Annotated in this window: 41 protein-coding genes; 19 read left to right on the top strand and 22 right to left on the bottom strand. The window is 65.0% G+C overall.

The window, feature by feature from the left end; translation table 11 throughout:
- Positions 1 to 385: 385 nt before the first annotated feature.
- The gene (gene serA / locus BVH03_RS08770) at positions 386 to 1,615 is read right to left on the bottom strand and encodes a phosphoglycerate dehydrogenase (RefSeq protein ID WP_075960807.1); all 1,230 of its coding nucleotides are present in this window, start codon (positions 1,613 to 1,615) and stop codon (positions 386 to 388) included.
- A 184-nt stretch (positions 1,616 to 1,799) separates the two neighbouring features.
- On the opposite strand from serA, the gene BVH03_RS08775 reads away from it, so the two are divergent.
- The 4 genes from BVH03_RS08775 to BVH03_RS08790 all read left to right on the top strand — a co-directional run bounded on the left by BVH03_RS08775 (position 1,800) and on the right by BVH03_RS08790 (position 5,509).
- The gene (locus tag BVH03_RS08775) at positions 1,800 to 3,191 is read left to right on the top strand and encodes an FAD-binding oxidoreductase (protein WP_075960808.1); all 1,392 of its coding nucleotides are present in this window, start codon (positions 1,800 to 1,802) and stop codon (positions 3,189 to 3,191) included.
- Positions 3,192 to 3,215: 24 nt separating this feature from the next.
- The gene (locus BVH03_RS08780) at positions 3,216 to 3,881 is read left to right on the top strand and encodes a fumarylacetoacetate hydrolase family protein (RefSeq protein WP_075960809.1); all 666 of its coding nucleotides are present in this window, start codon (positions 3,216 to 3,218) and stop codon (positions 3,879 to 3,881) included.
- Positions 3,882 to 4,147: 266 nt separating this feature from the next.
- Positions 4,148 to 4,495: a NirD/YgiW/YdeI family stress tolerance protein gene (locus BVH03_RS08785; protein ID WP_013793364.1), complete on the top strand. Its 348-nt coding sequence runs from the start codon at positions 4,148 to 4,150 to the stop codon at positions 4,493 to 4,495.
- A 99-nt stretch (positions 4,496 to 4,594) separates the two neighbouring features.
- Positions 4,595 to 5,509, top strand: coding sequence for an SdiA-regulated domain-containing protein (locus BVH03_RS08790; protein WP_075960810.1), 915 nt, complete (start codon positions 4,595 to 4,597; stop codon positions 5,507 to 5,509).
- Positions 5,510 to 5,691: 182 nt separating this feature from the next.
- On the opposite strand, the gene BVH03_RS08795 is transcribed toward BVH03_RS08790, so the two are convergent.
- Both BVH03_RS08795 and rpiA read right to left on the bottom strand, forming a co-directional pair.
- On the bottom strand, positions 5,692 to 7,644 hold the full coding sequence (locus tag BVH03_RS08795; RefSeq protein ID WP_075960811.1) for an autotransporter domain-containing protein: 1,953 nt from the start codon (positions 7,642 to 7,644) through the stop codon (positions 5,692 to 5,694).
- A 232-nt stretch (positions 7,645 to 7,876) separates the two neighbouring features.
- The gene (rpiA, locus tag BVH03_RS08800; RefSeq protein ID WP_075960812.1) at positions 7,877 to 8,548 is read right to left on the bottom strand and encodes a ribose-5-phosphate isomerase RpiA; all 672 of its coding nucleotides are present in this window, start codon (positions 8,546 to 8,548) and stop codon (positions 7,877 to 7,879) included.
- 383 nt (positions 8,549 to 8,931) lie between these two features.
- Here rpiA and ilvA point away from each other — a divergent pair, with 383 nt between their 5' ends.
- Complete coding sequence (gene ilvA, locus BVH03_RS08805) at positions 8,932 to 10,446, top strand: threonine ammonia-lyase, biosynthetic (RefSeq protein ID WP_075960846.1); 1,515 nt, start codon at positions 8,932 to 8,934, stop codon at positions 10,444 to 10,446.
- 174 nt (positions 10,447 to 10,620) lie between these two features.
- Positions 10,621 to 11,061 carry a DUF2269 family protein gene (locus BVH03_RS08810; RefSeq protein ID WP_075960813.1) on the top strand — a complete coding sequence of 147 codons (441 nt, stop codon included), beginning with the start codon at positions 10,621 to 10,623 and terminating at the stop codon, positions 11,059 to 11,061.
- Between the two features lie 227 nt (positions 11,062 to 11,288).
- Here BVH03_RS08810 and BVH03_RS08815 read toward each other — a convergent pair whose 3' ends face one another.
- Genes BVH03_RS08815 through BVH03_RS08830 form a run of 4 tightly spaced genes read right to left on the bottom strand, consistent with a single transcriptional unit; the run spans position 11,289 to position 15,932 of the window.
- Positions 11,289 to 11,762, bottom strand: coding sequence for a response regulator (locus BVH03_RS08815; protein ID WP_013793359.1), 474 nt, complete (start codon positions 11,760 to 11,762; stop codon positions 11,289 to 11,291).
- Positions 11,759 to 14,083: an ATP-binding protein gene (locus BVH03_RS08820; RefSeq protein ID WP_075960814.1), complete on the bottom strand. Its 2,325-nt coding sequence runs from the start codon at positions 14,081 to 14,083 to the stop codon at positions 11,759 to 11,761. The genes BVH03_RS08815 and BVH03_RS08820 overlap by 4 nt, the downstream gene beginning before the upstream one ends.
- On the bottom strand, positions 14,080 to 14,748 hold the full coding sequence (locus BVH03_RS08825; RefSeq protein ID WP_075960815.1) for a response regulator transcription factor: 669 nt from the start codon (positions 14,746 to 14,748) through the stop codon (positions 14,080 to 14,082). Before BVH03_RS08825 ends, BVH03_RS08820 begins: the two co-directional genes overlap by 4 nt.
- Positions 14,745 to 15,932 carry a sensor histidine kinase gene (locus BVH03_RS08830; protein ID WP_075960816.1) on the bottom strand — a complete coding sequence of 396 codons (1,188 nt, stop codon included), beginning with the start codon at positions 15,930 to 15,932 and terminating at the stop codon, positions 14,745 to 14,747. The genes BVH03_RS08825 and BVH03_RS08830 overlap by 4 nt, the downstream gene beginning before the upstream one ends.
- A 160-nt stretch (positions 15,933 to 16,092) precedes the next feature.
- Between BVH03_RS08830 and BVH03_RS08835 the strand changes: the two genes are divergently transcribed.
- The gene (locus BVH03_RS08835) at positions 16,093 to 16,626 is read left to right on the top strand and encodes an SgcJ/EcaC family oxidoreductase (RefSeq protein WP_075960817.1); all 534 of its coding nucleotides are present in this window, start codon (positions 16,093 to 16,095) and stop codon (positions 16,624 to 16,626) included.
- Positions 16,627 to 16,836: 210 nt separating this feature from the next.
- Here the strand turns inward: BVH03_RS08835 and BVH03_RS08840 are convergent, their stop codons facing one another.
- On the bottom strand, positions 16,837 to 17,490 hold the full coding sequence (locus BVH03_RS08840) for an HAD family phosphatase (protein ID WP_075960818.1): 654 nt from the start codon (positions 17,488 to 17,490) through the stop codon (positions 16,837 to 16,839).
- Positions 17,491 to 17,655: 165 nt separating this feature from the next.
- Here BVH03_RS08840 and BVH03_RS08845 point away from each other — a divergent pair, with 165 nt between their 5' ends.
- Positions 17,656 to 18,135, top strand: a complete 480-nt coding sequence (locus BVH03_RS08845; RefSeq protein WP_013793353.1) for an RNA pyrophosphohydrolase — start codon at positions 17,656 to 17,658, stop codon at positions 18,133 to 18,135.
- Positions 18,136 to 18,147: 12 nt separating this feature from the next.
- Positions 18,148 to 20,427 (top strand): phosphoenolpyruvate--protein phosphotransferase, encoded by a 2,280-nt coding sequence (ptsP, locus tag BVH03_RS08850; protein ID WP_075960819.1) that lies wholly within the window; start codon positions 18,148 to 18,150, stop codon positions 20,425 to 20,427.
- A gap of 230 nt (positions 20,428 to 20,657) precedes the next feature.
- On the opposite strand, the gene BVH03_RS08855 is transcribed toward ptsP, so the two are convergent.
- On the bottom strand, positions 20,658 to 21,404 hold the full coding sequence (locus BVH03_RS08855; RefSeq protein ID WP_075960820.1) for an NRDE family protein: 747 nt from the start codon (positions 21,402 to 21,404) through the stop codon (positions 20,658 to 20,660).
- Between the two features lie 2 nt (positions 21,405 to 21,406).
- Positions 21,407 to 21,772: a hypothetical protein gene (locus tag BVH03_RS08860; RefSeq protein WP_075960821.1), complete on the bottom strand. Its 366-nt coding sequence runs from the start codon at positions 21,770 to 21,772 to the stop codon at positions 21,407 to 21,409.
- Positions 21,773 to 21,894: 122 nt separating this feature from the next.
- Between BVH03_RS08860 and BVH03_RS08865 the strand changes: the two genes are divergently transcribed.
- The 4 genes from BVH03_RS08865 to BVH03_RS08880 all read left to right on the top strand — a co-directional run bounded on the left by BVH03_RS08865 (position 21,895) and on the right by BVH03_RS08880 (position 24,878).
- Entirely contained in the window at positions 21,895 to 22,677 is a 783-nt protein-coding gene (locus BVH03_RS08865) for a sulfite exporter TauE/SafE family protein (protein ID WP_075960847.1), read from the top strand.
- A gap of 9 nt (positions 22,678 to 22,686) precedes the next feature.
- The gene (gene lgt / locus BVH03_RS08870; protein ID WP_075960822.1) at positions 22,687 to 23,487 is read left to right on the top strand and encodes a prolipoprotein diacylglyceryl transferase; all 801 of its coding nucleotides are present in this window, start codon (positions 22,687 to 22,689) and stop codon (positions 23,485 to 23,487) included.
- Entirely contained in the window at positions 23,484 to 24,278 is a 795-nt protein-coding gene (locus BVH03_RS08875) for a thymidylate synthase (protein ID WP_075960823.1), read from the top strand. Before lgt ends, BVH03_RS08875 begins: the two co-directional genes overlap by 4 nt.
- A gap of 75 nt (positions 24,279 to 24,353) precedes the next feature.
- Positions 24,354 to 24,878: a transposase gene (locus tag BVH03_RS08880; RefSeq protein WP_075960824.1), complete on the top strand. Its 525-nt coding sequence runs from the start codon at positions 24,354 to 24,356 to the stop codon at positions 24,876 to 24,878.
- 69 nt (positions 24,879 to 24,947) lie between these two features.
- Here the strand turns inward: BVH03_RS08880 and BVH03_RS08885 are convergent, their stop codons facing one another.
- Together BVH03_RS08885 and BVH03_RS08890 are read right to left on the bottom strand one after the other, a co-directional pair.
- Entirely contained in the window at positions 24,948 to 25,265 is a 318-nt protein-coding gene (locus tag BVH03_RS08885; protein WP_083640022.1) for a hypothetical protein, read from the bottom strand.
- Positions 25,262 to 26,185: a LysR family transcriptional regulator gene (locus BVH03_RS08890; protein WP_075960825.1), complete on the bottom strand. Its 924-nt coding sequence runs from the start codon at positions 26,183 to 26,185 to the stop codon at positions 25,262 to 25,264. Before BVH03_RS08890 ends, BVH03_RS08885 begins: the two co-directional genes overlap by 4 nt.
- Positions 26,186 to 26,275: 90 nt before the next feature.
- Between BVH03_RS08890 and BVH03_RS08895 the strand changes: the two genes are divergently transcribed.
- The gene (locus BVH03_RS08895) at positions 26,276 to 27,157 is read left to right on the top strand and encodes a DMT family transporter (protein ID WP_075960826.1); all 882 of its coding nucleotides are present in this window, start codon (positions 26,276 to 26,278) and stop codon (positions 27,155 to 27,157) included.
- A 172-nt stretch (positions 27,158 to 27,329) separates the two neighbouring features.
- Here BVH03_RS08895 and BVH03_RS08900 read toward each other — a convergent pair whose 3' ends face one another.
- From BVH03_RS08900 to BVH03_RS08920, 5 genes are all read right to left on the bottom strand, one after another.
- A complete protein-coding gene (locus tag BVH03_RS08900; protein ID WP_075960827.1) occupies positions 27,330 to 27,647 on the bottom strand; it encodes a cupin domain-containing protein in 318 nt (105 codons plus the stop codon).
- A gap of 15 nt (positions 27,648 to 27,662) precedes the next feature.
- Positions 27,663 to 27,935 (bottom strand): hypothetical protein, encoded by a 273-nt coding sequence (locus tag BVH03_RS08905; RefSeq protein WP_075960828.1) that lies wholly within the window; start codon positions 27,933 to 27,935, stop codon positions 27,663 to 27,665.
- On the bottom strand, positions 27,932 to 29,350 hold the full coding sequence (locus tag BVH03_RS08910; protein ID WP_075960829.1) for a GTPase/DUF3482 domain-containing protein: 1,419 nt from the start codon (positions 29,348 to 29,350) through the stop codon (positions 27,932 to 27,934). The genes BVH03_RS08905 and BVH03_RS08910 overlap by 4 nt, the downstream gene beginning before the upstream one ends.
- Positions 29,343 to 30,719, bottom strand: coding sequence for a DUF2868 domain-containing protein (locus BVH03_RS08915; protein WP_075960830.1), 1,377 nt, complete (start codon positions 30,717 to 30,719; stop codon positions 29,343 to 29,345). Before BVH03_RS08915 ends, BVH03_RS08910 begins: the two co-directional genes overlap by 8 nt.
- Positions 30,720 to 30,787: 68 nt before the next feature.
- The gene (locus BVH03_RS08920; RefSeq protein ID WP_075960831.1) at positions 30,788 to 31,894 is read right to left on the bottom strand and encodes a glycerophosphodiester phosphodiesterase; all 1,107 of its coding nucleotides are present in this window, start codon (positions 31,892 to 31,894) and stop codon (positions 30,788 to 30,790) included.
- Between the two features lie 101 nt (positions 31,895 to 31,995).
- On the opposite strand from BVH03_RS08920, the gene BVH03_RS08925 reads away from it, so the two are divergent.
- Entirely contained in the window at positions 31,996 to 32,520 is a 525-nt protein-coding gene (locus BVH03_RS08925; RefSeq protein WP_075960832.1) for a dihydrofolate reductase, read from the top strand.
- Between the two features lie 18 nt (positions 32,521 to 32,538).
- On the opposite strand, the gene BVH03_RS08930 is transcribed toward BVH03_RS08925, so the two are convergent.
- Entirely contained in the window at positions 32,539 to 34,494 is a 1,956-nt protein-coding gene (locus BVH03_RS08930) for a hypothetical protein (RefSeq protein ID WP_075960833.1), read from the bottom strand.
- 98 nt (positions 34,495 to 34,592) lie between these two features.
- Positions 34,593 to 35,276: a Crp/Fnr family transcriptional regulator gene (locus BVH03_RS08935; RefSeq protein WP_075960834.1), complete on the bottom strand. Its 684-nt coding sequence runs from the start codon at positions 35,274 to 35,276 to the stop codon at positions 34,593 to 34,595.
- A gap of 88 nt (positions 35,277 to 35,364) precedes the next feature.
- Between BVH03_RS08935 and BVH03_RS08940 the strand changes: the two genes are divergently transcribed.
- Positions 35,365 to 35,886, top strand: coding sequence for a DUF962 domain-containing protein (locus BVH03_RS08940; RefSeq protein ID WP_075960835.1), 522 nt, complete (start codon positions 35,365 to 35,367; stop codon positions 35,884 to 35,886).
- Positions 35,887 to 35,916: 30 nt separating this feature from the next.
- On the opposite strand, the gene BVH03_RS08945 is transcribed toward BVH03_RS08940, so the two are convergent.
- Positions 35,917 to 36,816, bottom strand: coding sequence for a LysR family transcriptional regulator (locus tag BVH03_RS08945; RefSeq protein WP_075960836.1), 900 nt, complete (start codon positions 36,814 to 36,816; stop codon positions 35,917 to 35,919).
- Between the two features lie 152 nt (positions 36,817 to 36,968).
- Here BVH03_RS08945 and BVH03_RS08950 point away from each other — a divergent pair, with 152 nt between their 5' ends.
- Complete coding sequence (locus BVH03_RS08950; protein WP_075960837.1) at positions 36,969 to 38,150, top strand: acyl-CoA dehydrogenase; 1,182 nt, start codon at positions 36,969 to 36,971, stop codon at positions 38,148 to 38,150.
- A 74-nt stretch (positions 38,151 to 38,224) separates the two neighbouring features.
- Positions 38,225 to 39,448 (top strand): CaiB/BaiF CoA-transferase family protein, encoded by a 1,224-nt coding sequence (locus BVH03_RS08955; RefSeq protein WP_075960838.1) that lies wholly within the window; start codon positions 38,225 to 38,227, stop codon positions 39,446 to 39,448.
- Here the strand turns inward: BVH03_RS08955 and BVH03_RS08960 are convergent.
- Positions 39,445 to 40,641 (bottom strand): NnrS family protein, encoded by a 1,197-nt coding sequence (locus BVH03_RS08960; RefSeq protein ID WP_075960839.1) that lies wholly within the window; start codon positions 40,639 to 40,641, stop codon positions 39,445 to 39,447. The two genes, BVH03_RS08955 and BVH03_RS08960, sit on opposite strands and share 4 nt — an antisense overlap.
- 20 nt (positions 40,642 to 40,661) lie before the next feature.
- Positions 40,662 to 41,843: an NO-inducible flavohemoprotein gene (gene hmpA, locus BVH03_RS08965; RefSeq protein WP_075960840.1), complete on the bottom strand. Its 1,182-nt coding sequence runs from the start codon at positions 41,841 to 41,843 to the stop codon at positions 40,662 to 40,664.
- Positions 41,844 to 42,001: 158 nt separating this feature from the next.
- Here hmpA and norR point away from each other — a divergent pair, with 158 nt between their 5' ends.
- Complete coding sequence (norR, locus tag BVH03_RS08970) at positions 42,002 to 43,564, top strand: nitric oxide reductase transcriptional regulator NorR (protein WP_075960841.1); 1,563 nt, start codon at positions 42,002 to 42,004, stop codon at positions 43,562 to 43,564.
- Positions 43,565 to 43,772: the final 208 nt, after the last annotated feature.

The following is a 43,772-nucleotide window of genomic DNA, read 5'->3' on the forward strand; positions in this document are numbered from 1 at the left end:
TGCTTTGCCCGCGACCTTCGCCCTGGATATAACCCATAAACGACAATGCCCCTATCAACCGATAGAGGCATTGTCTTCAACTCACCCTCGGACTGCTAGGTTTTCACACAGTCTGCGAAGCCTCCCTTTTTCGTTACCGCGAACGGCTTAGAGCCTGTTCAAAGTCTTGTCTGCGCATGAAGCGGCAACTACAAGGCAGGAGCGGACATCGTTGCTTCACCTGTGGGAACGGGCGGGGGCGCCCAGTCCATGCCCGTGATTTTTCGCGGGCATGGCCCGCTCCCACAGATAATCACCAGTCCATCCTACGAGACCGATCGGCCGCTCCCGCCCCACTTAGCCGCCAAAGTCGCCGAACCTGGGCTTAAAGATTATGAACAGGTTCTTAGAACAGCACGCGGCTGCGAATGGTGCCATTGACCTGCTGCAGCTTCTCCAGCGCCAGGTCCGAGTAATCGGCATCGACGTCGATGACCACGTAGCCGACCTTGTCGTTGGTCTGCAGGTACTGGCCGGAGATGTTGATGCCGTTGTCGGCGAACACCTTGTTGATCTCGCTCATCACACCCGGCACGTTGGCGTGGATGTGCAGCAGACGGTGCTTGCCCGGGTGTGCCGGCAGGGCCACTTCCGGGAAGTTGACCGAGGACACCGAGGTGCCGTTGTCGCTGTACTTGACCAGCTTCTCGGCCACTTCGAGGCCGATGTTGGCCTGGGCTTCGGCGGTGGAACCGCCGATGTGCGGGGTCAGGATCACGCGATCCAGGCCGCGTAGCGGGCTTTCGAAGACGTCGTCGTTGGACTTCGGCTCGACCGGGAACACGTCGATGGCCGCGCCGATCAGGTGCTCGTCCTTGATTGCCTGAGCCAGATGGTCGAGTTCGACCACGGTGCCGCGGGCGGCGTTGATCAGGATGCCGCCCTTCTTCATGGCGCGGATTTCCGCTTCGCCGATCATCCATTGGGTGGACGGCAGCTCCGGTACGTGCAGGGAGACGATGTCGCACAGGCCGAGCAGGTCATGCAGCTTGCCGATCTGCTGAGCGTTGCCCAGTGGCAGCTTGGTCACGGTGTCGTAGAAGAACACCTGCATGCCGAGGGCTTCGGCGAGTACCGAGAGCTGGGTGCCGATCGAGCCATAACCGACGATACCCAGCTTCTTGCCGCGGATTTCGAAGGAGTTGGCTGCCGACTTGATCCAGCCGCCACGGTGGCAGGAGGCGTTCTTCTCGGGAATGCCGCGCAGCAGCAGGATGGCCTGGGCCAGCACCAGTTCGGCGACCGAACGGGTGTTGGAATACGGCGCGTTGAACACGGCGATACCGCGCTCGCGAGCGGCGTCCAGGTCGACCTGGTTGGTGCCGATGCAGAAGCAGCCGACGGCGACCAGCTTCCTGGCGCAGTCGAAGACCTCTTCGGTCAGTTGGGTGCGCGAACGGATGCCGATGAAGTGTGCGTCGGCGATCTTGGCCTTCAGCTCATCGCCGGAGAGCGCGGTCTTGAGGTACTCGATGTTGGTGTAGCCGGACGCCTTCAGGGTATCCACGGCGTTTTGGTGGACGCCTTCGAGAAGAAGGAACTTGATCTTGCTCTTGTCGAGAGAGGTCGTGCTCATCGGAGTACCTGTTGCCCCACTAATTTAAGTGTCAGGAGAAGGATCGGCATGCTCGCCAATCGGGCCGGCAAGTCGCTGTACAGCGCGATTTGCGGGGGGCATATGCTAGCATGGCTTCCCTTTTCCTTGCTCGGTTGCGACCTGAACGGTTCTCAGGGCGACCATGAGCGTTTCGAGAGTTGTTATGACCGATCTCATGCTGATTGACGAACTCAGAACGCTGGTCGAGCCCGGCAAGGTGCTCACCGACGCCGCGTCCCTGGAAACCTACGGCAAGGACTGGACCCGGCAGTACACGCCTGCGCCCAGCGCCATCGTGTTTCCCAAGACGATCGAACAGGTGCAGGCCATCGTGCGCTGGGCCAACGCCCACAAGGTCGCCCTGGTGCCGTCGGGCGGTCGCACCGGGTTGTCGGCGGCGGCGGTGGCGGCCCACGGCGAGGTGGTGGTGGCGTTCGACTACATGAACCAGATCCTCGAATTCGACGAATCCAACCGCACCGTGGTGTGCCAGCCGGGTGTGGTCACTGGCGTGCTGCAGCAGTTCGCCGAAGACAAGGGCCTGTACTACCCGGTGGATTTCGCCTCCAGCGGCTCCAGCCAGATCGGCGGCAACATCGGCACCAACGCCGGCGGCATCAAGGTGATTCGCTACGGCCTGACCCGTAACTGGGTGGCGGGGCTGAAAGTGGTCACCGGCACTGGCGAATTGCTCGAGTTGAACAAGGACCTGATCAAGAACGCCACCGGCTACGACCTGCGCCAGCTGTTCATCGGTGCCGAAGGCACCCTGGGCTTCGTGGTCGAGGCGACCATGCGCCTGGATCGCGCCCCGCGCAACCTCACCGCCATGGTGCTCGGCGCCGCGGATTTCGACTCGATCATGCCGGTGCTGCACGCTTTCCAGAGCAAGCTCGACCTCACGGCCTTCGAGTTCTTCTCCGACAAGGGGCTGGCGCGGATCATGGCCCGCGGTGACGTACCGTCGCCCTTCGAGACCCGCTGCCCGTTCTACGCTCTGCTGGAGTTCGAGGCCAGCAGCGAGGAAGTGGCCAGCGAGGCGCTGAGCACCTTCGAGCACTGCATCGAGCAGGGCTGGGTGCTGGACGGGGTGATGAGCCAGAGCCAGACGCAACTGAAGAACCTGTGGAAGCTGCGCGAGTACCTCTCCGAGACCATCTCGCATCACACGCCCTACAAGAACGACATTTCCGTCACCGTCTCGAAGGTGCCGGCCTTTCTGCGCGATATCGACGCCATCGTCACCGAGCACTATCCCGACTACGAAGTGGTCTGGTACGGCCATATCGGCGACGGCAACCTGCACCTGAACATCCTCAAGCCCGAGCATATGGACAGGGAGGCCTTTTTCGCCTCGTGCGCGCGGGTCAACAAATGGGTATTCGAGACCGTCCAGCGCTACAACGGCTCGATCTCCGCCGAGCACGGCGTGGGCCTGGTCAAACGCGATTACCTGGAATACAGCCGCTCACCGGCGGAAATTGCCTATATGAAGGCGATCAAGGCGGTGTTCGACCCCAACGGCATCATGAACCCGGGCAAGATCTTCGCCTGAACGTGCACAACAACAGGAGCGACCATGAGCTACCAGCACCAGTACATCGATGGCACCCGCATCCATTTCCCGCTGGGCAAGGTGGTATGCGTCGGCCGTAACTACGCCGAGCATGCCAAGGAACTCAACAATCCGCTGCCGACCGAGCCCATGCTGTTCATCAAGCCCGGCAGCTGCGTGGTGCCCCTGGAAGGCGGCTTCAGCATCCCGCAAGACCGCGGCTCCGTGCACTATGAAGTGGAAATCGCCGTGCTGATCGGCAAACCGCTGTCGCGTAAACCGAGCGAAGAAGAAGTACTCGACGCCATCTCCGGTTTCGCCCCGGCGCTGGACCTGACCCTGCGCGATGTACAGAACAAGCTCAAGGACAAGGGCCACCCGTGGGAGCCGGCCAAGTCCTTCGACGGCGCCTGCGTGCTGGCGCCCTTCGTGCCGGGCGACGCGATCAGCGAGCTGTCCGACATCGGCATCCGCCTGACCATCAACGGCGACGTGCGCCAGGACGGCACCAGCGGCGACATGATCTTCCCGATCGTGCCGGTGATCCAGGAAATGGCCGGGCACTTCAACCTGCAGCCTGGCGACGTGATTCTTACCGGCACGCCCGCTGGCGTCGGCCCGCTGAATACCGGCGACGAGCTGGTGCTGGATCTGGTTGGTCACTCCAGCTTCGCCAGCCGGGTGATCTGACAGGCGTAGCGCCCCATCCATGGGCTGCTGAAAGGCAGAAGCGGACATCGTTGCTTTACCTGTGGGAGCGGGCCATGCCCGCGAAAAAATCACGGGCATGGCCCGTTCCCACGATGGATCGGTGAACGTCCGCTTGCGCCACACGGCGGTCATCGGCCCTGAACCCGGCCTCCTGCCAATTAAGCTTCGCTTAAGCCCGCTTTAAGGCTCGCTTCAGCTAGGCGACTTAACCTGACCCCGTCATCTACAGATAGAGGGTCATCCCCATGAAAGCTCCCGTCATCGCACTGCTGCTCGCTCCGCTGTTCTCCACCGCCGCTCTGGCTGCCGGCTATACCGGCCCGGGCCAGGTCGCCCAGGTCACCACGGTCGAGCAGGCTCTGAAAGCCGGCGACGACACGCCGGTGGTGCTGCAGGGCCAGATCACCAAGCGCCTGCAGGACGAACTCTATGAGTTCAAGGACGCCACCGGCACCATCCACGTCGAGATCGACGACGAAGACTGGCCGCCGCAGGCCATCTCCGAGAAGGCCACCGTCAAACTGACCGGTGAAGTCGACAAGGACCTGACCAGCCGTGAAATCGACGTCGATATCGTCGAACTGGTGAAATAAGCCGCACGCTGTTAGCTTCCCATCACCGCATTGAATGGCCGCCTCTCGATGATTCGAGGGGCGGCGTCGTCATTTCTGTCGTTGCATATGTGAGTCGCCATGGGCCGTCTGTTTTCGATCAAGGGATTACTCCTGCTGTTGGTGCTTGTGCTGTTGGCCGCACTGGTCACCGTTGCCGTGCAGTTCCGCCTGTTCGAACGGGCGTGGTTCAATGTCAGCCAGCCGGTCGAGGCGCCCGCCCACTCGCTGTGGCTGAGCGACTACAGGGTGGTGATCGAGGCACAGCGAATCGAAGGGCTGGAGGATGACGTATCAGCGTTGACCTACGACCCTGATCGCAAGAGCCTGTATACCGTCACCAACCAGCACCCCAAGCTGATCGAGCTGTCGCTGGATGGCAGAGTGCTGAGGCAGATCGAGCTGATCGGCTTTGGCGATCCGGAAGCCGTCGAATATGTGGCACCCGGACGCTTCGTGATCGCTGACGAGCGAGCGCAGCGGCTGGTCAAGGTGAGGATCGATGAGAACACCACGTCCATCGATGCTGCCGAAGGGCAGCAGATGTCGCTGGGCCTGGAAATGGGCACCAAGAACAAGGGCTTCGAGGGCCTTGCCTATGACCTGAAAGGTCAGCGGCTGTTCGTGGCCAAGGAGCGCGACCCGATGCGCATCTACGAAGTGCAGGGCTTCCCCAACCTCGACCCGGCAACGCCCAGTCCCGTGCAGATTCGCGATGACCGCAAACGCGACGCCGGCATCTTCGTGCGTGATCTTTCCAGCCTGCACTACGACAGCCTGACCGGCCACCTGCTGGCGCTCTCGGACGAGTCGCGTCTGGTCGTGGAGTTGGATGAGGCGGGCAAGCCGATCAGTAGCCTGTCACTGCTGCAGGGGCAGCAGGGCCTGAAGAAATCGGTACCGCAAGCCGAAGGCATCACCATAGATGACCAGGGCGTGTTGTACATGACCAGCGAACCCAACCTGTTCTACACCTTCGAGAAAAAGTCCGGCTGATCGGCCGTTCGACCTTGCCCAGTCCTGCCTGCGGTATTGAGCGCCGCAATCACCTCGCCGCGGCGGCGCCGATGGGCAGTCGCAGGCTGGCCTGGTGAACACGCCAGCCGGGGCAGGCCGCGCGCCACCAGCAGTGCTGGTGGCGGGTGCGGCATGATCCAGCCAGCGGGCGAAGTTGTAGATCAGAACTGGTACTGCATGCCCAGGCTGTAGCCGGCCTGGTCACCGTTGTCGTGCTGCAGGCGCGCATTGGCTTCGGCGTAGACCGCAAAGGCCTCGCTGATGGTCAGTTGCGTGCCGAGGCGCGCACGGGCGAAGTGCTTGTCGTTTTGTCGCCCATTGGTCACCCGGCGCGTGGAACCATCGGCCAGGCTGGTCACCATGAAGTCCTCGTTCATGCCATCGCCCAGCTCTTCGATCCAGGTCAGGCTGGCATACGGCTGCAGACGCATGGCCCGATCCAGGGTGATGTGGCCGCGTACTTGCCAGCCGAGGCTCAACTCCAACGAATCAAAGCGCTCGTCGGCGAAGCGCAGGGCGGTGCGTTGTGTGGACCTTTCGCTGAAGCCATCGAGCTTGTAACGACGATAGTCGAGCCCCACCTGCGGTCCGGTACGCCAGTCGCCGAACAGCAGGTCATGGCCGCCAAGCAGGCGTGCGCCCCAGAAGGTTGCATCGGTATCGCCTGAAAGCCTCTGGTCGAGCAGCACCGGGCCGCCGGCGTTGCCCTGGATGAACACCGAACGAGTCATGTCGAAGCGGGTACGGCCCGCACTGAGGTTGGCGTTCAGCCACAGCGGCCCGGCGTTGCCCAGCAGCGCATGAAGGCCGGCCTGCCAGGTATCGCTCTGCACCTTGCCGCCGTGCTGCAGGTCGTCCTTGCCACGGATGAAGCTGAGGCCGGCACCAATGTTCAGTATCTCGCCGAGTTGGGCATCGCCAAACAGGTAGGCGGTGGCCTGGCGGGAGCGTTGCTGCAACGGGCCGTCGAAGCCGCCACTGGGCTGCCATTCACCTTCCACGCCAACTGCGCCGTCGACGCTGCCGACCTCGCGTGGCGTGGCACGCAGGGCTTGCCAGCGCCGTTCCAGCAGGCGCTGGTGGGTTTGCTGCTGGCGCAGCAGCGAATCTTCCAGTGTGCCCAGCATTGCACCGCCGGATTGCGCCGCATAGCGCAGGTCGGTGTTGGTCGCCTCCAGCACCAGGCGCGTCAGCAGGCGGGAATAGTCACGCAGGCGCTGGGCGATGCGTTCTGCGCCAAGGGCGTCGACCAGCACGGTCTGGTTGTCGAGAGCCGGGTCGTGCCAGGTGGCGCCGCCGGGAATGGCTGGGTTGGTGGTCTGCTGATAGCCGTCGAGGTCGCCGATGTCCCAATTGGTGGCCTCGACGAAGAGGACCGGAATGTTCAGGCCCTCGAAGCTTTCCGCGTCGCTGCAGCAGCCGGTGCCGGCAGGATAGCCGGGATTCAGACCGGGATTGGTGGATAAATCGATGCCCAGTTCCTTGGCGATGCGCAGGCTATGCTCGCGCAGCGCCGTCAGCTCCTGCGCGGCGACGCTGTCCGAGCCGGCGTGGGCATACATCCTGTCACCGGTGATCAGGCTGTCGATGTTGATCATGCCGGTCAGGCGGGCGCGTGCCTCGGTATCCAGAGCGGCGACGTAGGCGCGCGAGCCGCGCAGACCCTCTTCCTCGGCACCGAAGCCGATGAAGGTCACGCCATCCTCGAATGACAGACCGGCCAGGTTGCGGGCGATCTCCGTCAGCACCCCCGCACCGGAGGCATTGTCGTCCAGCCCTTGCAGGGCTGGGCGGCCGAAGAAGGTGTCGAAATGGGCGCCGACCACCAGGTTGTTGCCGCTGATGCCGCCAGCTTCGACGATCAGGTTCTGCGAGCTGCGGTTGCCGGCCCAGGTGAAGTCCTGGCGATAACTGTCATAGCCGGTCGCCGCCATGCGCTGTTGCATCCAGTCGCTCGCGCCCGCAAAACTGCTGGTGCCGCGATAGCGGCCCGGGTAGTCGTTGATCAACCGGTCGACGGTTGCGCCCGCGTACTCGCCGTATTGATACGCCGTGGCCAGGCTGGGCAATAGCGTACCCGCCAAGCCCATGCCCAAGATGAGAGATCTGATCACATCATGCTCCTTATGCTGTCGTTGTCTGGCGTCCATTGCAGAGCAGTATGCGGGCCGGAAACCGTAACGGGCAGGAAAAAGGCGCAGGAAAAGGATACAAGTGTCGCCCGCGTGTAAAAAGCAGCTATCCGTTACGCTGGGCAGTGACGGGTACGGGCCGCTGAGTGGCGAATGCGCACCTGTTTGGTGCGTTTTGGCAGGGAGGCGGGCGCTGGGCGCCCGCCGGCAAGGTTCAACGCTTGAGCTGTTTGACACCTTCGCCGGTGCCGAGCAGCAGCAGGTCGGCGGGGCGGGCGGCGAACAGGCCGTTGGTGACCACGCCGACGATGGCGTTGATGTCCGCTTCCAGCTTCACCGGGTCGGTGATGTTCATGTTGTGCACATCGAGGATCACGTTGCCGTTGTCGGTCACCACGCCTTCGCGGTACACCGGGTCGCCGCCCAGCTTGACCAGCTCGCGGGCCACATGGCTACGGGCCATGGGGATCACTTCCACCGGCAGCGGGAATGCGCCGAGTACCGGCACCAGCTTGCTGCCGTCGGCGATGCAGATGAAGGTGCGCGCCACCGCGGCGACGATCTTCTCGCGGGTCAGGGCCGCGCCGCCGCCCTTGATCAGGTTCAGGCGCTCGTCGCTTTCGTCGGCGCCGTCGACGTAAAACTCCAGGTCGCTGACGGTGTTCAGTTCATACACCACAATGCCATGGCCCTTGAGGCGCGCGGCAGTGGCTTCGGAGCTGGCCACCGCGCCGTCGAACTCCAGCTTGTGCTCTGCCAGGGCGTCGATGAAGCAGTTGGCCGTGGAGCCAGTGCCGACCCCGATGACGCTCTTGGCATTGAGCTTGGGAAGGATGAAGTCGACGGCGGCCTGGGCCACGGCTTGTTTGAGCTGATCCTGGGTCATGCGGGTTCCACGAGAAGGAAGGAAACGAAGCCGCGATTATAGCCGGCAAAACCCCGGAATTCGTATGGTCGCCCGGCGGATGTAGGGGCTGCTGTCGTTTCAGCGCGACCGCGCCGGAGCCCATTTTGTTGCGAGGCAAGGCGCGAGCCGCAAAGTTTGGCCTCCCAAATGAGCCGGCGGGCAATGCAGCATCGTAGGCAAATGAGCCCGGCCCTTGGGTCGTGCAATTCACCGTGCGCTTCTGCAGTGCTTGGAAATTGCCGCCGTTGCGGCCCTCTGCAACCTGGTGAAATTTTCCGCCGCAACGCGGCTTGTGCTGAAACGACGGCAGCCCCTGGTGTTAGACTCGTCCGTTCCCCTCGAAGCCGCCTGCGATGCCTGCCATGCTCGAACAGTACGTCAAGAAGACCCTGACCTCCCGTGTCTATGACGTTGCCGTGGAAACCCCGCTGCAACCCGCTCGTCAGCTTTCCGAACGCCTGGGCAATCAGATTCTGCTCAAGCGCGAGGATCTGCAGCCGGTGTACTCGTTCAAGATTCGTGGCGCCTACAACAAGCTGGCGCAGCTCTCGCCCGAGGAGCTGGCCCGTGGCGTGGTGACCGCTTCGGCCGGCAACCATGCCCAGGGCCTGGCCCTGGCCGCCAAGCATATGGGCGTGAAGGCGACCATCGTCATGCCGCGTACCACCCCCGAACTCAAGGTGCAGGGCGTGCGTTCGCGCGGCGGCAAGGTGGTGCTGCACGGCGACGCCTTTCCCGAGGCCCTGGCCCATTCGCTGAAGCTGGTCGAGGAAAAGGGCTACACCTACATCCACCCTTACGACGACCCGCTGGTGATCGCCGGCCAGGGTACCGTGGCGATGGAGATCCTCCGTCAGCACCAGGGGCCGCTGCATGCGGTGTTCGTACCGGTGGGCGGCGGCGGCCTGATCGCCGGTATCGCCGCCTACGTCAAATACCTGTACCCGAACACCAAGGTCATCGGCGTGGAACCGGACGACTCCAACTGCCTGCAGCAGGCCCTGGCCGCTGGCGAGCGCGTGGTGTTGCCCCAGGTCGGGCTGTTCGCCGACGGCGTGGCGGTGGCGCAGATCGGCCAGCACACCTTCGATATCTGCAAGCAATGCGTGGACGAGGTGATCACCGTCAGCACCGACGAGATCTGCGCAGCGATCAAGGATATCTACGACGATACCCGTTCGATCACCGAACCCGCCGGTGCGTTGGCCGTGGCCGGGATCAAGCGTTACGTCGAGCGTGAAGGCATCGCCGGCCAGACGCTGGTAGGCATCGACTCGGGTGCCAACGTCAACTTCGACCGCCTGCGCCATGTGGCCGAGCGCGCCGAGCTGGGCGAAAAGCGCGAGGCGATCATCGCCGTGACCATCCCGGAGCGCCCGGGCAGCTTCAAGGCGTTCTGCGAGGCCATCGGCAAGCGGCAGATCACCGAATTCAACTACCGCTATCACCAGGACGGTGAGGCGCACATCTTCGTTGGCGTGCAGACCCACCCGGAGAACGACCCGCGTGCAGCGCTGGTGGAGAACCTGCGTGGCCAGGGCTTCCCGGTGCTGGACCTGACCGACAACGAACTGGCCAAGCTGCATATCCGCCACACCGTGGGCGGGCATGCGGCGGCGGTGCCGGACGAATGCGTGTTGCGCTTCGAATTCCCCGAGCGGCCGGGCGCGCTGTTCAACTTCCTCAACAAGCTGGGCGGGCGCTGGAACATCACCCTGTTCCACTACCGCAACCATGGCGCCGCCGACGGCCGGGTACTGGCCGCCCTGCAGGTCCCGGAAGACGAGCGCCATCTGCTGGCGCCGGCGCTGGACGCCATCGGCTATCCGTACTGGGACGAAAGCGACAACCCGGCCTACAAGCTGTTTCTTGGCTAGCCATTTGATCAGCGTCTTTCATAGGCGCCGATCAACATAGGCCTTTTGATAGCTCTGATAGGTTCCCGGGTATCGCTCTGCTCCACCCAGGCTACCGTCCTTGCGCGTGTAGCCTGGCGTTGAGCGCAGCGATACCCAGGGCCTGTACTATAAAAAACCAAAGGAAATACCGTGATGGAGCATTATCTGCTGATCAGAGTCCTCCATGCGCTGCCCGGCATTCTGCTGCTGGCCGGCGTGCTGGCCCATGCTTTCATGCTCTGGAAAGCCTGGCGCGGCGGTGACCGCGAGGTGCTGCAACGCAAGCTGCGGCGCACCCGCACCATCAGCCTGCCGGTATTCGCCGTGCTGGCGCTGAGCCTGCCGGTGACCGGCTGGTGGATGGTCAACCTGGCCGGCTGGCCGCTGAGCCAACTGTGGCTGCTGCTGGGCAGCCTTCTGTTCGGCGTGCTGATGATCGTCGGCCTGCTGCTGCTCGGCCGCCTCGGCGCCTGGCAGGCTCAAGCCGACGGCACGGTGCCCGCCAAGTCACTGCGCCTGGTGACGGTCTACACCGCGCTGATCGTGGTGTTGCTGGTGGTGATCATGGCGGTGATGGGCGCCAAGCCTCTCTAAGAACCTGTTCATAATCTTTAAGCCCAGGTTCGGCGACTTTGGCGGCTAAGTGGGGCGGGAGCGGCCGATCGGTCTCGTAGGATGGACTGGTGATTATCTGTGGGAGCGGGCCATGCCCGCGAAAAATCGGGCATGGACTGGGCGCCCCCGCCCGTTCCCACAGGTGAAGCAACGATGTCCGCTTCTGCCTTGTAGTTGCCGCTTCATGCGTTGAACAGGCTTTAACGTCAGCGTCTTCCCTGGCGCTGCGCCACCAGCGGTTGCAGCAGCGCTTCGAGTTGCGGCTCGCTCAAGCGCGCCCGCAGTGCCTTGTACAGTGCGCGGGTTTCCAGCAGGTTCCAGACTCGCAGCATGGTTTCCAGGGCGTCCAGCGGCTTGCTGATGAAGTCCCGCGCGCCGAGCGCCAGGGCGCGCAGGCGCGTGGCACGCGTAACGTCGGCGGTCAGCACCAGCAGCGGCACGTAGTCGTTCTGCGGGATGCGCCGGTTGAGCTGCTCCATCAGCGCGAAACCGTCGAAGTCCGGCATGTGCAGGTCGAGAATCACCAGGTCCGGCTCGAAGCTGTTGTACAGCTCCAGCGCCCGGGTCGGCTGGGTGCTGCTGAGCACGTTGTGCAGGCCTTCGCGGGCCAGCAGCTGTTCCATCAGGTCCAGGTTGGGGCGCTGATCGTCGATGATCAGGATGCGGTAATCGTCGCTCATGCGGGCTCCGGCAGGTGCTGGTCGAGAAAGGCCAGAAAGGTCGGCACGTGAATGGGCTTGGTGAGGATCGCCGTGGCGCCGGCCTGCTGCATGGCGCGCCGGGCCGCGGTGCTGGCATCGGCGGTGATCATCAGCACGGCGATGGCGGCGGTCAACGGGTCGGCGCGCAGGCGTTTGAGCACGTCGATGCCGGTCATGTCCGGCAGATTGATGTCCAGCAGGATCACCCGCGGCAGGTGCTGGCGTGCCAGGTCGAGGCCGAGCTGCCCCTGCATGCTCGACAGCAACTGCACGCCCGGGCGGCGTTGCAGCAAGGTTTCGATCAGCGCCTGGCTGGACAGGTTGTCCTCGATGCACAGCACGCGGGTCAGTTTGCCGCTCTGCGGCGTGTTGGCCAGCACGGGCGGCGCGTTTGGCCGCCAGGGATCGTCATGAGTCGCTATCGGCTCGACCGGTGCCGCCGGCAGGCTCAGCACGAAGCGGCTGCCGGTGCCCACCTCGCTGATCACGTCGAGCGTGCCATCCATGGCTTGCAGCAGGTTGCGGCTCAGCGCCAGACCCAGACCGGTGCCTTCGCTGTGCTGATCCGCGCCCAGGCGCTCGAAGGGCCGGAACAGCCGCTGCAGGTCGGCCGGGGCGATGCCTGCGCCGCTGTCGTTGACCGCCAGGGCCAGGCGCTCGCCGCGCCATTCGATGTCCAGATGCACCTCGCCACCTGGGCGGTTGTACTTCACCGCGTTGGAGAGCAGGTTGAGCAGCACCTGGATCAAGCGCTGCCGGTCGGCCATCACGCCGGCCGGTGAGGGGCTCGGCGGCAGTGGGCGCAGGTGGATGCCGGCCTCGTCGGCCAATGGCGAGATCAGCGTCATGGCTTCGTGCACCACGCCCTGCAGGTCGATGGCTTCCGGGCTCATCGGCAGGCGGCCGGCCTCGATACGGGCGATGTCGAGCACTTCGTTGATCAGTGTGAGCAGATGCTGGCCGGCGCGCAGGATGTGAGTGACCTGGGGCCTGGGCGACTCCAGGTCGAGCAGTTGGGCGAAGCCGAGAATCGAGTTGAGTGGCGTACGCAGCTCGTGGCTCATGCGCGACAGGAACTCGCTCTTGGCCTGGCTGGCATTCTCGGCCTCCTCGCGGGCGGCGCGCAGGGCGATGTCGGCGGCGCGGCGGTCGGTGATGTCGCGGGTAACCTTGGAGAAGCCGCGCAGCGTGCCGCTGGCGTCGTGCTGGGCGGTGATCACCACACTGGCCCAGAAACGCGAGCCGTCGTGGCGCAGACGCCAGGCCTCTTCCTCGTAGCGACCCTTCTCGGCGGCGACCCGCAGGGCGTACAGCGGGTGATGCGGACGCTGCTCGGGCGGATAGAACAGCGAGAAGTGCTGGCCGATGATCTCCGCTTCGCTGTAGCCCTTGATCCGCTCGGCGCCGGCGTTCCAGGTGGTGACGTGGCCTTGCGGGTCGAGGGCGAAGATGCCGTAGTCGCGCACGCCCTCGATGATCAGCCGCAGGCGCTCCTCGTTGTCGCGCAGGGCGCGCTCGCGCTTGGCCAGCAACTGGCTGGCTTCCTCGAGGCTGGCCCCCAGACGGCCGATTTCGTCGCGCTCGTGGTGTCTCGATTTGAGCGGATTACCGAGGGCCAGGTGGCGGGCGCTGCGTTGCACCCGCTGGACGCGGCTGACGATACCGCTGGAGAGCAGCAGCACGGCGACGATTGCGCCGAACAGCCCGCAGCCTGCCGCCAACAGGGTGGCCAGCAGCAGGCGCTGGCGATTGTCGGCGGCGTTGGCGGTGCGGTCGGCGAGCAGCGCGTCTTCACGTACGCGCATGGCGTCGATCTGGCCGCCGAGCGTGTCGAGCATGCGCTTGCTTTCGCTCAGCACGTCGGCGATCCGTTGCTGATCCTGGCGCAGGTCGACGTTGCGCAGTACGTCCAGGCCATGCAGCTGATTGCTGATCAGCGGTTTGATGCGATCCAGGCGCTGGCGTACCTCGGCATCGCGGATGTTGGCATCCAGGCGCGCCAGCGCCGCTTCGATGCGCGGCTCGGTCTGCTGGTAGGCCGGCAGGAAGTCGTCGCTGCGCGTCAGCAGGTAACCGCGTACGCTGGCCGCGCCTTCGGCCAGCAGGGTCTGCACGGCCTGGATGTCGCCCTGCACCTGCAGCACGCGGCGTACGTCCTCCTCGGCGCGGGCGGTCTGCCGCTCGGTGAAATAGATCAGTACCAGCGACATCAGCAGGATCACCAGCGGCAGCGAGATACCGACCAGCGCCTTGCCGCGCAGTGGCAGATCCGCCCAGGCGTTGTCGAGGCGCCGCATCATGGGGCGGCGCCCGGCCAGTCGGCGGCCGGTTGCGCGACCAGGCCCAGGGCGATGCCGCGCACCGCCGCCTGGGTGCGGTCGGCCACGCCCAGCTTGGCGACGTGAGTTTTCACCGTGCCGGCAGTGATGCCGAGCTTCTCGCCGATCTCGCGGTTGCTGAAACCGCCCGCCACCAGGCCCAGTACCTGGCGTTCGCGGTTGGTGAGCGCATCGGTAGGCGGCGCGCCGGTGGAGCTACGATCGGCGATGCGCCGCAGCAGGCGGGCGCTGACTGCGCTGTTCAACGCTTCCTCGCCGGCGGCCACGCGGCGCAGGGCGGCGATCACCTCGTCGCGGGTGGCGTCCTTGAGCAGATAGCCCACGGCGCCCGCGCCGATGGCTGCCTCCAGGTGCTCGGGGCTGTCGTACATGGTGAACATCATCACTTTCAGGTGCGGCAGGCGCTGCTGCAGCAGGCGTGCGGCGCCCAGGCCGTTGAGGCCGGGCATGCGGATGTCGAGGATGGCGATGTCCGGCTGCAGGCTTTCGCACAGTTGCAGCGCGCTGTCGCCGTCGGCGGCCTGGCCGACCACCTCGAACTCGTCACAACCGCCGAGCATGGCCACGAAGCCGGCGCGGGTCACTTCGTGGTCATCGGCCAGTACCAGGCGCAGGGGCTTGGTCATGGCGCACGCTCCTCGGTGTCGGGCACTCGAGCCAGCAGGCGGGTGCCCCGGCCTGGCTTGCTCTGGCAATCCAGGTGGCCGCCCAGCAGGCTGGCACGTTCGTGCATGGCGGCCAGGCCCAGACCGCTGTTGCCGGCGATCGGCCGCTCACCGGAGGCGTCAAAACCACGACCGTCGTCTTCGATATGCAGCTGCGCGCCCGCTTCGCTGTGGCTCAGGGCCACGCGCACGCTGCACGGACCGGCGTGCTTGAGGATGTTGTTGATACCTTCCTGGGCGATACGGAACAGGGTGATTTCCACATTGGCCGCCAGCCGTGCATCGCTGCGTTGCAGCCACTGCACCCGGTAGCCGGCGTCACGCAGGCGGTCGGCTTCCTTGTCGAGGGCGTGGAGCAGGCCGAAGTCATCGAGCAATTGCGGACGCAGCCCGTTGATGGCCTGGCGCCCCTCACGGACGCAGCGCTGGGCCAGGTCGAGAATGGTGCCCAGTTCGCGCTGCTGGGCATCGGGCAGTGCGCTGCACTGGCTGGCGAAACCCTGCAGGCGCTGGTGCAGGCCGGCCAAGGTTTGGGCGAGGCCGTCGTGCAGGTCGTAGGCCACGCGCCGGCGCTCGTCTTCCTGGGCGTTGAGCAGGCGCCGCACCAGCTCCGACATGGTGCGCTCGCGGGCGAGCAGATCGCCATGCAGGCGCTGGGTTTCCAGGTGAGCGGCGAACAACGTGGCCAGCAGTTGCAGAGATTCGAGATCCTCGTCGTCGGGCGGGTTGATCTTCACCGAGCTGGCCAGCAAGACGCTGCCGAAGGTCTGGCCCTGGGCCGTGGCCAGCGGCAGCCGTATGACCAGTTGCAGGCCGCCCTTGTCGATGAACAGGCACTGGGCCTGCGGCGTGGCGCTGTCGCTGAGGGCCAGCAGCGCCACCTGTTGCTCGCTGGAGAGGGCGCCATGGCTGGCCAGCAGTAGCGGCTCGCCGCCCAGGTCGCTGGTCACCACGCCGCTGTCCAGAGCACAGAACGCGCAGGCGCGCTGCAGCACCCGTTTACTCATTTGTGCAGGAGACAGCGCGCCCAGTTCGCGGCCGGTATCGACCAGCAGGCTAAGGCGCGCGGCCCGGCTTTCCCATTGGCGGTACTGGCTGCGCAAGGCCAGGGCACTGCTGTCGTCATTGTGCATGGGGCTCTCCAGCGCGAGCGGCGCGGGTCAGGTGGCGATCATCCCATTAAATCGACTCTACCCGCTGTTCGCCCATCTGCCGATCGGCATAGGCCGATGCCGCCAACCAGCCGATGGCGGACGAATGGGTGCCAGGCACAGTGGCGTCGTCAACCCAAAACAGGAAACGATCATGAAAGTGCATGCCATCGCCACCGCCCTGCTGTTCTGCGCCAGTACCCCACTGCTGGCTGCACCCGAGCAACAACCGTATCGCTACGACAGCGTGGCGACGGCACCGGCCGAAGCCGCCGATCGCGAGGTGGCCGGGCTGTTCGATCAGTGGAACCAGGCCCTGCAGAGCGGTGATGTGGCCAAGGTGGTGAGCTTGTATAGCGCCAATGCGGTGCTGCAGCCGACCGTCTCCAACCGCGTGCGCGCCAACTCGGCAGAAATTCGCGATTACTTCGAGCACTTCCTGGCGCTCAAGCCGGTTGGCGAGATCAATTACCGGGAAATCCGCCGTCTGGGCCCGACTACCGCCCTGGACAGCGGCGTGTATACCTTCCACCTGACCGACGCCGCCGGCAACAAGTCCGACGTGCAGGCGCGCTACACCTTCGTCTACACGCTCGTCGACGGGCAGTGGAAGATCCTCAATCACCATTCTTCGGCCATGCCCGAAGTGGTGCCGACCTCGGTGGCCAGCAAGGCCAAGCACCTGTAAGCCCAGCGTACAGACGCAAAGAAGCCGGCGCCTTTCAGGCCGTGTGAAAACTACTGCGCTCGGTCATGCGGCGTTAAAAACCGGCTCAAAATGCTCATTTACAGCTCGTAAACTGCGCTTTTTCGCCGGTTTTTGCCTTGCCTGACCTTCGCTCGCTACGTTTTCACACGGCCTGCTGTGCGCCGGCTTGTCTTTTTGCGCGGTAAAACCTCAGCGCAACGACATGATCGGCCAGTTGCGATGCTCTGCCTCGGCCATCAGCTTGGGATCCGGGTCAACGGCAACCGGATAGCTGACCTGCTCGAGCAGCGGCAGGTCGTTCATCGAGTCGCTGTAGAACGTCGAGCGGTCGAGGTTGAAGCCGCCTTCCTGCATCCAGCGATTGAGGCGGGTGACCTTGCCTTCCTTGAAGCACGGCACATCGGTGGTGCGCCCGGTGTAGCGACCGTCGACCATCTCGCATTCGGTGGCCAGCAGGGTGTCGACGCCCAGGCGTGCAGCGATTGGGGCGGTGACGAAGCGGTTGGTGGCGGTGATGATCACCAGCTTGTCGCCGGCCGCGCGGTGCCTGTCGAGCAGCTCCAGGGCCTTGGGCAGGATGATCGGCTCGATGCATTCGGCCATGAACTCACGGTGCCAGGCGTCGAGCTGGGCCATCTCGGTGCGGCCGAAGATAGCCAGGGTGAAGTTCAGGTAGTCGGTGATATTCAGGCGCCCGGCCAGGTAGTCCTGATAGAAGGCATCGTTGCGCGCCTTGTAGGTGGCGCCGTCGAGGATGCCGCGTTCGCACAGCCAGTCACCCCAGGCATGGTCGCTGTCGCCGCCAAGCAGGGTGTTGTCGAGATCGAATAAAGCCAAACGCACAGAATCACCTCTTCATACAGGGCCATGGAGGCGGCCAGAATAGCGGCTTTGCCGGCTCGGTGAAAACCGCGCGACGGGCCGCCATGCAGTCCCATCCGAGCGCGTTGCCGCTGTCGCGAGCTTTGTGGAACAATGCGGAGACATGCGTTTACGAGGTTGTGTGCCGTGATCGATCCTGATGGTTTTCGCCCCAACGTCGGCATCATTCTCACCAATGATGTCGGCCAGGTGCTTTGGGCGCGTCGAATTAACCAGGATGCCTGGCAGTTCCCGCAAGGCGGTATCAATGACCGCGAGTCGCCGGAAGAAGCGTTGTACCGCGAGCTGAACGAAGAAGTGGGCCTTGAAGAGCAGGACGTGAAAATTCTCGCCTGCACTCGGGGCTGGTTGAGGTATCGTCTGCCGCAGCGCCTGGTGCGCACGCACAGCCAACCGCTGTGCATCGGCCAGAAACAGAAGTGGTTCCTGCTGCGCCTGACCTCCGACGAGCAACGGGTGCGTATGGACCTGACCGGCAAGCCGGAGTTCGACGGCTGGCGCTGGGTCAGTTATTGGTACCCGTTGGGGCAGGTGGTTACATTCAAGCGCGAAGTCTACCGTCGCGCACTCAAGGAACTCGCACCGCGCCTGCTGGCACGGGATTAGGCAGGGTCAGGCATGCTCAACACGCTGCGCAAGATCGTCCAGGAAGTGAACGCCGCCAAGGATCTCAAAGCGGCGCTGGGCATCATCGTGCAGCGCGTCAAGGAAACCATGGGCACCCAGGTGTGCTCGGTCTACCTGCTCGACCCGGAGACCAACCGTTTCGTGCTGATGGCCACCGATGGCCTCAACAAACGCTCGATCGGCAAGGTCAGCATGGCACCCAACGAGGGCCTGGTCGGCCTGGTCGGCACCCGTGAAGAGCCGCTGAACCTCGAAAACGCCTCCGAACACCCCCGTTACCGTTACTTCGCCGAAACCGGCGAAGAGCGCTACGCCTCCTTCCTCGGCTCACCGATCATCCACCACCGCCGGGTGATGGGTGTGCTCGTCGTGCAGCAAAAGGAGCGTCGCCAGTTCGACGAAGGCGAGGAAGCCTTCCTGGTTACCATGAGTGCGCAGCTCGCCGGGGTGATCGCCCACGCCGAGGCCACCGGTTCGATCCGCGGCCTGGGCAAGCAGGGCAAGGGCATTCAGGAGGCCAAGTTCATCGGTGTGCCGGGCTCGCCCGGCGCAGCGGTCGGTACCGCCGTGGTGGTGCTGCCACCGGCCGATCTGGAAGTGGTGCCGGACAAGAGCATCGGCGACATCGATGCCGAGCTGAAGCTGTTCCAGAACGCCCTGGAAGGCGTGCGCGCCGACATGCGCAACCTCTCCGAGCGCATGGCGACCCAGCTGCGCCCCGAAGAGCGCGCGCTGTTCGACGTTTACCAGATGATGCTCGAAGACGCCGCCCTCGGTAACGAAGTGGTCAACGTCATCAAGACCGGCCAGTGGGCCCAGGGTGCCTTGCGCCATGTGGTCAGCGAACACATCAACCGCTTCGAGCTGATGGACGACGCCTACCTGCGCGAGCGTGCCTCGGACGTCCGCGACCTGGGCCGCCGTCTGCTCGCCTACTTGCAGCAGGCCCGCCAGCAGACCCTGGTATATCCGGACAACTGCATCCTGGTCGCCGAAGAGCTGTCGCCGGCAATGCTTGGCGAAGTGCCGGAGGGCAAGTTGGTCGGCCTGGTGTCGGTGCAGGGTTCGGGTAACTCCCATGTGGCGATCTTCGCCCGTGCCATGGGCATTCCCACAGTGATGGGTGCGGTCGAGCTGCCGTATTCGAAGATCGACGGCATCCAGCTGATCGTCGACGGTTACCACGGCGAAGTGTTCACCAACCCCAGCGAGATCCTGCGCAAGCAGTACGCCGATGTGGTCGAGGAGGATCGCCAGCTCACCAAGGGCCTCGACGCCCTGCGCGCGCTGCCCTGCGAGACGCTCGACGGCCACCAGATGCCGCTGTGGGTCAACACCGGCCTGCTCGCTGACGTGGTGCGCGCCCAGGAGCGCGGCGCCGAGGGCGTCGGCCTGTACCGCACCGAAGTGCCGTTCATGATCAAGGACCGCTTCCCCAGCGAAAAGGAACAGCTGGCCATCTACCGCGAGCAGCTGACCGCCTTCCATCCGCTGCCGGTGACCATGCGTACGCTGGACGTCGGTGGCGACAAGGGCCTGAGCTACTTCCCGATCAAGGAAGACAACCCCTTCCTGGGCTGGCGCGGCATTCGCGTGACCCTCGACCACCCGGAAATCTTTCTGGTGCAGGTGCGCGCCATGCTCAAGGCCAGCGAGGGCCTGAACAACCTGCGCATCCTGCTGCCGATGATTTCCGGTATCCAGGAACTGGAAGAGTCCCTGCACCTGATCCATCGTGCCTGGGGCGAGGTGCGCGACGAAGGCACCGACGTACCGCTGCCGCCCATCGGCGTGATGATCGAGATTCCCGCCGCGGTTTACCAGACCCGCGACCTGGCCCGCCAGGTGGATTTCCTGTCGGTCGGTTCCAACGACCTGACCCAGTACCTGCTGGCCGTGGACCGCAACAACCCGCGGGTTGCCGACCTCTACGACTTCCTCCACCCGGCGGTGCTACAGGCGCTGACCAAGGTGGTCGAAGATGCCCACGCCGAAGGCAAACCGGTGAGCATCTGTGGCGAAATGGCCGGCGACCCCAGCGCCGCCGTGCTGCTGATGGCCATGGGCTTCGACAGCCTGTCGATGAACGCCACCAACCTGCCGAAGGTGAAGTGGCTGCTGCGCCAGATCAGCCTCAGCAAGGCCAAGGACCTGCTTGGCCAGGCCATGCGCATCGACAATCCGCAGGTCATCCACAGCACCCTGCAACTGGCCCTGCGCAACCTGGGCCTGGGCCGCATGATCAACCCGGCGTCGGATATTCAGGCTTAAAGGCAGTTGTCAGGCAAGAGTTGTCCCCGAGTTGACGGGCTAAAGCTCACGTTACAGTTGGCTCTGCAATCTTCATCTGCGGCGATCAACTCGGCGCCAGAGCCAGGCTTTGTGGGGCGCTGCGAAGTAAAGTGAGTTCTGGTGCCCTGCGGGAACGGGCCATGCCCGTGTTGCTTTTGCGGGCATGGCGCGCTCCGGCAGGAAATAGCTAAGTAGCGGCTGCTGCCGGCCTATCGCTCAAACCCCACTTCACCAATCGGCATCCCAGCAGGCCCAAAGCTGCGTTCGATGATCCGTCGCCTTCCATCGCCGTAGCCGAACAGCAGCGTGCTGGCACGGGTGCCGTAGGCTGGGCTGGTGATGAACACGCTGCCGAGCAGCCGCTCCAGCTCCCTGCCAACGCCGGTATTCGGCAGCACCTTATCGTCTGGCTTCGTGGAGTCGGCCAGCAGCGCGAACAGCGCAGTCTCGTCCGCTTCGTCCTGAACGGTGGCGAGTGCCGCTTTGGCACGCTCGAGTTTGGGCCAGGGCGTATTCAGCCCGGCATTGGAGACGCCATGGATGCCGGGCGCCAGCGCCGTGGCCCGGTCGCTCGCCGAGTCGAAATGCCACAACGCGCGGTCATCACCGACCAGCAGATTGAAACCGCCATAGTCCCGTGCCGTACTGCGCAACTGGTCCAGGAAAGCGTCCGGCCCAAGATCCCCCAGCAGAAAGCGCAGCGGCAGTTCACCCCGCGAACGAGAGCCCTGCTCGGCCTGCGGGTCTCGGATATTGGTGAGGGCGGCAAAGCGGCCCTCGGGGCCGATGCCCAGCCACGTGCCGCCAGCCTGCAGATCGCGCCCGGCTATCAGCCCAGGTGCATCCGGCCACTCGGCCATGGCGGCGGTCGGGCGGGCATGGAATTCATCGCGGTTGGCGGCGACCAGTAGCGGCAAGGCGTGGCCGGGGCGCCAGGCGAGGACGATCAGGCACATGTTTATTTCAGCCTGCTGCGTACGCCAGCGGCGTCGAGAATTTCGCCGACATGTACCACGACCTTGCGCGCTCCCGCGCCCATGCCGAGCTCCATCAGAATGCGCTCTTCCACCTGGGAAAGGCCGCCTTCCAGCCGCTCCAGTGGCTGGATCAACAGTTTGGGTGCGGCATTGAGAAAGGTCAGGCGCTTGGGCATCAGGCCTTGCACTGTCTTTGCGATCAAGCGGTCGGCGATGCTGAAATCCGCCACCAGCAGACGTTGATTGCTGAAGGGCGGGTCAGCCTCCAGTACCGTTACGCGGGCGCTTTCCAGATGGGTCAGGTGCAGATGATTGCAGGCGATGCGCAGGTAAAAGGTATTGGCCACGGTGCAGTTCGCTGTCTGGGAGAGCCCTCACTCTACGCAAAGCATCGTGTGGCATCCATCGCCAAAACTAGAGGCTGCGGGCTGCTTCCGCTACCATGCCGCATCGCTTCGCAGAGCACACCATGATCTTCCTTCTCTACATCCTGCTCGGTGCCGCCGCAGGCCTGCTGGCCGGGCTGTTCCGCGTCGGTGGCGGCATGGTCATCGTCCCGGTGCTGATCTTCGCCTTTACCGCCCAGGGCTTCGATGCCTCCGTGCTGACCCATATGGCGGTGGGCACCTCGCTGGCGACCATCCTGTTCACCTCGGTCAATGCCGTGCGCGAGCACCATAGCCGCGGTGCGGTGCGCTGGGGGCTGTTCGTCTGGCTGACGGTGGGCATCGTGCTGGGCTCGGCACTCGGCGCGCTGACGGCTGACTCCATCGACGGCCTGGTGCTGCAGAAGATCATTGGCGTGTTCGCCCTGTGCGTGGCGCTGCAGTTGGCACTGGATCTGAAACCCAGGGCCAGCCGCGAGGTGCCGGGCAAGACCGGGCTGAGCGCTGCCGGTGGCGTGATCGGCTGGGCCTCGGCGATCATCGGTATCGGCGGCGGTTCGCTGACCGTGCCGTTCCTGACCTGGCGCGGTGTGTCCGTGCAGCAGGCGGTGGCGACCTCGTCGGCCTGTGGCTGGCCGATTGCCGCCGCCGGCGCCCTGAGTTACTTGTGGCTGGGTTGGGGCGACGCGCGTCTGCCTCACTGGAGCCTGGGTTACGTGTACCTGCCGGCGCTGCTCGGCATCGCGCTGACCAGCGTGTTCTTCGCCCGTACGGGCGCGCGGCTGGCCCATCGCCTGTCACCGCGGGTGCTCAAACGGTTGTTTGCCCTGTTGCTGTTTATCGTCGGCCTGAATTTTCTGTTGTGAGGAATCCTGATGCTGCCTTACCCGAATATTGACCCGGTCGCCCTCGACCTGGGCTTCCTGCAGATCCACTGGTACGGCCTGATGTACCTGGTCGGTATCGGCGGTGCCTGGTTCCTCGCCTCGCGGCGCCTGAATGCTTTCGACCCGACCTGGAGCAAGGAGAAGCTCTCCGATCTGGTGTTCTGGGTGGCCATGGGGGTGATCGTCGGTGGGCGCCTGGGTTACGTATTGTTCTACGACCTGCCGGCGTACATCGCCAACCCGCTGCTGATCCTCGAAGTTTGGAAGGGCGGTATGTCGTTCCACGGCGGCCTGATCGGCGTGATGCTGGCCACCCTGTGGTTCGCCAGGCGCAACGGCAAGAGCTTCTTCGAGCTGATGGATTTCATCGCGCCGCTGGTGCCGATCGGCCTGGGCGCCGGGCGCATCGGCAACTTCATCAATGCCGAGCTGTGGGGCAAGGTCAGCGACGTACCCTGGGCCATGGTGTTCCCGACTGGCGGGCCGCTGCCGCGCCACCCGTCGCAGCTGTACCAGTTCGCCCTGGAAGGCGTCGCGCTGTTCGTCATCCTGTGGATCTACTCGCGTAAACCACGCCCGACCATGGCCGTCTCCGGGCTGTTCGCGGTGTGCTACGGCATCTTCCGCTTCATCGTCGAGTTCGTCCGCGTGCCGGACGCCCAGCTCGGTTATCTGGCCTGGGGTTGGCTGACCATGGGGCAGGTGCTGTGCGTGCCGATGGTTCTCGCCGGCCTGGGCCTGATGGTCTACGCCTACAAGCGCCAAGCAACCGTGGAGGTGGCCCGATGAAACAGTATCTCGACCTGATGCGCCACGTGCGCGAAAACGGCACCTTCAAGGAAGATCGCACCGGTACCGGCACCTACAGCGTGTTCGCTCACCAGATGCGTTTCGACCTGGCCGACGGCTTTCCTCTGGTAACCACCAAGAAGTGCCACCTCAAGTCGATCATCCACGAGTTGCTGTGGTTCCTGCAGGGCGACACCAACATCAAGTACCTGAAGGACAACGGCGTACGTATCTGGGACGAGTGGGCCGACGAGAACGGCGACCTCGGTCCGGTGTACGGCTACCAGTGGCGCAACTGGCCGGCGCCCAATGGCGAGTCGGTCGACCAGATCAGCAAGCTGATCGCGATGATCAGGAGCAACCCCGACTCGCGCCGCCTGATCGTCTCGGCCTGGAACCCGGCCTTGGTCGAGCAGATGGCCCTGCCGCCGTGCCACGCGCTGTTCCAGTTCTACGTGGCGGACGGCAAGCTGAGCTGCCAGCTGTACCAGCGCTCGGCCGACATCTTCCTCGGCGTGCCCTTCAACATCGCCAGCTACGCGCTGCTGACCCTGATGGTCGCGCAGGTGTGCGGTCTGCAGCCGGGCGAGTTCATCTGGACCGGCGGCGACTGCCACCTCTACGCCAATCACCTGGAACAGGCCGACCTGCAACTGACCCGCGAGCCGCTACCGCTGCCGACCATGAAACTCAACCCCGAGGTGAAAGACCTGTTCGCCTTCAAGTTCGAGGATTTCGAACTGGTCGGCTACGAAGCGCACCCGCATATCAAGGCGCCGGTGGCGGTCTGATTCGGACTGCCAGATGGTAGGGTGGGCTTCAGCCCACCACTGGCCAGCTACTGACGATCAGGCAAAGAACTGCCCATGTCGAACTACCGCCGCCAATCGGTTCCTGGCGGAACCTACTTCTTCACCGTCACGCTTGCGGATCGGCAGTCTGATTTGCTGGTCGAAAATATCTCCTTATTGCGTCGAGCCTACTCCGAGGCCTGCGGTCGACTGCCCTTTGAGACCGTCGCTATCTGCGTGCTACCTGATCACTTGCATGCGATCTGGACATTGCCGAATGGCGACAGTGACTACTCGCAACGCTGGGCGCTGATCAAGAGTCACTTTTCCCACGCGCTTCCCAGAGCCACATCCCTAAGCGCCAGCAAGTACAGAAAGCGCGAGAAAGGGATATGGCAGAGGCGTTTCTGGGAGCATCAGGTACGTGACGAGGAAGATCTCGCCCGACATGTCGATTACATCCACTACAACCCGGTGAAGCACGGTTTAGCCAGGTGTGCCGCGGATTGGCCGTTCTCCAGTTTCCATCGGTACGTTGAGCGAGGCGTTCTTCCGATGGATTGGGGTGGTTACGACGATAGTGGAAACTTTGGCGAATGAAGGTTGGTTTTCGTACGGCAGCTTGGTTGGGCTTGGTGGGCTGAAGCCCACCCTACGGGGTAGAATCTTTCAGGGGCCCAACGAAAACCGCTCTCCGATCGCCTCGACGAGTTCCTTCGGGCCGCTGAGTTTCCACTCGAACCAGTTGTCCCACTCAAGCCTCAGCTCATCCAGGCCGCGGCGCAGGCGGTAGCTGTCGTAATCGATGCCCTTGTCGAACGCCAGCGGGCTGTATTGCGCGACCTGTCGCCAACCCTCGGCCTTGAGGGTTTCCAGCAGGCGGTTGCCTACCTGCGTATCGATGTTCTCCAGCGTGATGTGCCCGGCGGTATCCACCGGCTGCCGTTCCAGGCGCCGCCGTTTCAGCCACTGCCAGAGCCTTGTCATCGCGATGGGCCCTTGCCCAGCCCTTCGGCCAGGTGGTCGATCAGCACCCGCAGTTTGGGCGGCAGGTGGCGGGTGGGATGATAGAGAATCCACGCGGTGCCCTGGTACGAGCCGGTGTAGCGCCACTGCGGCAGCACCCGTACCAGCTCACCGCTGGCCAGCGCCGCGGCGGCGGTGAAGTGCGGCAGGCAGGTGATGCCCAGGTGGCCGAGCGCGGCATTCAGGCGTACCTCGCTGTGGTTGCTGGCGAAGCGGCCGCCCACCGTCACCACGCATTGCTCCGGTCCATTGCTGAAGTGCCAGCGGTGATCGTCCGGCGTTTCGTCCAGATACAGGCAGACATGGCGCACCAGTTCGCTCGGATGCTGCGGCGTGCCTTGGCGCTGCAGATAGGTGGGACTTGCACACAGCAACTGTTGGACATTGCACAGCGGCCGACCCGCGAGAGCCGTTGGCGGCTGGTCGGTGATGCTCACCAGCAGGTCGAACTGCTCGCTGATCAGGTCCGGGCTGCGGTCGCTGAGGTTGAGGCTGACGTCCACTTCCGGATAGCGCTGCAGAAAGTCCTGAATCAGCGGCATGACCAGGAAGCGCCCGAAGGCCTTTGGCACGCTCAGGCGCACCCGGCCGCGCGGTTGGCTCATCAGCCGCTCACCTACATCCAGGGCAGCCTGGGCGGCATCGAGCATGTCCTTGCAGCGCTCGAATACTTCACTGCCGGCTTCGCTCAGGCGCAGGCGCCGTGTGGTGCGCTCGAGCAGACGAACGCCGAGGGTCTGCTCGAGATGGGCGATCTGCCGGCTCACCGCCGACGCCGTGCTGCCCTGCTGGCGGGCCGCGGCCGAGAAACTACCGGCCTCGACCACGCGCACGAAGATGGCCAGATAGGGGAGCAGCTGGGGGGTAAGATTCGTGCGCATGAGGAACAGGTGTTGTTCAAAGTTAGTGGATTATCACGATCAGGGACGCAATGGACAATGCGCTCCTCACCAATTTCAGGAAGTATCCCCATGTCCACCCTGGTTAGCCGTTCCCCTTCGCGCCTGCTGCAGGCCAGTGATGTGCTCCTGTTGCTGGTCGCTATGGTTTGGGGCACCAGCTACGGTGTGGCCAAGGAGGCGCTGGTGTTCTACCCGGTGCTGGGCTTTCTCGCCGTGCGCTTCTGTCTGACCTTCCTGGTCCTGCTGCCACAGCTACGCGGCGAGGGGCGCCAGGCCTGGGCTCCCGGCATCCCGCTGGGTGGCGTGATGCTGGCGATCTTCCTGTGCGAAACCTACGGCGTGCTGCACACCTCGGCGAGCAATGCCGCCTTCCTGATCAGCCTGTGCGTGGTGATCACGCCGTTCGTGGAATGGCTGATGCTCGATCGCCGTCCCGACTCGCGGCTGCTGCCGGCCGTCGCGCTGTCGCTGTTCGGCACCTGGCTGCTCAGCGGTGGCGTCGACCTGCAGTTCAACCTGGGCGACGGCCTGATGCTGCTGGCGGCGCTGCTGCGCGCCGTGCTGGTGTGCCTGACCGGCCGGTTGACCGCACACACCCAGGTGCCGGCCCTGGCGCTGACCGCGGTACAGACCGGGGTGATCGGTTTCGGCTGCCTGCTGCTCGGGGTGATCGTCCTGCCAGGCGGTTTGCCTGCCTTGCCGGTGGAGCCAGCGTTCTGGGTCGGCACCCTGTACCTGGTGCTGTTCGCCACGCTGTTCGCGTTTTTCGTGCAGAACTACGCGCTGCGTCGCAGCAGCCCGACCCGGGTGTCGCTGTTGATGGGCAGCGAGCCGCTGTTCGGCGCGCTGTTCGCGGTGCTGTGGCTCAGCGAGCAGTTGAGCGTGCAGGCGTGGATCGGCGGCTTTCTGATCGTCGCGGCGACGCTGTGGACGAGCCTGCTCAGGCGTTGAGGGCCCTGGCGCATAGGCGGACATCGGCGGTAAAACGTGGGAGACCTGTCCAGGCCCAGGATTTTTCGCGCGCATGGCGCGCTCCCACAGTTAACTGTAATTGCCGGTTTCGTAACCCGGGACGATGGCAAGGGCTTGCACAAATCCCGGGTATCGCTGCGCTCGACCCGGCCTACGGGTTGTTGGGGTGCAAATGAATTGCCAGCCATAGCGCGCCTTCGCTGGTGCGCTCGACTCGATGGGGCGTGCCGGCGGGCAGGAACAGATGGTCGCCCGCGGTCAGCTCGACCGCTTCACCTGCCACCGTCATGCTTGCCTCGCCGCGGGCCAGCAGTACCCACTCATCCTGTTCCTGCACGTAGTCCACCGACTCGATCCGTGACGAGCTGAGAATCCGTTCGATCTGCAGGTTGCGGAGGCTGAGCAGGGTGTCGAAGCGTTCGCCCTCGGCAGGCGGCAGGCTGTCATGAAAGAGGTTGGCGATGGGCATCGGACGGGCTCGTGTTCAGCGGCGGCCGGGTTTGGGCACGCCGGCGACCAGCAGATGGTGGTGATCACGGCAGTAGAGTTCTTCGTACCAGCCGTAATGGGGATCGTTGCAATAGCCGTGCTGCAGGCAGGCCGGCAGATGCGCGAGGTCGCTCTTGAAATCATCGCGCAGGGCGGCGAACAGCGAGTCGGGCTGCGGCCAGCCAGCGCGATGCGGCGCCTGGCCGAGGCGGTTGCCGCTGCTCAATTCGCGGGCCAGCACCGCGGCCAGCTCGGCGCACAGGGTCATGACGCGCTCGGCACCGAGCCGATCTCCCGAGCCAGGCGTTCGACCTGTTCCTGGCGCTCGGCCTGATCGACCCGGGCGCCTGGGTTCAGCGACGACCACTCCGGCCGTGCGCGGGCGACGCGCAGGGCACCGGGTAGCTTGCCTTCGCGCCATTGGCTGTCCTGCAGGGTGCCCAGGCGCACCGCTTCGACGGCCGCGTGGCCGCGTTGATCCAGCGCGGCCAGCAGGTGCTCCTGGCGCAGGGCGAGCAGGCGCAGCACGGCGTCGTCGACGGTCAGCTCGCGTTGGCCCTGGAGCTTGCCCTTGAGACGCGAGCCGTAGTTGCGCAGGGTCTGCGCGCCACCGCCGAGCAGCGCGCCGGCCAGGGCAGCGGTGCCCAGGGTCAGGCCGCCGACCAGCAGATCGACACCAGCGCCGGCCGCTGCACCCGCCGCGGCGCCGCCACCCAGGCGGATGCCCAGCTGCCTGATGGTTTCCGGGTTGAACAGATCCTCGCCCCAGCGGCCGTCCAGCAAGGGCAGGTCATCGGCGCGGGCGTCCTCGCGGCGAAAGGCGTACAGGCGCAGCAGGGCTTCCACGCAGCGCTGTTCACGCTGGCGCACCTGAGCGCGCAGCTCCTCGATGGCGCTCTTGGCCAGCTCCGGCTGGTTGGCGACGCTGCGCCGGCAGGCGGCGCAGTCGACCAGCAGCTCGGCGATCAGGCGCTTGGCGCTGCGGTGGCGGGCCACGCGCTGGGCTTCATGATCGTCGATCAGCCGTTGCAGTTGCGGGCGCGATTTTTCGTGCATCAGCGCCAGGCTCTCGTACAGGCGACGTTCACCATCGAGCGGCGGCGCCACGCTGTCGAAGCGCACCAGGGCATGCAACCCGAGGCGCGCCAGGGCCTCACGCCAGTCGTCTTCACGGTGGTTGGCGCTGGCCACGAAATTCAGCACAGGCAGCAGCGGCCGGCCACACATGGCCAGCACGTTCAGCTCGTCGCGGTACTTGGCCAGCACCGGCTCGCGGGCGTCGATCACATACAGGCCGGCGTCCGAGGCCTGCAATTGGCGCAGCACCTTGGCTTCCTGTTCGAAGCGCTGGCGCGCCTCGCTGCCTTCCATGAAGCGCGCCAGGCGCGCCGGGCCGTCGAGGCGCTCGCCGGGGCGGTCCAACTGGTCGAGGTAGTCGAGCAGGGCGATGGCATCTTCCAGGCCCGGCGTGTCGTAGAGTTCCAGCAGCGCCTCGCCGTCCACCGACAGGCGTGCACCTTCGACATGGCGGGTGGTACTGGGGCGATGGGACACTTCGCCGAAGCCGACATCACGGGTCAGGGTACGCAGCAGCGAGGTCTTGCCGACGTTGGTATGGCCGACCACGGCGAGTCGCAGGGCGGACTCAGGCGCGGAGCGAACAGTGCGCAGCAAGTCAGTCATGGCCAGTCTCCAGCCAGGTCAGGGGCGAGCTGTCGCGATGGGCCAGTTGCAGGTCGTCCAGTGCCTTGTGCCAGTCGCCGAGGCGCTCGCTGTCGAGGGTCTCGCCCTGGGGTGGCTGCAGCAGCCAGATGCGTGTTTCGCCGGCACTGCGGGCCAGTTCGGCGAGCAGCGCCAGGCTACCGCGGTCCGGTGAACGCCGTGGGTCGCAGGCGATGGCCAGGCGCGCCGGCGGAAAGCGGGTGAGCTGGTCGAGCAACTGACGGCGTTGCTCACGGCTGTCGATGATCCCGGCGTCGGCTATCGACTTGGGCAGCGCCGGCGGCCAGGGGCGACGGTCGTCCAGTTCGATCGCCACCAGCAGCGCACCGTCGCTTGCGGCCACGCCGGCAGCCGGCTGCACCCGATGCAACTGCGTCGGTTCGGCATCGCAGATGCCTAAGCGCTCGCTGTTGGGTTGCAGGCGGTCACGCAGCAGGTCGTAGCCGGGTTGCGACAGGTCCAGGGTCAGCCTGGACGTGCCGGCTCGCCAGCGCCACAGGCACACCAGGCCCAGCAGCAGGCGCGGCAGCAGCCCGTAGATCACCAGCACGCCGATCAGCCAACCAGCCCAGGCATGGCGGGCGGCTTCCAGTGGTAATGGGCTGTCGCCGCTGGCGCGGATGGTGGCGGCATCGGGCACCGGAAAACCGAGCAGACCAGGTAATGCGCCCAGGGCCTGGGTCAGGGCGACGAAGGTGTCGCCGCCGAGCAGGGTGGTTTCCCAGACGAAGCCATAGCGGCGGGTAGAGAGCAGCGCCAGCAGCATCACCAGGGCGGTGGTCAGTGCCACCAGCCAGAGGCCGTGTACGGCCATGCCGACCAGCCAGCGATTGAGACGCTGGCGGCGTAGCAGCAGAACCAGGGCCGGGCCGGTGTGCAGTGCGCTGGCATCGCGGGCCAGCTTGTCGCTGAGCCACAGCCACAGGCGGCCAAGCACCGCGCCCTGGCCGCCGCCGAACAACAGGCCGAGCAACCAGCCAAGCAGCATCAGAATATGCAGGCCAAGCAGGCTGCCCAAGGCCCAGAACACGTTGACCGGCGTCTGCCCGTCACCCAGGGCCGCTACCGCCAGACCGGCGCCGCTGGCCAAGGCCAGCAAGCCGAGCAGCAGCAGGGCCAGGCGCGCGCCCTGCAGCCAGTGGCGCTGCGCCTGCGCCTGGCCGTCACGTTCGGCCAGGTGCAGGGCGCGGTGTTCGATGCGGGTGGCCAGGTCGCCGCCGGCTACCTGGGCACGACGGTTGGCTTCGCTGTCTTCGAGCAGGCCGGCATGTTCTTCGCGCAGGCGCACGGCCTCGCAGAGCCAGAGACGTTGCAGCTTGGGTAGGGACACGCGATCTCCCGGTGAGTGTCAGTCTCCGGGAGCATACCCGCTGCGTGGTGAATGACAACAGCTCGCAGTTACCGGCTGACGGCGTCGCGCAGGCGCACGGCGATATCCGGCTGGTCGATGAACAGGCCATCGATGCCCGTGGCCAGGAAGGCGCGCAGCTCGGCGTCGATGTCGCCGCGGGTGGCCGGGTCGTTGCCCCGTTGCAGGTCGGTGGGCAGGAACTGGTTTTCGGCGCGGAAGGTGTAGGGATGAACCTTGAGGCCGGCGGCATGGGCATCGGTGACAAAACGTGTCGGCTCACCCAGGCTGCCGTCAGGTTTGCGTGGTATAACGTAACCCTTCTCCGGGCCGACGCCATTGGCATACTCGGCCACTGCCTTCAATCCAGCGGGCGTGGCCATCTGCGCGTAGGTCAGCGGGTTGCCCTGCACGATCTGATCCTGTGGCTGGCCCTTGCCGTACAGCTGCACCAGGCGCAGCGAGCTGAGCTGGCGTAGTGCCTTGAGGTTGCTCACTTCGAACGACTGGATGTACACCGGCGCCTGGGCATCGCGATAGCCGTTTCGGGCCAACGCCTCGACCAGAGGTTTTTCCATGGCCAGCCCGAGCTGCTGGAAGTGTGCAGGGTGCTTGGTCTCGATATACAGGCCGATCTCGTGGCCCTGGCTGACCTGCAGTGCCTTCACCAGGTCGATGATTTCCTGCAGGGTCGGGATCTCGAACTGGCCATCCAGGCGCGTGTTGCCTGGGCGGATATCGGGGATGCGTTCGATGGCGCGCAGGCGTTTCAGCTCGGCGGCGGTAAAGTCCTCGCTGAACCAGCCATCGAGCTCGACCCCATCGATGCGTTGCTTGCGCTTGCGGTTGGCGAACTCCGGGTGCTTGGCCACGTCAGTGGTCAAGCCCAGCTCGTTGTCATGGCGGGCGAACAGCTGGCCGTCCTTGCTCATCACCAGGTCGGGCTCGATGTAGTCGGCGCCCTGCAGCACCGCGACCGCATAGGCGGCCAGGGTGTGCTCGGGCAGGTAACCGCTGGCACCGCGATGGGCGATGATCAGCGGCTTGCCGTCGTCGGCGCGCTTGGCGGTGGGGGCTGCCGGTTGTTCCGCGTTGGCGGTGAAGGGCAGGGCGAGCAGTGCGCTGAGCAGCAGCGCGCGGGGCTGGTGGGTCGGCATGGAGAGGGCTTCCTGGCGATTTGAAGGGTTAGCCTGCACCATCAACCATGGCGCGCGCATGACAATGCAGCAAGTCATGCGACGGCAGGCGGCCCTCTGCTATGCTCGCCGCCATGACGACTCGACTCCCACTCTGCCTGATCGCCGCCCTCGCCGAAAACCGCGTGATTGGCCGCGACAATCAACTGCCGTGGCACTTGCCGGCGGATCTCAAGCACTTCAAGGCCAAGACCCTCGGCAAGCCGATCATCATGGGTCGCAAGACCTGGGATTCTCTCGGCCGTCCGTTGCCGGGGCGCCTCAACCTGGTGGTCAGTCGCCAGGCAGGCCTGCAGCTCGACGGCGCGGAAGTCTTCGCCACGGTCGAGGCCGCGCATCAGCGCGCCGAAGCCTGGGCGCGCGAACAAGGTGTCGAGGAAGTGATGCTGATCGGCGGTGCCCAGCTTTATGAACAGGCGCTGCCGGGTGCCGACCGCCTGTACCTGACCCGGGTAGCGCTGCAGCCGGAGGGCGACGCCTGGTTTCCGGCCTTCGACGAGGCGCAGTGGCAGCGCGTCGAATGCGACGAGCAGGCGGCCACCGATGTGGCGCCCGCGCATCGTTTCGAAACCTGGGCACGCCGCTAGCCCGCGACGGCGCCGCGCTCAAACGCGTTTCGGCGCTTCGCCGGGCTCGGCCACTTCGTCGCGGTCGTCGATGAATTCGGTTCGCGGCGAGCCGTCGGCGTTGAGCTGGAACACCTGGCTCGGCTGGCCCTTGGCATTGAAGAACACCTGCCCGAGGCCTGCGGAATTCCACAGCCGCTCGCCCGACCTGCTGTGTTTGGGAATGTGCGGGAAAACCTGCATGCGCCGGCGCTTGGTCAGCCAGTTGAGTGGTGACCAGGGCGCGTACAGCCAGCGATTGAGCCGGTCGAAAACGTCCAGCAGGCGGCGTGGGAATTCGTTCTTCACGCCGCTGCTGGTGATCTGCCAGATGGTTGGGCCGCGTGACCGGTGGCGTACCTTGACCTCGTAGAAGAACGAGTAATGCACGTCGCCGGACAGCACCACGTAGTCCCGGGGTGTGCGCGAGTGGCGGAAGATGTTCATCATCACGCTGGCCGCACCGCGGTGGGCCATCCAGTTTTCCGCATCGACCATCAGCGGGTGGCCGGCCCAGCTGAATACCCGCTGCACGGCTTCGATCAGCTTGACCCCGAACATCGGCGCCGGCGAGACGATGATCGCGCTCGGGTGGTCGAGCAGGTTCTGCTGCAGTTCGCTGAGCGCTTCCCAGTCCAGCAACCCGGAGGGACGCTTGAGGTTGCGCTCGCTGCGCCAGCGGCGGGTGCGGGTATCGAGCACCAGCAGCGCCGGGCTGCTGGGCAGCACGTAATGCCAGTGCTGGAAGCTCATCAACTCGTCGATCAGGCGGTCCTGGGCCGGGCTGTCCAGGCCGGTTTCTCGCGCTCGCTCGCACAGCGCTCGGGCATTGGCCAGCGGTTCGGCGAAGGCATCCGGGTCGTTGCCCCAGCCCTGGCACAGCAGGTAGCCGATCAGCGCATTGCCGATGATGCGCTTGGAGAAAGGATGGCCGTAGGCGGTTTCCTCCCACTGCGCCGACAGGTTCCAGTCATCGGTGATGTCATGGTCATCGAAGATCATCAGGTTCGGCAGATGCGCCAGCACCCGCGCCACGTCACCGAGGTTGTCGACGAATGCCGCGATGCAGGCGCGCTCGCTGTCGTAGCGCTGGGCGTCTTCGGCGTTCAGCTCGGGCGTCGCGTCGTCGAGCAGCTGCCAGGGCGTGGGTGACCAGACCAGCAGGTACATGGCCAGCACTTCGGCCAGGGTGACCAGGTGGTTGTCGGCATTGCTGCTGGTGAAGATGGGTTTTTCCGTGCCGCCGAAAAAGCGCTCGCGCAGGGTTTCGTTGCCCTTCAGCGCGGGCAGCAGGTCGGCACGGTGGTAATAGCTGGCCGGGTGACGGTAGAGCTCGGCGCTGTCGTCGACGACGGCGCCTTCGAGGCATTCGTGGTACAGGCCCAGGCGCTCGATCAATTGATGGATGGCGTACAGCATCGGCCCGGCGACATCGTCGACGTACACCTGGTCACCGCTGTGCATCAGCAGCGCGGGCCGCTCGTGGGGCGCATGGGGCGTGGCCAACCGGCGGTCGGCACACAGTAGCCCGTCATTGGCGGCATGGTGCGGTTTGCGGCAGGAGCCATGCAGCAGCTGATCGATGCGCGCGCGCAGCACGAAATTGGGACCGGTCGCGCCATCGTATAGCAGGTGCGCGGCCCACTCGGCGATGCCCCGGGTGCCGTCGATCAGCAGGTCGTAGTCGATCCGGGTGTCATGGGGCAGCGGCGTGTCGAGGTGCAGGTCGATCAGGTGGATGACCGCGTGCTCACCGACCACCAGGCGCTGGCAGGCATCGTCGCCCAACGGATAATCCCTGGCGGGCTGCTCGCCGGGCGCCAGGCGCAGGGTCAGTTGCAGCGGGCGGCTGGCGACCAGCCAGAGCACCAGGCGGCCCGGCTCCAGCCGGCGCAGTAGCGGGCCGGCAAGTACGTCGGGCAGGTTGGTAACGCGGGCAGAGTCTGGCAACGGCATCCCAGGATGTTCGCGGCCGATGTTTGTTCAGCGGCCTGTGGTTTGGAGAATCAATAGGGACATGGCGCTTGGCCATTGGTTCTGCTGTCACAAAAGCTTCATGGTTGGTGTGCGGCCTTGCGCAGTTCACCCAGGTCGCGAATCTCGATTTCGCCATAGGTCAGTCTGACGATACCGCGAGCCTGCAGGTCCTTGAGCACGCCATTGGCGGTCTGCCGGGAGATGGCCAGCATCGCCGCCAGTTGCTCCTGGGACAGGTGGATGATGCGCCGCGGGCCCTGGGTTTCGCCATAGTCCTCGGCGATCAGCAGCAGGCGCCGCGCCAGGCGCTGCGCAGCGGGCAGCAGGCTGATCTCCTCGAGTGCGATGAAGGCCAGGCGCACCTTGTGAGCCATCAGCAGGGCGAGGTCGCGCCAGTAGGCGGGATGCGTGTCGAGCAGGGCCAGCAGGCCCGCCTGGGATACGTGCAGCAGGGTGCTGGCGCCTTCGGCGACGGCGTCATGGGTGCGCGGCTGGCCGTCGAACAGGGCGATCTCGCCGAACCAGTGCGGCGCTTCCACCAGCACCAGCAACGCTTCCCGGCCATCGGCACCCACGCTGCCGACGCGCATGGCGCCCTTCAATACGGCGTACAGCCCGCTGGGCGCATCGCCGCGGCTGAACAGGCGTTGCCCGGCCTCCAGGCTCAGCAGCTTGCCTTGCGTCTGCAGCGCTTGTTGCAGGGCTGCCGGCAACGCGGCGAACCATTGGCCTTGAAGCAAGGTGTCGCGCAGATCGTTCATGCAAATTCCGCTTTGTCGGCTAGCTGACAGTGCTGGCGCACGAGCCGCGCCATGATGAGGTGGCACGCACCCCGAGAGGATAACAACAATGAAAACCCTGGTGGATCACCTCGCCCAATACGCGGCCTATCACCGCGACCGGCGCAATATCGTCACCCACTTCGTCGGCATTCCGATGATCGTGCTGGCCGTGACCGTGCTGCTGTCGCGACCGGGCTTTGTCATGGCCGGGCTGTGGCTCTCGCCGGCCACCCTGGCCGCGCTGCTCAGCACGCTGTTCTACTTGCGCCTGGACGTCCGCTTCGGTTTGGTGATGGGCGCCTTGCTGGGGTTGTGCCTGTGGTTCAGCGCCGGGTTGGCGATGGCCGGCACGGTACTGTGGCTGAGCATGGGCCTGGGACTGTTCGTGGTTGGCTGGATCATTCAGTTCATCGGCCATTTCTACGAGGGCCGCAAGCCGGCGTTCGTCGATGACCTGATGGGGCTGATCATCGGGCCGCTGTTCGTGGTCGCCGAGGCGGCCTTTCTGCTCGGCCTGCGCCAGGAGGTCGAGCATCAGGTGGTCGAGCGGGCCGGGCCGACCTGCATACGTGAGCGCAAGGTGGCCTGAGGTCGCCGGCTGGTTCTGCTAAGCGCTTGATCAGCCCTGCGCCCGGTACTGCTGGGCTTGCCCCAGCAGCCAGTCACGAAAGGCCTGCAACGCCGCCGACTCGACCTTGCGCTCCGGAACGGTCAGGTAATAGGCGCGGCCGCCGTCCGGCACCGGTCGATCGAGGGCGACCACCAGGCTGCCGTCGGTCAACTCACGCTGGATAAGAAACGGCGGGATCAACGCCACACCCATCTCGTGGCGGGCCGCCTCGGCGAGCATCGAGAACAGTTCCAGGCGCGGGCCGGTCATGTCGCGACTGACGTTCAGCCCCTGCGCCGCGAACCACTGGCGCCAGGCGTAGGGGCGGGTACTCTGCTGCAGCAGCGGCAGTTCGGCGATGCGCTCGACGGTGGCCGGCTGGCCGCCGAGCAGCGTCGGGCTGCACACCGGCGTCAGGTGTTCGGGCATCAGGAAATGCGCCTCGGTACCCGACCAGTCGCCATCGCCGAAGTAGATCGCCGCATCGAAGCCGGTATCGGCGAACAGGAACGGCCGTGTGCGGTTGGTCAGGTGCACGGTGACTTCATGGTGCAATCTTTGGAAGTCCTTCAGGCGCGGCAGCAACCATTGCGTCGCGAAGGTCGGCACCACGGCGAGTTCCAGGCTCATGGCGCCCTGGGCACCCATCAGCGCCAGGGTGTCGCGCTCCACGGCATCGAGCTGCGCGGCCACCTTGGCCGCATAGGCGGTGCCCGCTTCGGTCAGCAGTACGCCGCGGCGCGAGCGGCGAAACAGTTCCACGCCTAGAAAGTTTTCGAGCCCGGCGATCTGCCGGCAGACCGCGCCCTGGGTCAGCGCCAGCTCATCGGCTGCACGGGTGAAGCTCTGGTGGCGAGCGGAGGCCTCGAAGGCGACCAGCGCTGCGGTGCTGGGAATCTTGCGACGCATCTGTGCAAGTACCTCACTGGATAGGGGGTTTTAGTGATATTCAGGCTATCTCGGAGTGAGCTTTTTGCACAGCAGCGTGCAGATTAGTCGTTTGCGACCAGCCGGCTAGGCTTTTAGGCTCAGCCCACAGGTTACTGCCCGAGGATTTCGCGATGGCCGGCAAGGCAAGCTTCAACTGGATCGACCCACTGCTGCTCGACCAGCAGCTCACCGAAGAAGAGCGCATGGTGCGTGACAGCGCCGAGCAATTCGCTGCCGACAAGCTGGCGCCGCGGGTGCTCGAGGCCTTCCGTCATGAAAAGACCGACCCGGCGATCTTCCGCGAGATGGGCGAAACCGGCCTGCTCGGCGCGACCATTCCTGAAGCCTACGGTGGCAGCGGCCTCAATTACGTGTGCTACGGGCTGATTGCCCGCGAAGTGGAGCGTGTCGACTCCGGCTATCGCTCGATGATGAGCGTGCAGTCGTCGTTGGTGATGGTGCCGATCTTCGAATTCGGCAGCGAGGCGACCAAGCAGAAATACCTGCCCAAGCTGGCCAGTGGCGAGTACATCGGTTGCTTCGGCCTCACCGAGCCGAATTACGGCTCCGATCCGGGCTCGATGATCACCCGCGCCAAGAAGGTCGACGGCGGTTACCGCCTGACCGGCAACAAGATGTGGATCACCAACAGCCCGATTGCCGATGTCTTCGTGGTCTGGGCCAAGGACGATGCCGGCGAGATTCGCGGCTTCGTGCTGGAAAAGGGCTGGGAAGGCCTGTCGGCGCCGGCCATTCACGGCAAGGTCGGCCTGCGTGCCTCGATCACTGGCGAAATCGTCATGGACAACGTGTTCTGCCCCGAAGAGAACGCCTTTCCCGAGGTGCGCGGTCTGCGCGGCCCATTCACCTGCCTGAACTCGGCTCGCTACGGCATCAGCTGGGGCGCGTTGGGCGCTGCCGAAGCCTGCTGGCACACGGCGCGCCAGTACACCCTGGATCGTCAGCAGTTCGGCCGCCCATTGGCCGCCAACCAGCTGATCCAGAAGAAACTCGCCGACATGCAGAGCGAAATCACCTTGGCCCTGCAAGGCTGCCTACGCCTGGGGCGCATGAAGGATGAAGGCACCGCGGCGGTGGAAATCACCTCGATCATGAAGCGCAATAGCTGCGGCAAGGCCCTGGATATCGCGCGGATGGCCCGTGACATGCTGGGCGGCAACGGCATCAGCGACGAATTCGGCGTGGCGCGCCACCTGGTCAATCTCGAGGTGGTCAACACCTATGAGGGCACCCACGATGTGCACGCGCTGATTCTGGGGCGGGCGCAGACGGGCATCCAGGCGTTCTTCTAAGCCGCTCCAGGTTGTCGATCGTTCCCGCGCCTGGCGTGGGAGCGCCTGCGTCATCTCCGTACGAGGCCTCTGCGATGTCCGGTGCTCTGTCTCATCTGCGCGTGCTCGACCTGTCCCGCGTGCTTGCCGGCCCCTGGTGTGGGCAGAACCTGGCCGACCTCGGCGCCGAGGTCATCAAGGTCGAACGGCCCAAGGTCGGTGACGATACCCGCCACTGGGGGCCGCCCTACCTGCGTGATGGCGAGGGGCGCGACACCAGTGAGGCGGCCTATTTCCTCGCCGCCAACCGCAACAAACAGTCGCTGACCCTGGACTTCACCCAGGCCGAAGGTCAGCGCCTGGTGCGCGAGCTGGCAGCCAGATCGGACATCCTCATCGAGAACTTCAAGGTCGGTGGCCTGGCGGCCTACGGGCTGGATTACGCCAGCCTCAAGGCGATCAACCCGCGGCTGATCTATTGCTCGATCACCGGCTTCGGCCAGAGCGGTCCTTACGCCAAACGCGCGGGTTACGATTTCATGATCCAGGGCCTGGGCGGCCTGATGAGCCTGACCGGCCAGCCCTATGGCGGCGAGGGCGGCGGCCCGGTCAAGGTCGGCGTCGCGCTGACCGACATCCTCACCGGGTTGTACGCCACGGTCGCCGTGCTGGCGGCGCTGGCGCATCGCGACAAGACTGGCGAAGGCCAGCACATCGACATGGCGCTGCTCGACGTGCAGGTGGCGTGCCTGGCCAACCAGGCGATGAATTACCTGACTACCGGTGTTTCGCCGAAGCGCCTGGGCAATGCCCACCCCAACATCGTGCCTTACCAGGCCTTCCCGACCGCCGATGGCGACCTGATTCTCACGGTGGGTAACGACAGCCAGTTCCGCAAGTTCTGCGAAGTGGCCGGCCATCCCGAATGGGGCGCGGACCCACGCTTTGCCAGCAACGGCCAGCGTGTCGCCCACCGGGCCGAGCTGATCCCGCTGATCCGCCAGGCCACGGTGTTCCGTACCACCGCGCAATGGGTCGGCCTGCTCGAAGCTGCGGGTGTGCCGTGCGGGCCGGTCAACGATCTGCAGCAGGTATTCGCCGATCCGCAGGTGATCGCCCGGGGTCTGCGTCTTGACCTGCCCCATCCATTGGCGGGCAACGCGCCCCAGGTGGCCAGCCCGCTGCGGCTGTCGGCCAGCCCCGTCGAATACCGCCAGGCGCCGCCGCTATTGGGGGAGCACACCGAGCGGGTGCTCGGTGAGGTATTGGGGTTGGACACCGCGCAGATTCAGGCACTACGCGCGCAAGGCGTCATCTAGCCCGGCTGGCCGTCGGCCCGTGCGGACAGCAGGATGCGCCCATAGCAGGCGATGAACAGCGTGAAGGCCAGCGCCCAACCGGTGGCGGCGAGCATCAGGCCGGTGCTGCCGATTACCGGCACCAGCAGGCGGGCCAACGCACCGAGGTGGATGGCAGCGAACGCGATGCTCATCAGCGGCGAGGGCACCAGGGGCCGGCCGCTGTGGCCGAGGCTAACCCGCGCCATCATCGCCAGGATGAGCCCACCCAGGCCGCCAACCGCCAGGGCGTGGTGCCCGAGGCTGGCCGCGACCGGCAGGTTGAGGGGGTGCGATGCCATGAGCGTGGTTGCTATGGGCATCCAGGCGTAGGCCAGCAGCAGCGACCAGAGCAGCGGCACACCCCAGACGCCGTGGGTGTACCAGCGCCACAAACGCATCCCGTGCAGCACCGTTAGCGCCGTGAACGGGAGCGCGAGCCAGATGCCTGCCAGCCCCAAAGCCAGGGCGATGGCAATCAGGATGCCGAGGCCCAGCCCCAGCACATCCATCCAGGCGGGTAGGGGAGCGCTCGCCGGAAGATTCAGGCCGCGCTGGATGAAGAAAGGAATCACCCGCCCGCCGATCGCCCACATCAGGCACGCCACCAGCCATAACGCGGCCAGGGCGCCATTGCTCTGGAGGGCATCATCGCCCATCGCCAGGCCGCTCATGCTGAGGGCGTCGCAGGCGGCCATCAGCAGCATGATGACCACCATCGGATAGTTACGGGTTTGCCGTGCTTGCCACAACTGACGGCCCAGTACCCAGCCAACGGCCGGCAGGAACGTCAGCTCGATGATCGCGGTAATGGCCAGGGGAATGCCGCCCAACCATGCCAGCCTGGCGCATAGCCAGAGAGCGAACAGCGCGATCAATGGTCGCCCGCTGAGCCCCGGTCGCCCCGTCCAGTTCTGCACCGCCGTGAGTAGAAAACCGGCGAGAACCGCTGCCGCGAAGCCGAAGGGCATTTCGTGGCGATGCCAGGCCAGCACGCCGCCAAGGGGATTCCAGTTGCCACCGTGGCCGCTCAGGGCGAGCGACCAGAGCAGCAGGGCGACAACGGCGAAAGCGCTGCCAAAGAGAAAGAACGGCCGAAAGCCCAGGCGCCAGAGTGGCACCGGCGCGGCCGGGTGAGAGGACGCATTCGAAATCAGTGAGGGTTTGCCGTGCATCGCGACACCTCGTTGGGTGCTCAGGCGTCCAGCTGGGAAGCCGGGCCGAAGAACTCGTAGTGGCACTGTTCGCCGGGAACCCCAAGGTCGTTCAGGTGCCGCTTTACCTGCGCCATGAAGGGCTTCGGCCCAAGGAAGTAAGCGTCCAGATCGCGGTCTTCCGGCAGCCAGTCGGCCAGTTGTTCGCGACTGACCACGCCCTGGGCATGGGGCTGGTCGCCGTCACGCGGGGCGCTGTAGCAGAAGTGGTAACTGATCTGTGGGTAAGCACGGCTCTGTTCTTCGATCCACTGCTTGAAGGCGTGCACGCCGCCGTGGCGCGCATAGTGGATGAAATGAATCGGCCGGCCGCTCTCGCGGGCCGCTTCCAGCATGGTCAACGCCGGAGTGATGCCCACGCCCGCGGTGATCAATGCCAGAGGCTTGCTCGAGGGGCGCAGCACGAAGTCACCTGCCGGAGGGAACAGTTCCAGGGTGTCGCCTTCCTGGATATGGTCATGCAGGTAGTTGGACACCTTGCCCTCGGCTTCGCGCTTTACGCTGATGCGGTACTCACGGCCGTTGCCCTGAGCGGAAAGCGAGTAGTTGCGGCGTTGCTCCTGGCCGTCGATGACCATGCGCAGGCCGATGTATTGGCCCGGCTGCTGGCGTAGCACGGCACCGCCGTCCACGGGGGCCAGGAGGAACGAGGTGATCTCCTCACTCTCGGGCGTTTTGCTGACCACCTTGAAGTGGCGCGAGCCGCGCCACCCGCCCGGCGCCTGTTCGTGTTCCTTGTAGGTCTGCTCTTCGGCGCCGATCAGGATGTCCGCCAGTTGCCCGTAGGCCACGCCCCAAGCCTGGATCACTTCATCCGTAGCGATTTCCTCACCCAGCACTTCGCGAATGGCCCGCAACAGGCAACTGCCCACGATCGGGTAGTGTTCCGGCAGGATCTGCAGCGCCACGTGCTTGTTGACGATCTGGCCTACCAGGGGGCCGAGCGCCTCCAGGCGGTCGATGTGCCGGGCATACATGAGCACCGCATTGGCCAGTGCGCGCTGCTGGGCGCCGCTGGCCTGGTGGGCCTGGTTGAACAGCGGTCTTACCTGCGGATACTCCTTGAGCATCATCGCGTAGAAGTGTCGGGTCAGGGCTTCGCCACCGGTTTCCAGCAGGGGTACGGTGGCTTTGATGATGGCGCGTTGTTGGTTGCTCAGCATGGTGATCGTTCCTGTCGCAAGGTATGGATGTTCTCTCTACCTGGCTCATTACAGATCCCGTGCCAACTCGCGAAGCCGCTGGATTACTGGGGTTGCCCATGCTATGAGTCTTTTTGACTTGGGTGCTCCCGTGTCTTTATGACTATTATGGTGTCTTTATGACCTCGAATCCGTTGCTGGTCGCCCTGCTCCCGCTGGTGGATGACCTGTCCCGCGAGCTCCCTGAGCGTGAACGCTATCGGCGTCTGCTCGCTGCATTGCGGCTGCTGTTTCCCTGTGACGCGGTGGCGCTGCTCAGGCTCGACGGCGGCGTGCTGGTGCCGCTGTCCGTGGAGGGGCTGAGTGCCGACACCATGGGCCGGCGCTTCAAGGTGAGCGAGCATCCACGCCTGTATGAGCTGCTGCAGCACCGTGGGCCTACCCGATTCGCCGCCGACTGCGAACTGCCCGACCCCTACGATGGTTTGCTGGAAGGGCAGCATGGGCACCTGGAAGTGCATGACTGCCTGGGCTGTCCGCTTTATGTGAAGGAGCAGCTCTGGGGGTTGCTGACCCTGGACTCGCTGCAGTCGAGCAGCTTCGGTCGTGTCGACCTGGGCATGCTGGAAGCCTTCGCCAGTCTCGCGGCAGCGACCGTGGCGGCCAGTGAGCGCATTTCCCTGCTCATGGGCCGTGTCGAAGACGAGCAACGCCGCGCTGACCTTTATAAGCAAGCAGCTGCGGCCATGCGGCCCAGAGAAATGATCGGCCAGAGCCCGCGGCACAAAGCGCTGGTGCAGGAGATAGAGCTGGTCGGCAGCAGTGACCTGACGGTGCTGATCGGCGGCGAGACAGGGGTGGGCAAGGAACTGGTGGCCGAGGCGCTGCATGGGGCTTCGGCCCGCGCCTCGCGGCCCATGGTCAGCATCAACTGTGCGGCGTTGCCGGATACTCTGGTAGAGAGTGAGTTGTTCGGTCACGTGCGCGGTGCATTTTCGGGAGCGCTCAGCGAGCGGCGTGGCAAGTTCGAACTGGCTGACGGTGCCACCCTATTTCTCGATGAGGTAGGTGAGCTGCCTCTGGCGGTGCAATCCAAGCTGCTGCGGGTACTGCAGAGCGGACAACTGCAGCGTGTGGGGTCGGATCGCGAGCACAGGGTGGACGTTCGTGTGCTGGCGGCTACCAACCGCGACCTGGCCGAAGAAGTGCGTGCCGGGCGCTTTCGTGCCGATCTCTATCACCGCCTGAGCGTCTACCCGCTCAAGGTGCCGGCCCTGCGTGAGCGCGGGCGCGACGTGCTGCTACTGGCAGGTTACTTCCTCGAAGACAACCGTGCGCGCCTGGGGCTACGCAGCCTGCGTCTTGCGCCGAATGTGCAGAAGACGCTGCTGCAGCATGACTGGCCGGGCAATGTCCGAGAGTTGGAACACCTGATCGGTCGTGCCGCAATCAAGGCGCTGTCGGCCTGTGTCGAGCGTCCGCAGATACTGACCATCGACAGCCGTGCGCTGGATCTGCATCCCGCACATCGCACCTATATAGAAGAAGAGGTGAGTGAAGCGGGCGAGTCAGAGGTGCCGTCAGTGGGGCAGTCGCTTCGTGATTCGGTGGATGACTACCAGCGACGCCTCATAGAAGCAGCGCTCGATCGCCACGCCGGGCGCTGGGCGGATGTCGCGCGCGAGCTGGCAGTCGATCGGGCCAACCTGCAGCGACTAGCCAGGCGGCTGGGCCTGAAATAGGCCTGTTCGGGTTGCTGCTTATATAAAGGGAGCCCGTCAGGCAGCTTTATTTCAATTAGATGAAATAAACGGTTGACCTGATTTCGTGGAGGCCTATAATGCGCACCACTTCCGGCGCGGCCTGATCTGAAAACTCCTTGTAGATCAACGAGTTAGATTAAAATAAAGGTTGCACGGACGGCGAATTCGAGTAGAATGCGCCGGCATC

This window comes from Pseudomonas sp. PA15(2017), from assembly GCF_001945395.1.
GTDB lineage: Bacteria > Pseudomonadota > Gammaproteobacteria > Pseudomonadales > Pseudomonadaceae > Aquipseudomonas.

Bases quoted from the DNA above. Each gene is read 5' to 3' on its own strand.
- BVH03_RS08930 (WP_075960833.1), bottom strand. From the start codon at position 34,494: ATGCCGTTGCCAGACTCTGCCCGCGTTACCAACCTGCCCGACGTACTT.
- BVH03_RS08960 (WP_075960839.1), bottom strand. From the start codon at position 40,641: ATGCACGGCAAACCCTCACTGATTTCGAATGCGTCCTCTCACCCGGCC.
- BVH03_RS08885 (WP_083640022.1), bottom strand. From the start codon at position 25,265: ATGACAAGGCTCTGGCAGTGGCTGAAACGGCGGCGCCTGGAACGGCAG.
- BVH03_RS08790 (WP_075960810.1), top strand. From the start codon at position 4,595: ATGGGCCGTCTGTTTTCGATCAAGGGATTACTCCTGCTGTTGGTGCTT.
- BVH03_RS08865 (WP_075960847.1), top strand. From the start codon at position 21,895: ATGATCTTCCTTCTCTACATCCTGCTCGGTGCCGCCGCAGGCCTGCTG.
- BVH03_RS08910 (WP_075960829.1), bottom strand. From the start codon at position 29,350: ATGACTGACTTGCTGCGCACTGTTCGCTCCGCGCCTGAGTCCGCCCTG.
- BVH03_RS08785 (WP_013793364.1), top strand. From the start codon at position 4,148: ATGAAAGCTCCCGTCATCGCACTGCTGCTCGCTCCGCTGTTCTCCACC.
- BVH03_RS08815 (WP_013793359.1), bottom strand. From the start codon at position 11,762: ATGAGCGACGATTACCGCATCCTGATCATCGACGATCAGCGCCCCAAC.
- BVH03_RS08940 (WP_075960835.1), top strand. From the start codon at position 35,365: ATGAAAACCCTGGTGGATCACCTCGCCCAATACGCGGCCTATCACCGC.
- BVH03_RS08935 (WP_075960834.1), bottom strand. From the start codon at position 35,276: ATGAACGATCTGCGCGACACCTTGCTTCAAGGCCAATGGTTCGCCGCG.
- BVH03_RS08835 (WP_075960817.1), top strand. From the start codon at position 16,093: ATGAAAGTGCATGCCATCGCCACCGCCCTGCTGTTCTGCGCCAGTACC.
- serA (WP_075960807.1), bottom strand. From the start codon at position 1,615: ATGAGCACGACCTCTCTCGACAAGAGCAAGATCAAGTTCCTTCTTCTC.
- ptsP (WP_075960819.1), top strand. From the start codon at position 18,148: ATGCTCAACACGCTGCGCAAGATCGTCCAGGAAGTGAACGCCGCCAAG.
- BVH03_RS08905 (WP_075960828.1), bottom strand. From the start codon at position 27,935: ATGACCCTGTGCGCCGAGCTGGCCGCGGTGCTGGCCCGCGAATTGAGC.
- BVH03_RS08895 (WP_075960826.1), top strand. From the start codon at position 26,276: ATGTCCACCCTGGTTAGCCGTTCCCCTTCGCGCCTGCTGCAGGCCAGT.
- BVH03_RS08880 (WP_075960824.1), top strand. From the start codon at position 24,354: ATGTCGAACTACCGCCGCCAATCGGTTCCTGGCGGAACCTACTTCTTC.
- BVH03_RS08900 (WP_075960827.1), bottom strand. From the start codon at position 27,647: ATGCCCATCGCCAACCTCTTTCATGACAGCCTGCCGCCTGCCGAGGGC.
- lgt (WP_075960822.1), top strand. From the start codon at position 22,687: ATGCTGCCTTACCCGAATATTGACCCGGTCGCCCTCGACCTGGGCTTC.
- BVH03_RS08810 (WP_075960813.1), top strand. From the start codon at position 10,621: ATGGAGCATTATCTGCTGATCAGAGTCCTCCATGCGCTGCCCGGCATT.
- BVH03_RS08945 (WP_075960836.1), bottom strand. From the start codon at position 36,816: ATGCGTCGCAAGATTCCCAGCACCGCAGCGCTGGTCGCCTTCGAGGCC.
- BVH03_RS08825 (WP_075960815.1), bottom strand. From the start codon at position 14,748: ATGACCAAGCCCCTGCGCCTGGTACTGGCCGATGACCACGAAGTGACC.
- BVH03_RS08950 (WP_075960837.1), top strand. From the start codon at position 36,969: ATGGCCGGCAAGGCAAGCTTCAACTGGATCGACCCACTGCTGCTCGAC.
- BVH03_RS08890 (WP_075960825.1), bottom strand. From the start codon at position 26,185: ATGCGCACGAATCTTACCCCCCAGCTGCTCCCCTATCTGGCCATCTTC.
- BVH03_RS08920 (WP_075960831.1), bottom strand. From the start codon at position 31,894: ATGCCGACCCACCAGCCCCGCGCGCTGCTGCTCAGCGCACTGCTCGCC.
- BVH03_RS08820 (WP_075960814.1), bottom strand. From the start codon at position 14,083: ATGATGCGGCGCCTCGACAACGCCTGGGCGGATCTGCCACTGCGCGGC.
- ilvA (WP_075960846.1), top strand. From the start codon at position 8,932: ATGCTCGAACAGTACGTCAAGAAGACCCTGACCTCCCGTGTCTATGAC.
- BVH03_RS08875 (WP_075960823.1), top strand. From the start codon at position 23,484: ATGAAACAGTATCTCGACCTGATGCGCCACGTGCGCGAAAACGGCACC.
- hmpA (WP_075960840.1), bottom strand. From the start codon at position 41,843: ATGCTGAGCAACCAACAACGCGCCATCATCAAAGCCACCGTACCCCTG.
- BVH03_RS08780 (WP_075960809.1), top strand. From the start codon at position 3,216: ATGAGCTACCAGCACCAGTACATCGATGGCACCCGCATCCATTTCCCG.
- BVH03_RS08775 (WP_075960808.1), top strand. From the start codon at position 1,800: ATGACCGATCTCATGCTGATTGACGAACTCAGAACGCTGGTCGAGCCC.
- BVH03_RS08955 (WP_075960838.1), top strand. From the start codon at position 38,225: ATGTCCGGTGCTCTGTCTCATCTGCGCGTGCTCGACCTGTCCCGCGTG.
- norR (WP_075960841.1), top strand. From the start codon at position 42,002: ATGACCTCGAATCCGTTGCTGGTCGCCCTGCTCCCGCTGGTGGATGAC.
- BVH03_RS08925 (WP_075960832.1), top strand. From the start codon at position 31,996: ATGCTCGCCGCCATGACGACTCGACTCCCACTCTGCCTGATCGCCGCC.
- rpiA (WP_075960812.1), bottom strand. From the start codon at position 8,548: ATGACCCAGGATCAGCTCAAACAAGCCGTGGCCCAGGCCGCCGTCGAC.
- BVH03_RS08855 (WP_075960820.1), bottom strand. From the start codon at position 21,404: ATGTGCCTGATCGTCCTCGCCTGGCGCCCCGGCCACGCCTTGCCGCTA.